Genomic DNA, 53974 nt, shown 5'->3' on the forward strand with positions numbered 1-53974 from the left:
CATCGTCGCGGTCGCCGTCGTCGTCGTGCTGCTCGGGGGCGGAGCCGCGACCGGGGCCTCGTTTACCGACGGCGACGAGGTCGCGACGGACTCCGGCGTCTACCTGTCGCCCGCCGACAGCGAGAACGCCGACAGGTACGTCGCGTACGACGACGCCGGCGAGCTGCGGCTCCGCTTCGGATCGGTCCCACCGGACGCGCGGACGAGCGTCGACGACCTGTTTCTCGTCGGGTTCGCCGGCTACGAGGGCGACAAGACCGGGGAGAACGCCACGACCGTCCGGATCGACACCGAGACGGACCGGGTGACGCTGTACCGGATGGACACCGGCGAGCGCGTGACGGGCGGCGAGCTCACGTTGCGACCGAACTCGTCCGTCACGCTCGGCGCGACCGTCCCGCCGACGGTCGGGAGCTACGCGGAGATCGTGCGTTTCACCGTCGACGTCCCAGAGGACGGGTCGGGATCCGAGACGAGTCCGGATGACGGTGGAGCGGATGGCGGTGGGGCCGGTGACGGCGGGACCGGTAGTGACGGCGGGACCGGTGACGGCGGGGCGGGTGACGGTGGGACCAGCGACGGGACGGACGAGAGCGGAACCGCCGGCGGCGACACCGGGACGGGGGACGCCGACGGCGAGACCGGTGGCGACGAGTCGGACGGGCCGGTCGGATCGGTCGACGGCGACTCCGACGCGGAATCCGGCGGCTCCGCCGACCAGGCCTCCGGCGCTGACGACGAGGGGCCGACGGCCGAGCCCGCCGGCATCCGGTTCAACGGGGTGCCCGTCGCGTGGTCGCTGTTCGCGGGCTTCCTCGCGGGGCTCACGAACTACCTCGTCCAGACCCGGATCAGGGACGTGCTCCCGGCGCTGAAGACGGAGCGGTCGAACCGCAGGGAGCGCGTGCGGAACGTCCTCGCCCGAGAGGCGGTGATCACGGTTGCCGTGATAGCGCTCACCGTGCTGGTGGCGGGCGTCCTGTCCAACGCCGGAATCACCGGGATCCCGCGGCTCGTCGCGACGCTGGCGTTCTCGGCGATCGTCGGCACCGTGTCCGGGGCACGCGGCCTTCCGGACCTCACAGAGCGCCGTTAATCGCCTCCGGCGACGGTTCTCACAGCGCTTCCAGCGTCGATCGCTCGACGTCCGTCGCCGGCATCGGCTCCCCGCCGTACTCATCGACGAACGCCGTCACGTCCGCCTCCTCGCTGAACGGGATCAGCTCCGGCCCCATCGCGCCGACGACCTCGCTACGCGCGACGACGGTGAGATCGGTCGTTCGCGAGAACGCCTCGCTCTCGACGTGCGAGGAGAACATGACGTCGGAGCCCTCCTCGAACACCTCCTGCTCGACGAGTGAGTAGTCGGTGAGGAACGTCGCCAGCGGGGTCCGTCCGGCGTCCTCGGCGTCGAACCGGTAGGTGTACGTGCAGGTGCTGCTGCAGAACTGCCCCGGTCGCCCGCCCTCGGGCTCGTCGTCCTCGAAGTGGACCTGTCCGACCGGCCCGGGGTGGTCCTCGATTATCATTCCGCACTGGTCGCAGGCGCGCTCCCCGTCGAGCGAGATCGGCGTGATCGACGCGCTCTCTTCGCCGAGACAGCCGGCGGCCGCGAGCGCGATCCCCGCGCCGACTCCGGAGAGCAGTCGCCGACGCGACGTCGACGGATGCTGGTGGTCTCCCATGCGTAACAGTTGCTGAACCATCGTCTTAGACCCTCTGGACCGATTCAATCCCCCGTTCGAGGAACGAACCAGATCGGATAAACCCCGGGAGAGATAAACGTCACCGTGACGAGATTCGACCCCTTCGGCGATCCGTCGCTCCCGGTCCGGCTGGCGCTCGCGGCGCTCGTCCTCGCCGCCGCGGCGGCGACGGCGGGGGCGTTCGTCGACGATCCCGAGACGGCGGCGCCGTCGCCGGTCGCCTACGACGACGTCGTCGAGCTCGGCCTCTCCTCCGAGACGGACGCGCTGATGGCGGGATCGGCGACGATTCCGCGGACGCAGGTCTTCTACTCGCAGCTCCAGTACGTCGTCGGCTACAACGGCGTCGAGTCGTTCGCGGCGGCGCTCGAGGACGACCGGGCGGAGCGGCAGTTCGGCTACCCGGTCGTCGCCTACGTCGAGACGTTCGACGACGCGCGGCCGGGGACGACCGAGCGCGGCCTGTTCGACGCGGAGCTGGCCGGCGAGTGGACGCCGGCGCCGGAGGCGGTGTACGTGGTCGGGAGCGACGCCCGGAGCCCGGCGGGGGAGACGGTCGTCCCGTTCCGCGAGCGAGCCGCCGCCGAGGCGTTCACAGCCGACCACGGCGGGCGGGTGATCGACTGGGGCGCGGTCCGGGACCGGTCGTTCGACACGGACTCCGCGGCGGCGGTGCGCGGGATGGCCCCCGACCGCTGGACGGCGGCCGACCAGCGGATCGCGGCCGCCGACCGGCGCGCCGACCGACCCGTCTCCGTCGTCGTCGGCGAGGACGCGCCGACGATCGGGGCGGCGCTCGCGGCCGCGCCGGCGAACACGACCGTCGCCGTCCCGCCGGGCACCTACGAGGAGACCCTGACGGTGAACGAGTCGGTCACGATCGCCGGGGAGGACGCGCGCATACGCGGCGACGGGAACGGCTCGGTGATCACGGTGCGAGCGCCGGACGTGGCGATCACCGGGGTCGCGGTCGACGGCAGCGGGAACGAAACGCGCGACCCGGATGCGGCGCGATCGGGCCGCGACCCCGAGGGCGGGGCGTGGGACACCAACATCCAGCTCGGGTACGGCCACGGCGACGCGGGGATCCGCGCGATCGACGCGCCCGGGCTGTTCGTCGACGACGTGACGATCGAGGCGAGCGCCAGCGGCATCCTCCTCCGGGACGGCTCCGACGCCGCGGTCCGCGACCTCCGCGTCAACGGGACGGAGGAGTGGCAGGACGGGTTCATGGGAATTACTGGCATGCAGTCGCGGGTGACGGTGACGGACAGCGAGTTCGCGGGCGGCCGCGACGGAATCTACCTCCACCGCGCCGACGACTCCGTCGTCCGGAACTCCGAGTTCGCGGACAACCGCTACGGCGTCCACCTCATGTACACGAGCGACGCGCTGATCGCCGACAACGCCTTCCGAGACGAGCTCTTCGGCGGGGTCACGGTGATGACGCGCCCCTCGGGCAACGCGATCGTCGGCAACGACGTCCGGAACTCCAGCGCGGGGATCCAGGCCTCGGGGACCAGGGCGTACATCGGGTACAACACCCTCGTCGGCAACGAACTCGGCTTCTCGACCAGCTCGCGCGGGTCCCTGTACGAGCGCAACGTCGCCGCGAACAACGAGCTGGGGGCCCGCGCGACCACCGTCGTCCCGTCGAGTCGGGTCGTCGAGAACGACTTCGTCGCCAACGCGGACCACGCGGCCGCCGGGGCGGGCGCGCTCAGGGTCTGGGCCGACGGCGGCCGCGGGAACTACTGGGAGGGCGCGAACGTCGGGATCCACGACCCCGGCGAGCGCGCGTATCGACCCACCTCGCCCGTCGACGGCGCGCTCCACCGCGAGGTCGCCCTAGTCGCCGTGCGCGAGTCGCCCGCGGTCGCCCTCCTCGACCGCCTCCGCGGGACGGTCCCCGGCGCGCGTTCGGGGAGCATCATCGACCCCGCCCCGGCGACGGAGCCGTACGCGTCCGACCGGGTAGCGGCGGCGCTCGACCCGGACGCGGGACCGGTCCACGCCGACTGGCGCGCCCGGTCCGGCGGCGGAGAGGGAGATAGAAACGCGACCGGGTCGAACGCGATCGGGACGAACACGAACGCACCGAACGCGACGAGACGCGGGGCCGCGACGAGCGGGGTGGCGGATGTCTGACGACCTCGTCGCGAGCCTCTCCGGGACGGCGCGGACGTACGGCGGCGTCCGGGTACTCGACGACGTTTCGCTCGACGTCGAGCCCGGCGTCACCGCCGTCGTCGGCCCGAACGGCTCCGGGAAGTCGACGCTGCTGCGAGTGCTCGTCGGCGCGACGGAGCCGACCGCGGGCGAGGTCCGGTACACCGGTGCGACCGGGCCGAAGCCGATCGGCTACCTCCCCCAGCGGGTCCCGTTCCGGGACGGGTTCACCGCCCGCGAGACGCTCGCGTTCTACGCGCGGCTCGTCGGCGACGACCCGGACGCGGCGCTGGAGCGCGTCGGCCTCGGCGACGCGGGTGACAGGCACGTCGAGGCGCTCTCGGGCGGCATGCGTCGGCTGTTGGGCATCGCGCAGGCGGTCCTCGGGGACCCCTCGCTCGTGGTCCTCGACGAGCCGGCGAGCGGGCTCGACCCCGGGATGCGCGAGCGCGCGTTCCGCGCGGCCGCGAACCGCGCCGACGGCGACACCGGGGTCGTCGTCTCGTCGCACGCCCTCGACCTCGTCGACGCCCACGCCGACCGGGTCGTGATCCTGCGTCGGGGACGGGTCGCCGCCGCGGGCCCCCTCGATCCACTGCTCGACGAGCACGGCGCGGCCGACGCGAGCGAACTCTACCGCGCCGTGGTCGGCGAGCCCGGCGCGAGTCGGGGCGCCGCGGACGCCGGCGACGCGACGGAGGGAGACGGCGAGCGCGAGGGGAGCGACGGCGAGGGCGACGAGGACGCGGAGCCGGACGTTCACGTCACGGGGGTGTCGGACCGATGAGCGGCCGCCTCGCGGGAGTCTCGACCGTGTTCCGGCGCGAGATCGCGACGGTGGTCCGGACTCCCGGCTACGGCGTGCTGGCGGTCGGCCTCCTCGCGGCCCTCGGCGGCCTCCTCGCGGCCGGTGGCGGCGGCGCGACCGGCTTCGTGCCGGCGGTCGTGGACCTGCTCCTCCCGACCGAGGCCCTGGTCCCGCTGGTCGCGGTGGTGTTGGGCTACCGCGCGCTGCTGACCGACGCCGCGAGCGGCGAGCTCGCGGTGATCCGGACGTACCCGGTCCGCGTCGGCGAGTACGTCGCGGGGGTGTTGCTCGCGCGGCTGGTCGCGCTCGTCGCCGCGGTCGGCGTCCCGTACGCGGCCATCGGCGCCGTCGTCTGGCTGACCGCCGCGCCGGACACGGGGATCTTCGCGACCCACACCGGCGTCGACTCGCCCCTGCTGTACCTGCGGTTCCTCGCGTTCGTCCTCCTCCTCGGCGCGGCGTACGTGTCGCTCGCGGCGGCCGTCTCCGCGCTCGCCGCGAGCCGCCGCAGCGCGATCGCGCTCGGGAGCCTCGCCTTGGTGGCGGGCGTGCTCGGCGGCGACCTCGTCCTGCTCCGATCGCTCGCCGCCGGGGCATCACCGACGACGGTCCCCGCGTCGATCGCGCTCGCTCCCAACGGGGCGTTCCGCGGGCTCGTCTTCGAGCACGTGATCGGCGTCGCCTTCGCGCCGGAGGGCGGGTTCGTCTCGACCGCCCGGGCGGTCGCGTCGGTGGTCGGATGGACGCTCCTCGGGGCCGTCGTCGCGGGCGTCACGCTCGCCTACGGGCGGCGCGTCGACGCGGCGGTCGAGCGCGTTCGCCGCGAGATCGGGGACTGAGCGGCCGCGTGAGGCGGCCCGCCGATCAGTCGGCGGTCGTGTCGTCCCCGACCGACCCCGGGGCGTACGCGTACACCGCGTAGAGGACGACCGCGGCGATGAGGAAGTCCAGGCTGTGTTCGACGTAGTGGTGCACCGGCATCGGGACGACGCCGAGGACGGTGCCCGCGCCCACGACCGAGCGGGCGAGGAGGGCGCCGACCGCGACGCTTATCAGGCCGTACTGGGCGCTCCGCCGGCGGCGGTAGGCGACGAGGCTCACGAGGAAGAGCAGCCCCGTTCCGAGGCCGGCGACGAACACGACGCCGAGCAGCGGCAGCGACCCCTCTACGCCCCATCCGCCGGCGGTCGCGATCGCAGTCGCGGTCGCACTCGCAATCTGGCTCGCGAGAATCGGACTCACGTTCTCGGTGTCTACTGCGGCGAGCGACAAGAATACTCCCCCGGCCGCTCCCACGCGGAGAGAACGCGCGGGCTCGTTTTAGGTGCCGATCCGGTAGCTCCAAGCGAGCACCAATGCCGGAGACCAGAGTCCGGGTTCGCCGACACGTCCGCGACACGCCGGGCGTCCACTTCAACCGGGTGAGCCGCGACCTCGACATCGCCACCGGGCAGGCGCAGTACCACCTGCGCCGGCTCGTCCGGGACGGCGAGGTCGCCGTGGAGCGGATCGGCGGCCGCGCCCACTACTTCGATCCGGCGTTCGACCCGTGGGAGCGACGGGCCGTCGCCTTCCTCCGCCGCGAGACCGCCCGCGAGATCCTCGTTCGGCTCCACGCCGAGGGGGCGACCCGCCCGGCGACGCTCGCGGCGGAGTTGGACCTCGCGCGGAGCACCGTCTCGTGGCACGTCTCGAACCTCACCGAGAGCGGGGTCGTCGAGAAGTCCGACGACCGGCCCGTGCGCGTCTCGCTCGCGCGTCCCGAGCGGACCGCGGCGCTCCTCGACGAGGTGTCGGCGTCGCTCCCGGACCGGATCGTGGACCGGTTCGTCCGGACCGTCGACGACCTGTTCGAGTAGCCCGCCCTCGCGGTCGCGGTCCGACGCCGTGACCGCGCTCCCCGCCGCCGGTAGATCGCGGGCCCCCGTTCGCCGATCGCACCAGATCCGTTAGGGCCGCCGCGTGCGTGGGTTCGGACATGCGCGAACTCGGGGGCGGCGTCGGCTCGCTCGGGGCCTCGCTCGCCCCCGCGACGGCGACGTGCGAGCCCACCGGAACGATCCACTCGGCGGAGCCGCTGAGCCTCGGCGTCTTCCTGCTCGTCGGCCTCCTCGGCGGCGCGCACTGCCTCGGCATGTGCGGACCGCTCGTCTCCACGTACGCGGACCGGATGCGCGAGGGCGCCGCCGACGGGCGAGCCGGCGGCCGGAACGACCTCACCGTGCGACAGGTGCGCCAGCACGCGCTGTTCAACCTCGGACGGACCGCCAGCTACGCCGCGATCGGCGGGCTGTTCGGCCTCGCCGGGAGCCTCGCGTTCGTGACGGGCCGCACCGTGACGACGGTCGCCGGCGACGTCCACGCGCTCGCGGGGATCGCGGTCGGCGGGGTCGTCATCGCGATCGGGGCGCGGTACGCGCTCCGGCTGGAACTCCGGCGGATCCCGGTTCCCGGTCTCGACGCCGCCGCCGGAGTGGTGACCGGTCGGATCGTGCCCCGCGTGGACGCGTGGGTCGGCAGCTGGCGGATCGTCGGGCTCGGCGCCGCCCACGGCCTCCTGCCGTGCCCGCTGTTGTACCCCGCCTTCCTGTACGCGTTCGTCCAGGGGAGCGCGCTCGGCGGCGCGGCCGCGCTCGGCGCGCTCGGCCTCGGCACCGTCCCGGCGCTGTTCGTCTTCGGCACCGCGTTCGGCGCCGTGAGCGTCGAGACCCGCATGCGGATCCACCGGGCGCTGGGCGTCGCCTTCGTCGCGCTCGGGTACATCCCGCTCCAGCACGGGCTCGCGACGCTCGGCGTCCCGCTGCCGCACCCCCCGATCCCGTACTACTCGCCGTTATAAATCCCGCGAGCGACGAGCCGCGTTCGACGGGCGCACCAGACCGGTTATGCGAGCGCGGTCCGACGACTTCGGTATGCAACGGCGAGCGGTGCTCGGCGGGATCGCTGCGGCGACGACCGGCGCGGTCGCCGGCTGCGCCTCGGTGCTCGGCGACGAGCCGGAAGGGGTCGTGCTCGGCCCGCAGGAGGACCAACTCGCGGACAGCGAGGATCTCGCGTATCCCGCGTACGGCCAACCACTCCCCGCGTTCGAGCTTCGGGACCCGATCGCGGGGGTGACGATCGACAGCGAGGCGCTCGATCGGACCGCGATCGTGACCGGGGTGTTCACCACCTGTCCCGTCGAGTGCGGGATCCTCCTTCGACGGCTGGTGTCCGTCCAGCGGCGGGTCGCCGACGCGGGACTGACCGACGAGACGGCCTTCCTCCCGATCACCTTCGACCCCGAGCGCGACGACGCGGCGACGCTTCGGGAGAACGCCGAGACGATCGGCGTGAACCTCGACAGCGGCAACTGGCACTACCTCCGCCCGGAGACGCCGGAGCGGGCGAAGGCGGTCGTCGAGGACCGGCTCGGGATCGGCTTCGAGCGGACGACCGAGAGCGAGCGACTCCCCGGGTACGACTTCACCCACGTCGTCGTCACCATGCTCGTCAATCCCGACGGGATCGTCGAGCGCGCGTACCGCGGCGAGCGGATCGACCGCGACCGCGTCGCCGGCGACATCGAGGCGGTCGCCGACGCCTTCGCCGCGGAGTGACGGCGGGGGAACGCACAAGCCGTCCGCCCCCCTTCGAGTCGGTATGAACGTGGACGTGCTGCTGTACGACGGCTTCGACGAACTGGACGGGATCGGTCCGTACGAGGTGTTCGACTACGCGCTGGAGTACGCCGGAGAGGGGGACGACCCGGCCGGGCGCGTCCGGTACGTGACCCTCGGCGAGCGCGACTCGGTGACCGCGAGCCACGGGACGCGCGTCGGGGTCGACGGGACCCTGCCCGAGCCGGACGCGGACGACGTCCCCGACCTGTTGCTCGTTCCGGGCGGCGGCTGGAACGCGCGCGACGCGGAGGCGAGCGCGTGGGCGGAGGCGCGGAAGGGGGACGTTCCCCGCGCGCTCGCGGCCCACCACGCGGCCGGCACGCGGATCGCCTCGGTATGCACCGGGTCCATGCTGCTCGCGGAGGCCGGCGTCACCGACGGGCGGCGCGCGGTCACCCACGCCGGCGCGATCGACGAGCTGCGCGAGTCGGGCGCCGAGGTCGTGGACGCGCGCGTCGTCGACGACGGCGACCTGCTCTCCGCGGGCGGTGTGACCTCCGGGATCGACTTGGCCCTGTACCTCGTCGAGCGGGAGTTCGGCGGCGACGTCGCCGACCGGGTCGCGACGGTCATCGAGTACGAGCGCCGCTACGAGGTCGCGGGCGGGGGCGGGGGCGACTGAGTCTGTCAGTCGCCGCCGTCGTCCGGGATCGGGGCGTCCGCCTCGTTCTCCTCGCCCTCGTTGCTCGTGACCTCGCCGTCGGCCTCGACCGTGATCACGGTGCAGTCGAGTTCGCTCCGGAGGAACGAGTCGATGTCCGGGTCGGAGAGGAGCTTCTGGACCATCCGCCGCCAGCGACCCGCCTGCTTCGAGCCGATGACGACGACGTCGGCCTTCTCGGCGACGATCTCCTCTAAGATCGTCTCCTCGACGAGGAAGCCGCGTCGGACGACGTACCGCGCGCGGTCCACCGCCCCGATCCGCCGCTCGACGGCGCGCTTGAGGTCGCTGCGGGAGACGCCGCCCGAGTTCTGATACAGGTCAACGTGGAGGATCGTGAGGTCGGCGTCGCGCTCATCGGCGACGCGGACGGCCTCTCGCAGCGTCGCCGCCGAGTGCGACGACGGCGGGAACCGGACCGGGACCACGACGAGAGTCATGTCCGGAGAGTTGCAGTGGAGGGATAAATACGCTGTCGGTGCGAATACTCGCGCTGAGAATCGAATGGCCCCGCTCGCACGACGGGAGCGCCGGTCACACGGTGGGAGCGCAGGTCATACGACCGGAGCGCCGATCACGCGATAGGAGCGCCGGTCACGGCCGCGAACTGCTCCGGATCGAACCGAACGCCGCCGACGCTGTCGACCCACGGAAGCCGCCGCAGCCGCCGAGCGCGGTCGTGGGACACGCGGACGACCGCAAACCCCGATCGGTGATGGAGCACGAGCCGGCCGCCCGTCCCCACGAGCCCGAGCAGCCCGGTGACGAACGCGTCGTGGTCGACCGACTCCGGACGCTTCACGAAGAAGAACGCCTCCGCGTCGGGGTCGGGTCCCGCGACCTCGATCGACGCGCCGAACCGCTCCGCGAGGGTCACCGCTCCTCCGTCAGCCGGGTCGCCTGCTCGATCCAGTCGGCGGCTCGGCTCGTCGACGCCCGCGTGATCTCGGCGACCGTCTCCGGATCGAGCGTCGACAGCCGCGCGACGGATCCGATCCCCTTCTCGCGGAGTCGACTCGCGTACGTCGGACCGATACCGGAGACGGATTCGAGCTCGATCGGCTCCTCGCGGCCGCCGAGCTCCTCCTGTAACGCGCGGACCCGTTCGACCGGGATCGACAACAGCTCGGCGAGCTCCTCCGGGTCCCGCTCCACGAGCGCGTCGAGGTCGGTGACGCCGGCGCGGCGCAGTCGGTCCGCGACGGCCGAGCCGTTCTCCGGGTCGACCTCGACGATCGCGCGGCGGAACGCCTCCATGCGCGCCTTCTCCTCGTCGTCGGTCCGTTCTTCGGGCCTCTCCTCAGCGGTCTCGTCGGGGTTCTCCTCTCCGGTCTCGTCGGCGGGCGCGTCGTCCGCGGGTTCGTCCGCGTTCGAATCGCTCCCTCCCGTCGCGTCCGAGTCGGTCGAGGCGCCGGTATCCGCCTCCGCGCTCGACTCGTCGGCCGACTCCGAATCGTCGCCGGGCTCCTCGGCGAGGACGAGGTCGACGGGAGCCCCGGGCTCGGCGACGGCGTAGGCGTCGGGGAACTGCTCGACGACGGCCCCGGGCGTCGTCGTCGGGTCGGGAGCGCGTTCGACCGTTCCGACCGCGAGGTCGGCGGCCGTCAGCCGGCTGACCGCGGCCTCGCGCGACAGCCCCCGTAGCTCCGGCACGTCGACGTACTCCGTCTCCGGTCGTTCCGGTTCGGTGCGGGGCGCCCGCAGCCGGAACGAGACCTCGCTGAGGTTCGCCGAGAGCGACGACTCGTCCAGCGAGGGGAGGTGCATCCGGACCCCCTCCTCGGTCTGGGTGACGTTCGCCTTGAGCGTGAAGTCGACGTCGTCGACGCGGTAGCGCTCGCTCGACAGGTCCTCGTCGGCCGCCTCCAGCGCCGCGCCGAGGTTCGAGAAGACGGTCTTCGGCTCCAGCGCCGGGCGCTCCATCTCCAGTTCCCGGACGCGCTCCTGAAGCCGCTCGCGGTCGTCCGTCAGCTTCGAGAGCTGGTGTTCGAGCGCGTCGCGTTCGGTCCGCACGTCGAGCACGTCGGTCTGGAGCCGGACGAGCGACTCCTGCTGCTCGGTGATCACCCGCTCGACCGCCGCCCGCTCGACGGTTTCGAACTTCTCGACGTCGACCTGGGGGATCTCCTCCAACTGAAACGTCTCAGCGATGCGATACGATTCGCTCTTGGCGTCGAACCGGTCGCTCATGGCCGACGCGACTCCGGCGGAACGGGCGCTATCTTGAGGCGTACCTCGCTCGCGATCTCGGCGTCCACCTCGTACTCGCCGACGACGCGGTGGTTGAGCGGCACCGCGCTCACGACGGGCTTGTACCCGCGGACCTCGTTGGTCTCCGGGTCTCGGATCTCCTTACCCTCGACGGAGAGCGTCAGCTCCAGGTCCGCCTCGACCTCGGAGAACCGGAGCCAGGAGGCGTCGAGGTCGTACGCGAGTTCGCCGCTCTCGATCTCCCGTTCGAGCGCGCGCTGGGCCGCCATCGATCGGCGGTCCAACTCCTCCTGGCCCTCCGCGACCGAGAACGCGACCGAGCGGACGAACTCCGAGAGCGGTCGCGCGAGCCACTCGTCAGTCGGCACGGTCGCCTCCGCGTTCCGCGTCCGCTTCCGCCGGGGGGCCGACCCGCCTCGGCAGCGGCGTCGGTTCGAGACGCGCGGCCAGTCGAGCGTTCGCGCCGACCTCCCGGTCGAACCGCCGCCGGTCGATCACCGACTGCGTGCTCGCCGTGAGCCCGCTCGCGGGATCGTTTCCGTCGTCACCGAGTCGGTCGGCGTCGTCCGTCCCGTCGTCACCCGCGCCGGCGTCGTTGCCCTCGCGCTCGGCCACTCGCACGTCCGCCTCGACTTCGATCGTCGCCTCGCTGAACCGGTACCACGCGGGCGTGATCCCGAGTTCCAGCAGGGACCGACGCTCCGTCGCGGCCGGCGTCGCCGTGACCGAGCCGTCGGTGTCGATCGTCCGCGTGACCGACGGGACGACCTCGAGTTCGGTCTCCGCGAGCGACGCCCCCGTCGCCGCGCTGTGCGCGTCGAGCGCGGTCTGCGCGTCGGCGACGCCCGCGGCCAGCAGGGAGACGAGGTCGTCGAACGGGACGTCCGCGACCGGCTGAGTCGGTCGGCGGCGGGCTGTACTAGGCGGGGAAACGTGATGGGCTCGTAGTGGCATAGGTGTCGGTGTCGCGGGTGCGGATGCGGTCGCCGGCGAGAGCCGCGCTCTCGGGGGTCGGCGACCGGGACCCGATTCGATCACTCCTCGGTCGTGGTGCGGTTGTCGACCGTCTCGACCTCGGGGAAGAGGTACGGCGGCTCCGGCACCGGGACCATCGTGGTCTTCAGTTTGCTCGTCCCGTGGACCTCCTTCCCGAACTTGCGGTTGTGGCTCACGTCGGTCTGGATGCTGCCGCCCCACAGGCCGAACCCGGCGTGCGCCTCGGCGCTGACGTCGATGTTCGTCTCCCGTTCGGTGGTCGTCTTGATGTCCATCTCGACCTCGATGACGGCCTCCGAGAACCGGTAGAACGTCGGGAACAGCCCCGCCTGCAGCAGCGAGACGTCTATCGCGTCCGCCGAGGAGTAGGTGACGTCGCCGTTCGAGTCGATCGTCCGCGTGATCGCCGGGACGACCTCGATCTCGGTCTCCGCGAGCGTCTTGGCGACCTCGACCGAGTTCATGTCCAACTGGTTCTGTGCGTCCGCGATCCCCTGCCCCATGCTGGCCACCATCTCGGGGAACGGTACGTCGAGTAGCTCCTGTCCTACGGACATTCTTAAGCAATAATCACAATAGATATTAAACTAGTATGTAATAAATTAGATAAGTTGTTAGCGGTTTTTGTCGGCTTAACCGCGCTCGCGCCGTCGGTCGACGGCCCTCGAGTGTCACGGATTCCGACTCGGCGGCGACCCGGGGGTCGCTCCCGTCGGCCCCACTCCTGCGGGAAGCAGGCCGATCATGTGGCCATCGCTAAGAACGTGATGAGAGTAAGACAGGCGTGCACTGCGACCCGGCCGGAAAGGGAGTCCGCCCTCCCCGAATTGAACTCGCCGAGACAGTCCGGGCGTGCGGCTCGCTCCGCTCGCCGTTCCGGGCTGTGACTCGTCTGCTCAATTCGGGTCGATCGTCCCTCACGTTCAGCAACCGATCGCTGTCGCTCACGGTTGCTGAGGTTCAGTCCGCCCTCCCCGAATTGAACGGGGGACAAGTCGATCTACAGTCGACTGCTCTACCAGGCTGAGCTAAGGGCGGTCACTGAAACATAGCCGCTGGATTCGACTTAAGGGTTCCCTTTCAGCGCAGGTGTGATCCGCCGTACCGCGGGCGCCTCGGGCACCGCCCGGCTCGCTCCGATCTCGCCCGCCGCGCGCGGTTTTTAAGTCGCTCGCGGCGGGAGCGGGCGTATGGCCGACGGCGACGACAGACAGGCGACGTTCGGGTCGGACGGGAGCTTGGAGACCGACACGACGCCGGACGCGACCGGCGACAACGACTTCGGCGAGCCGAAGGAGGCGAACGAGACCGACGGGGGGTACAACCGCTACGCCGTCTCCAGCCTGCTCCAGAAGGCCGTGCGCCGCTCCGACGAGGAGGTCGCCGCGTGGGCCGCCTGGGAGCTGGCGCGCTCCGGCTACTCGTGGAACCTCTGGGACCGCCTGAACCTCTACGTCGTCGAGGACCTCCGCGCCGGCAGCGACGTCGCGCTCACGATCCAGCGCTACGAGGAACTCGCTACCGAGCGCTGGGAGCCCGCCGAGTGGAAGGGCCGACTCTGCGCGATCCACGCCGCGCTGGCGGCCGCCCGCGCGCGGTCGACCCGCGAGGGCCCCAACGCCGACGAGTACTTCCGCGCCGTCGCGGACCTGCGCGCAGAGGCCCGCGAGAACGGGGAGGAGCCCGCCCACGACTTCCCGGTCGGCGACCTCGAACCGGGCGGCGAGTTCGACGCGATCTTCGACGGCCACACCGGCGAGGGGTCGAAGCTGGGGCGCGGCACGCGCTTCTTCAAGACGCGCGGCGCGCGGGTCGGACCGGAGGGGGAAGGCGAGCACAGCGCCCGCTGGCAGCGCCTCGCGATGCTGCTCGACGACGACCGCGACTACTCCGCCGCCGAGCTCGACCGCGCCGTCGAGCCCGTCGACCCGGACGACCCGTGGCGCGAGCCCGAGACGGTCGGCGGCGGGGACGACGAGAGCGCGGAGGGAGACCGGACCGGCGAGGGCGAGAGTCGGAACGGATCCGACGACGCCGACGGGTCACTCTCAGACTTCTCGTCGTAGTCGCCGGCTGACCCGCGGACCAGCGGACCGCCGACCGCCGTCCGTCGACCGCCGACCGCCAATCGCCAATCGCCGATCGTCCGCTACCGCACCCGTGTCGCCGGTTCCGCCAACGCTTATCAGTCCGGCTTGGGAAGTGACGGCATGGCAGACGTAGCGATCGTCGGTGGCGGACCGGCCGGACTCAGCGCGGGGCTGTTCGCGGGCAAGAACGGGCTCGACGCGGTCCTGTTCGACACCGACAAGACCTGGATGCACAAGGCGCACCTGTTCAACTACCCCGGGATCGGCTCGGTCGGTGGCGACGAGTTCCTCGCGACCCTCCGCCAGCAGGCGGACGACTTCGGCGTCGATCGGAAGCAGGGCGAGGAAGTCACCGACGTCGCCGAGTCGGACGCTGGGTTCGCGGTGACGACCGAGGCGGGCGAGTACGAGGCCGACTACCTCGTGCTCGCCACGGGCGCGAGCCGCGACCTCGCGGAGTCGCTCGGCTGCGCGCTCGGCGACGACGACACGGTCGACGTCGACGTCTCGATGGAGACCAGCGTCGACGGCGCCTACGCGACGGGCGGGATGGTCCGCGCCGAGGAGTGGCAGGCGGTCATCTCGGCCGGCGACGGCGCCGCCGCGGCCCTCAACATCCTCTCGAAGGAGAAGGGCGAGCACTACCACGACTTCGACGTCCCCGACACCGCGACCTCGGTGTTCGGCGACCTGATCGACGACGGCGAGTAGCCGGACTCGCCCCCGGCGCCCTCGCCGTCCGATCCCCGCCGTTTCAGTCGTCGTCAGCGGCGGCGCTCACGACGCCGGCGTCGGTCGGGTTCGCCCCGCCGTACCGTTCGACGAACTCGTCGAGCCGAGCGGGGTCGTCGGCGCCGGGGAGCGGCTCCGTCGCGGTGTCGCAGGCGGCGTCGACGCCGAGTCGCTCGCAGACGCGGTCGGCCGTCAGCTCGGCCATCTCCCGGTAGGTCGTCAGCTTCCCGCCGACGACCGTGTGGAGGTTCCCGACGCCCTCGTCGGCGTGGTCGATCACGGTGAATCCGCGCGAGATCCCGCGCCGGTTCGATCCCGTCTCGTCCGGCGCGTACAGGGGGCGGACGCCCCACCACCGTCTCACCTCCGGGGCCTCGGCGACCGCGGGGAGCATCGCCGCGCACTCCTCGATCGAGCGCTCGACCTCCCAGTCGGCCGTCTCGTACTCGTCCGGGTCGTCGACCGGGACGCTCGTCGTGCCGAGCACGGCCTCCCCCTCGTGGGGGACGACGATGTCGCCGTCGTCGGGGTCGCGACACCGGTTCAACACCGGATCGAGCCCGTCGTACTCGACGGATATCATCACGCCGCGGCTCGGCGCCATCCCCACATCGACGCCGGCCAGGTCGGCGATCCGGTCGGCCCACGCCCCCGTCGCGTTGACGACGTGGTCCGGTCGGAGCGCGGCGTCGACGTCGCCGCCGACGCGCACGGTCGAGACCGCGCCGTCGGCAGTCTCGACGGCCTCGACGGGCGCGTCGGTGTGGACGGTGGCGCCGTGTCGCTCGGCGTCGGCCGCGTTCGCGGCGACCAGCCGAGAGGGATAAATCACGCCGTCCGGCACGCGGAACGCCTCCGCGACGTCGTCGGAGAGCCCCGGAACGACCGCCTGCGCCTCGTCGGCGTCGAGCCGCTCGGTCTCGATCCCGATCTCCTCGCAGGCCGCCACCTTCTCTTCGAAGTAGTCCGGGTCGTCGCCGCCGAGGCGGACGAACAGCCCGTCGGTCTCGCGGAGGCACGCCCCGGCGATCTCGCGGAGCGTCCGGTTCTCGCGGAGGCACTCCTCGGCGCCTCGAGGGTCGTCCTCCGCGTAGCGGGCGCCGCTGTGAAGCAGGCCGTGCGAGCGCCCGGAGGTGCCGCCGGCGAGCCCGCCGCGGTCGACGAGCGTCACGTCGACGCCGCGGAGCGCCAGGTCGCGGGCGACTCCGGCCCCGGTCGCGCCGCCTCCGATCACGAGGACGGTCGGGGTGTCGCTCACGATCGGTCACCTCGGTCGGCGAAGCGGTTCGCGCGCACGCACACGACAGTCATCGGTCTGCGTCGCAGGCTCATGTCATACGTTACGACTAGCCACACTTGAGGCTACCGTCGCCGGTGGTTCGAAACCGTCGAGAAGAACCGTCTCAACCCTTCTGTACGTGAAAGCCCGGACCGGTCGAGGGTCTTACCGTGAGCCGCCGGCCGACGCCGGGCACGTGTCGACGCCGATCAGGGAGTAGAGCGCGCACGTGCCGGTCGCGGCGGTCCCGAGCATGATCAGCGAGACGACGCCGAGGACGGGCGCGGCCAACGCCGGCACCGGAACCGCTCCCGCGAGCGTCGCGAGCGAGGCGATTCCGAACACCGCACCGAGGGCCGTTCTGACGCGCTTGTCCGTGGAACCGACATTCTGGTTCATGATTCACAATACGGTACACACATGTAAATACGTTCCCACGCCGGCTCGTCGGTCAGCCGTCGTCGTCGAAGGCGGACAGATCGGTCTGACGACCGCGCCGACGCCCCTCAGCGGTCGCCTCGCCGGCACCGCCGCTCGCTTCGGCCCCTCGTTCCGAGGCCTCGCTCCCGTGCTCCTCCGCGATCGCCCGTGCGGCGTCGAGTCCGCCCGAAAGGGAGGCGCGGCGGGCGATCCGCTCGTCCGCCAGCCTAGCGGCGGCCTCGGGATGCGCGTCGTAGTACCGCCGCTGGAACTCCTCGCGGGCCGCCTCGAAGTCGATGACGGGGTAGGGGTACTCCTCGCCGATCGACACGCCGCACTCAGCCTGAACGGCGAGCGGGGCGTGCTCGGGGCGGTCGAGGTGCTCGACTGGGAGCGGCTCCAGTTCGGGAACCCACCGCGCGATGAACTCCCCGTCCGGGTCGTGGTCGCGGACCTGCTTGCGCGGGTTGTAGAGCCGGAGCCCGGGGCGACCCACGAGCCCGCACTGCGACTGCCACTGCGTGTAGTTGATCGCGGCGTCCGCGTCGATCAGGTGCTCGTGGAAGTGGTCCGCGCCGATCCGCCACGGCTGCTGGAGGACGTGGAAGTAGACGCTCGCGCAGAGCGCCCGCATCCGGAAGTTGAGCCAACCGGTCTCGCGGAGGCAACGCATGCTCGCGTCGACCATGGGAAACCCGGTCTCGCCGGCCTTCCACGCCGCGACGAGCTCCGGGTCGTGTCGGTCCCGGTTGAATCCGGCGTACACCGGGTTGACGGCCTCGTCGAGCCACCCCGGCCAGTCGACCAGCTTCTGCCGGTAGTGGCGGTTCCAGAACAGCCGGGAGACGAACATCGACTTCCCCCGGCCGTCCGGCGCGTGCTCGTCGACGTACCGGTGGACCTCCCGAAGCGAGAGACAGCCGAACCGCAGGTACGGCGAGAGGCCGCTCGTGCCCTCGCGGGCGTCGACCGGCGAGGAGATGTTCCCGGGGTAGTCGCCGAGCCGCCCGGCGAACGACGCCAACCGATCGCGGCCCGCCGCCCGACCGCCGTCCGGCACCATCGATTTCTCGGGGGTCACGTCGTAGGCGGCCGCGACGGCCTCGGGCGACGGAACGAACGAGTCGCCGGTGTCCGGGGACGAGTCGGAGCCCGATCCCGATCCCGGTCCGGTCGCTATCCGCTCCACGTCGACGCGTCGCGGGTCCCAGTCGTGCGCGTCGGCGGCCAGCCACGACTCGATCGCTCCCTTCCACTCCCGGCGCGAGCGATCGGCGTCGCGGACCAGTCCGTCGCCGTCGACGAGCTCGACGCCGATCTCGTCGCGGGCGCGCTCGTCGCGCCGGAGTCCGTACCGACCGGTCACGCTCCGCGTCGCGACCACGTCCCAGCCGGCGTCGACGAAGCGACCGAGCACCTCGATCGGGTCGCCGTGGGCGTACGTCAGGCCCGGCGCGCCCACGTCGCGGTACTGTCGGTCGAGGTCGCGCAGGGAGTCGTGAAGGAACGCGATCCGGGCGTCGCACGCGAGGCCGCGGTCGCCGTAGAAGGCGGGATCGAAGACGAACAGCGGGAGAACGACGGGGTCGGCGTCCTCCGCGGCCGCCGTCCCGTCAGCGTCCTCCGCGGTCGCCGCCTCGTCGGTATCTCGCTCCGTCGCCGCGGCCGCGGACGCGGCCGTCGCGAGCGCGGGGTTGTCCGCGATCCGGAGGTCCTCGCGGTGCCAGACCACGGTGCCGGCCTCGGTCGGCGACCCGGTGACCGACCGAATCGCCTCCGGATCCGGGACCGTCGGCGGCGTCGGGGCGTGGTCGTCCGCACCCATGTTCGATCCCGGATACGGGCTCTCGCCGCAAGGCCCTGTCGGCGGCGGCCCGGGTGGCCGGCAGACCCGGACGGTCGGCGGCCGACACCGCGGAGACCTTGCCGCCGAACGGGCGTGCGCGGCGTCCTCCTCGCTTAGTGACTTATTTAAATAGCGTCAGCGGGTCGACGGCGGCGACCGAGCGCCGCTTACTCGCCCGTCTCGATCGGCGCGCCGACGAGGTTGCCCCACTCGGTCCACGAGCCGTCGTAGTTACGGACGTCGTCGTAGCCGAGCAGTTCGTGCAGGAGGAACCACTCGATCGACGAGCGCTCGCCGACGCGGCAGTAGGTGATCGTGGACTCGTCGCCGTCGACGCCGGCCTCGCTGTACAGCTCGCGGAGCTCGTCGGCGCTCTTGAACGTGCCGTCCTCGTTCAGCGTGGTCCCGATCGGGACGCTGCTGGCGCCGGGGATGTGGCCGCCGCGCTGGGCCGTCTCGTTGAGTCCTTCGGGCGCGATGACCTCGCCGGAGAACTCCTCGGGCGAGCGGACGTCGACCATCGGGATCCCCTCTTCGATCGCCTTGTCGATGTCGTCCTTATAGGCGCGGACGTTCTCGAAGGGGCCGCGGGCCTCGTAGTCGCGCGGCGTGAAGTCGGGCTCCTCGGTCGTGAGCGGGTAGTCGTTGGCGACCCAGTACCCCTTCCCGCCGTCGATAACGCGGACGTCATCGTGACCGTAGTACTTGTAGATCCAGTAGCCGAACAGCGCGAACCAGTTCGGGACGCGGCCGCCGCCGTAGACGACGACCGTCGTGTCGGCGTCGATTCCGGCTTCCCCGTTGCGGGCCGCGAAGTCCGCCTTGGAGACGATGTCGCGCTCCGTCTCATCGGTGAACACCTCGTCCCACTCGAAGTTCAGCGCGCCGGGGATGTGCCCCTCTTCGTACGGCGTGTACTCCGACTCGTCTGTGACGGTCGGATTGTTGATCTCGACGAGCCGGTGATCGGAGTCGTCGTCCTGAAACGCGTCGAGGTTCGATTCCACCCAGTCCGCCGTGACGAGTACTTCCTCAGACATCACCTCATGTTACGCGGGCGACGGTTTTGAAGGCCCGGTACTGGTGGTCATTGCCGTCGTCTCTGACGCCGCGGCCGCCGCGGACGTCCTCGGTCGGCACTCCTCGCCCGTCGAGCGCGGCGATCGCGGCCGACGCTACCGGATCACAGTCACCGGCACGTCCGCCTTGTCGACGACGCTCTTCGCGACGCTGCCGACGACCTGCTCGCGCTCCTCGCTCAGCCCCCGGTGACCGACGTATATGGCGTTGACGTCCGCCTCGGCGGCGTAGTCGGCGATCGCGTCGGCCGGGCGACCGGTGAGCAGCTGCGTCTCCACGTCGATGGACTCGTCGCCGACCGCCTCCTCGGCGACCGTCTCGGCGTTGGCGAGGACGCTCTGGCCGGCCTCGACCGCGGCCTCCTCGCCCGGGAGGACGATCGTTCCGTCGACGAGCTCCGAGTCCGGCGTCAACACGTGGGCGATCTCGAGGGTCTCGTAGAACGCGACCGCCTGACGCGCGGCGTACCGGACCGCCTCATCGCTCTCAGTCGATCCGTCGGTGGCCACGAGATAGCTCATATCCGAAGGTCGCGGCGGCACGCATATAACTCCTGTCCGGCGTTCTCACGTCCTGCGGTTCCGGTCCGCCGTCAGCCGTCGAGGGCGACGCGGTCCCCGTCCGACGCGTGGATCGCTTCGAGCGCCGCCTGGACCCGGGTCGCCTCCCCGAAGGAGACGAGGTCGCCCCCGTCGCCGTCCATCGCCCGCGCGAACTCGGTCAGCAGCGCCGCGGTGGTGTCGCCGCGCTCGTCGACGAGGGTCCGCTCGCCCTCGCGGCCGCGGTCGCGAACGAGCCGGTGCCACTCAGTCAGCGAGAGCGACCCGTCGTCCCCGACGACCGTGACGACGTTCTCCTCCTCGCCCTCGTGGTCGCAGAGCAGGTCGATCGTCCCCCGAAGGCCGTCGGCCCGGAACGTCCCGACGACGTCGTCCTCGTACGCGTCCGGCCCCGCGTAGCCGACGTCCGCGCTCACCGCGTCGACGGCGCCGAACAGCTCCCGGACGCCGAAGAGGAAGTGGGTCCCGACCTCCCGCAGCGGGCCGCCCTGTTCGCGCGACTCCAGCCACGCGACGTCCTGCCACTCGCGCGGCCACTGCGGGAAGCGGAACCGGAGTTCGACCCGGCGCCGGTCGCCGATCGCGCCCGCTTCGACCAGCTCTCGAAGCCGGACGAATCCGGGCGTGTACCGGAACGGGAGGTTCACCGCGGTCGCGAGGTCCCGGTCCGCGGCGAGGGAGCTCATCCGCCGGCCCGCCTCGGCGTCCGCCGCGATGGGCTTCTCGCAGATCACGTGTCGGCCGGCGTCGAGCGCGTCGGTGACCACCGCCTCGTGTGCGAGCGGGGGGACGCCGACGTAGACGGCGTCGAGCCCCTCTCGCTCCGCGAGCGCCGCGTGATCGGTCATTGTCGCCGTCGACGCCGTGCCGTAGTCGGCCGCCAGGGAGGCGGCCCGGTCCGCGTCGAGGTCGCAGGCCGCGGCGAGCTCGTACCGATCGTGGGCGTCGACCGCGGCGGCGAGCCGGGTCCCGATCACGCCGCAGCCGACGATGCCGATGTCGTACATGGATCCGGGGAACGGGCAGGGAGGCTTGTACCTTCGGAACGGCGTCGCGCGGCCGCGACTCAGTCGCGGTCGACCGGTCGCGCGACCATCTCGCCCCACGATTCGAAGCCGTGGCGGTCGTAGAACGCTCGGGCGCGCTCGTTCGCGGGGTCGACGTCGAGCACGACCCGGTCCAGCGGGAGCGACTGGTCGCCCGCGAGGTCGACGGCGGCGGCCATCAGGTCGTCGGCGACGCCCGTGCCGCGGTGTTCCGGGGCGACGTAGAGCTCGTTTATCACGGCCGCGTCCCAGATCATCGCCAGCCGCTCGGGAAGCACGAAGACGTAGCCGACGACCGACTCGCCCTCCCCCTCGTCGACCGCGACCGTCACGCACCGCTCGTCGTCGGCGACGCATCGCTCGACCCACGCCAGCCACTCCTTCCGGTACTCGTCGGTGAGCTTCCCCTCGTAGACGGCCGCCTTGTCGTCGCCGCCGGTGTTCGCGCCGAGCCCGCGCTCGAAGGCGAGCTTACACTCGTACAGGTCGTCGGCGTCGCTCGCGGGATCGTACGGTCGAAGCGCGACATTCACGCCTCATCGCCGCCGTTCCCGGCCTCGATGTCGCCCCCGTTCCCGGTCTCGATGTCGTCCCCGCCCTCCAGCACGAACTCCGCGAGCGTCGGCACGAACGTCCCGATGTCGGTGACCATCCCAACGGCCTGCGCCGAGCCCCGGTCGAGCAGTTGGGTGACGGTCGCCGGGTTGATGTCGACGCAGACGGTCTTCGTCGTCGACGGGAGGCAGTTGCCGACGGCGACCGAGTGGAGCAGCGTCGCGAGCATGATCACGATGTCGGCCTCGTGGGCCTGCTCGCGGATCGCGTTCTGCGCCTCGACGGCGTCGGTGATCGTGTCCGGCAGGGGACCGTCGTCGCGGATCGAGCCCGCGAGGACGACGTCGACGTCGCGCTCGACGCACTCGTACATCACGCCCTCGGTGACGATCCCCTCCTCCACGGCGGGTTCGATCCCGCCCGCGCGGATGATCTCCGAGATGGTCCAGATGTGGTGTTTGTGCCCCTTCCGCGGGTGTTCGAGCGTCTCGACGTCCATCCCGAGCGACGTGCCGTACAGCGAGCGCTCCAGGTCGTGGGTCGCGAAGCCGTTCCCGGCAGAGAGCGCGTCGACGTACCCCGCGGCGACGAGGTCCGCGAGCGCGTCGCCCGCGCCCGAGTGGATCACGGCCGGCCCCGCGACGACCATCACGGTGCCGCCCGAGCGCTTCACCGCGCGCAACTCCGCGGCGACCTCGCGGATGGTGGATTCGGAGGGCCGCTCCGCGGAGACCCCGCCCTGCATGAAGCCGAAGGCGCCGCCGCCGCTCCGCGGGCGCTCCGGCGGCCGCACTCGGATCCCCGACTGGTCGGTCGCGATCAGGTCACCCTCCTCGACCGCGTTGAGCACCTTCGTGTGCGCTCGCGGCTCGCCGTTCGGACCGCCGTCCGGCTCCACGACCAGCGCGCAGTCCATCTCGATCCGCTCGACCTCGGTCCACTCCCCGTCGTACAGCACCTCGGTCGGGTGGTTCGTGGTGGAGTAGAAGTCGGGCGGCACGACCCTGTCTTCGGGGGCCGCGACGAGGTCAACGTCGGTCGGACTCTCGAGCACCGCGCCGTTCTGGTGGAGCTCGTGGAGGATCGCCCGGAGCGTCTCCGCGTCGTCGGCCGAGACCGTCATCCGGCAGTAGGACTCCTCATCTTCGTGTTTTCCCACGTCGAACCGCTCGACGTCGAAGGAGCCGCCGAGGTCCATCACCGCGCCGAAACAGCGCTGCATCGTCCCGCTGTCGATGATGTGGCCCTCGATCTCGACCGTCCGCGAGTGGGTCATACGGTGGTGTCACGCCCGTCGGGGAAACGCGTTTCCCTCGCCCTGTGAGAGCACCTCAACAGCGAGTGTACTCAGACTGTTCTGCTGAAGTCCTCTCGGACTGATAGGCACCGATTGCTGAATACAGAGGTGCAGTCAGCGCAGCGGCTTCGTCTCTTTCAGCTACTTTCGGCTGAATCAGCTGCTCAGTGTGGCTGCGTATTTACTACTGCAATCGCGGTGTTCAGTCTCTATCCAAATTGAGAACACCCGTTTTTTAACATATCGTGAAGAACGTCAGTTGCATGCCCTCCCTGAAACGTGTCCATCTTGTAGCAGCATTCGTCTTGCTTGGTGTCACTGCGTTCCTTTACTCGGTGATTATCACCCAAGAACTCCTTCTCGGCACGGGCGTTGCGATCGCGTCCTTCGTCGTCGCAATATTCGCGTACTACGGAGGTACCAACCGAAAGACAGCCGCTCACGCAACGATCATCGTCACACTCATTTACGGCGTTTTCACTCTCCAGCTTCCTATTGCTGTCATCGCGGCCTGCGTCGTCTACCTCACCGTGTGGCTGACCGGCTCGGACAGCCCACTCGACGCACCTGACACGCAGGTCTTCCCGGTCGAATCGACGGCTACCAACGAATCCGACTAGAGCAAGTGAACCGGACGATCTACGGGTCCCTTGAGGCGATCAGTCAGCCGATTCTTGGTACGTGGTTTGTTCAGTGAGTCACCTGAACTGACCGCACTGAACAGCCTCGAACCGACCGAGTCATCGTGTAAGACTCGCGCTCTGTATGCAGCAATGTCATCAAGAGCTCCGCTGGTTCCGACAGAAACGTTGTGACCGACTCGGAGCATGTAGTCAGCAAGTGAGTACTCCATCCGCACCGATTGTTGAGAAACGTATTGTATCCGAGCATGCTTATTTGTACTAAATTTTATTCTTCCGGCCGATCATATCCGAATATCTTGTTCCGAACGGTTGTAGGCTATCTGGTCGGTTTCGGCTTGGTGCTCGCAAGCATCACTACATGGTGGGTCGGCGGTAATGCGATACTGGTCGGAACACACACCGGTGGAGCAACTCTCGTAGTTGTCGGATTATTATTCTTGTTCGCCGGCGTGCTTGCGTTCCCTCTAAGCCGGCGAAGGCTACAGGCTCGATTTGATATCAATCTCTCGGCTTCAACGACATTAATCGTAGGTGGTAGTGCTATCGTACTCGCGGTGATTATTTTAGTTATATCTTTAATCGCACTACTGGCTTCTTGACGGATGAACATATCTCACTCTAAATCATAAAAACTTCAAATTAATTCGAGTGACAAATCCGTTTAGATATACCGCTCCGTGACCGATACGCGCACTGTATTCAGTACAACTTGTTTAAATTATCACTTATTGAGAACCTCAACAGAGCCGGTCTGACGTGTCTCGGACAGTATGGAGATTGCGGATCGACGGCGACCACCTCCAAAACCCCAGCCGCGAGGAGCTCGCGGCCTACCGGCCGCTCGTCAGTCGAGGGCTGCCTTCGGTCGCCCTCGCTACTCGCGCGGCTCGCTGTCGTTCGAAAGGCGCGGAGCGCCTTTCGTGATGTCGTTAGAACGCTCTGCGCTCTGACTGCTAGCCGGAAATCTCTGATTTCCGGCGGTGACGAGAGAGCGAAGCTCTCTCGAACCACGCTTCTCGACCGCTCACTCCGTTCGCGGTCTGCGGTGCTCGAGCCGCCGTGCCTCGTCCTCGCGACAGCGAGGCGCTTCGCGCCGTTGGCAGCCGGCGGCGAAGCCGCCGGCGACTGCCCCGTTGAGTCCCACCCCGCACAGCACCGCAACCGCACCTCTCACCTCCCCAGCCTCGTCGCTCACTCCGTTCGCGACTCCAGCGAGAATCGGAGATTCTCTGGCAGCCGGCGCGGAGCGCCGGCGACCTCGCGCGTGCTCCTCGCGGCCGCCTCCGGCGGCCACTCGCAGGCACGCGCCACCGCCTCAGATCAGCCCGAGCGCCGCGAGGATCTGGTTGCCGAACACCATCGCGATCAGCCCGGCGAGCATGACGAGTCCCGACGAGACGGTGATCGTCCGGACCGCGGCGTGCCGGTCGGAGAGCGGGATCCGACTGATCACCGCCTCGGCGACCATCCGGAGGATCCGCCCGCCGTCGAGCGGGAACGCCGGGAGGCAGTTGAACAGTGCGAGCTGGATGTTGATCCAGCCGGTCCAGAAGAGGAGGTTCGCGAGCAGGAAGACCCCGCCGGCGAGCGCGCCGGAGGCCCCGTCGACGACGAAGAAGTTCGTCACGTCGCCGGTGAACCCCGCGAAGTTGAACGGGAGCCCGAAGAGACTGCCGAGCGGGAGGATGAGCGAGACGAACACGAGCCCGAGCGGCGAGTCGGTCAGGCCGCCGAGCGCCATTCCGTCGCCCGCGGCCTCGCCGCCGTCGCCGCCGAGCAGTTCGAGGTACGCGCCGGCGGGGTACTCGGAGACGCCGAAGTCGTCGAGCGCGAGCCCGCTCGATCCGGGGAACACCGAGACGCCAACGAACCCGCCGTCGCGGTTCGGGTGCGGGGCCAGCTCGACGTCGTACGTCTGCCGCTCGTCCGCGGCGTCGTAGGCGATCACCTCGACCGTCGCGCCGGGGTCGCGCTCGCCGAGGACCGCCGAGAGGTCTCCGGCGTCGTGGATCCGCTCCCCGTCGATCGAGACGATCGTCAGCGGCTCGCCGGGCGCCGCCCCGGCGTCGTCGAGCGGGCCGTCCTCCTGCACGCCGAGCGCGTAGGCGCCGATCGGGATCTCCGCGGTCGTCGCGTTGCCCCCGTCGCCGCCGGCGCTCCTCACCGACACCGTGGCTCGCTCCGCGTCGCCGACGGCCTCGTAGAAGCCGCGCTCGGTCGCCACCGGGTCGCCGTTCACCGACTCGACGGTCAGCGGCGCCTCCGCGATCATCACGCCGAGGGGGTTCCCGCCGGCGGAGCCGACCGCCTGCAGCGAGCGCTCGACCTCGACGGTGCGCTCCCCGTCGCCGTCGTCGGCCGTGACCGTCACCGTGTCGCCCGCGTCCGCGAGCGCGGCCTCGAACTCGGCGGCCGTGTCGACCGGCGCGCCGCCGACCTCGACGATCCGGTCGCCCGCCGCGAGCCCCGCGGCCTCGGCCGGCGAACCGGGGTTCACCTCGCCGACGGCGTAGCCGGGCGCCGGCGAGATGGCGCCGGCGACGGGGCCGAACAGCAGCGCGAACACGAGCACCGTGAGCAGCGTGTTGGCGGTGACGCCGGCCGCGAACATCCGGGCGCGGGCGCCGCGGGAGGCCGCCTGCGTCGCCTCCTCGTCCGGTTCGACGAAGGCGCCGACGGGGAGGACCGCGAAGAAGACGAGTCCCATCGACTCGATGTCGATGTCCTCGACGCGGCACAGCAGGCCGTGCGCGCCCTCGTGGACGACCATCGCGACCGCGAGCCCGGCGATGATCTCGGGCGCGACCGACAGCGGCAGGAAGTCGTTGACGCCGGGGATGATGAGGAAGTTCTGCGGCTGCTGGATCGCGGAGGGCTGAGCGGTGTTCAGCGCCGAGGCCGCCGACGAGAGGATCAGGAAGAACGACCCGATCATCGCGACGAGGGCCCCGCCGAGCCCGAGGTTCGCGAGCCCGCGCCAGAAGCGTCTCGGGGCCGCGAGCCGGTCGAGGAACTCCCGGCCCCGGAGCGTGCGGAGGGTCAGTATCGGACCGGAGACGCCGACCGACTCCGGCAGTATCCCGCGGTCCCGGAGCCACAGCGCGGCCGCGGAGTACGCGAGGACACCGGTGAGGACCCACAGGAGCGTGTTCTCGGCGAACAGGTCCGTCAACGCGTTCATTACCGTCACGTCCGTGTCCGTTCGGTGTAAGGCGTTCGGTTATCGGAACCGACTCGGCGGGGAGCAGCCGTCGCGTCGGCCCGCCTCCGAGCGGGGCGCCGTCCGTATTCCGAAGGGATAGCGGCCGAGAACTCAACACCCAAGTACCCCGCGGATCAACGCCCGTCCATGTTCGCGCTTATCGACTTCGTCGCGCGGGTCGTCGGCGACATCGGCCGCTTCCTCGACATCTTCCTGAACGACCTCATCCTCGGCGCCGGAGACCCGCTCTCGGCGCTGCTCGTCCTCGTCGGGCAGGTCCTGATCGTCGCCTCCGTGGCCGCGCTCGGCTACGCCGCGGTCGGCGCCCTGTTACAGGAGATCGGCGTGAAGATCCCCTCGCTCGGCGGTCGCGGTCGCTCCGAGCAGTAAGCGGGCGTCGACCTCACTCGCCGCGGCGACGTGGACCGCGGTCGCGACCGGATCCTCTGCGGCGACGTGGACCGCGGTCGCGACCGGATCCTCTGCGACGGCGTCGACCGCGGTCGCGACCGGGCTCAGTCGTCGGTCGAGGCCGGCCGCGTCCGGGCCGACGTCCCCGACTCCGACCCCGTCGGCCGCGGCGTCCCCGCGACCGGTTCCGCCGGCACCTCGAACTCGTCGAGCCTCGCGAGGAGTTCGTCGGACCGGTCGGAGAGGGCGTGCGCGCTGTCGGTCGCCTCGGAGACGCTCGCGGTCTGTTGCACCGCCGCCGCGGCGACGGTCTCGGCCTCGCTCGCGGTCTGGCCGCTCACCGCAGCCACGTCCTCGACCATGTCGACGACCTCCTGGGTCGTCCGGGCCTGGTCGTCGGTCGCCTCGCTGATCTCCTGAACCGTCTCGTCGACCACGGTCACGTCCTCGACGACCTCCTCGAACTCTCGGAGGGTCGACTCGACCGCGCCGACGCTCTCGGACACCTGCGACTCCATCGCGTCGACGTCGGCCGCCGTGTCGGTCGACACCGACTGTATGCCGTCGATCCGGTCCGAGATCGCCGCCGCCTCGGCCCGGGTCTCCTCCGCGAGCGCCTTCACTTCGTCGGCGACGACCGCGAACCCGTCGCCGGAGCCGTCGGCCCGAGCGGCCTCGATCGAGGCGTTCAGCGCGAGCAGGTTCGTCTCCTCCGCGATCCCGTCGATCACGGCCGCGATCTCGTCGATCTCGTCGATCCGGTCGACGAGGCTTTCGACGGCGGTCGCCGTCTCCCCGATCCGCGCTTCGAGGGCCTCCAGTTCGGCGATCGCCTCGGCGGCCTCCTCCCGGCCGGCTCGACCGCGGTCCGCGGCGCTCCGGGCCGTCGTCGCCGCGTCGTCGGCGGAGGCGGCGATCTCCTCGACGGTCGCCGACAGCGTGCTCATCTCCGCCGAGACGGCGTCCAGGTCGTCCGTCTGCTCGCTCGCGCCGTCGGATATCTCCCGTACCGACCGCGCGACCTCCTCGGACGCGTCGTCGACCTCGTCCATGCTCGCCCGCACGTCGTCGCTCGACGCCGCGACGCCCTCGGTGAACGACCGGACCTCGCCGATCGTCTCGCCGACCGTCGCGACGAGTCGGTTGTAGTTCCCGACGAGCTCGGCGTACCGGTCGTCGTCGGTGCCGAGCGACTCGGCGTCGATCGTCGCGGTGAGGTCGCCCGCCTGCGCGCGCTCGGCGGCGTCTCCGAACGCGTCGACGACCGACTCCAGTTCTGTCGTGTACGCCGCCATGTTCGCGGCCATCTCGTCTAAGGCGTCGCCGAACTCCCCCGGGACCTCCTCGTCGAGGACCGGGTCGTCGAACTCCTGCGCGGCGAGCGCCTCGGCCTGCGCCGAGACGGTCCCCAAGTAGCGTTCGACCTCGACGAACGAGCGGACGAGGCCGCCGATCTCGTCGGGCTGGTCGCGGCCCACGGGTCCGTCAGAACGATCGCGGACAACCCGCTCGTCAGAACGATCGCGGCCCACCGGCTCGTCCGCCTGATCGCCGGACCCGTCACGACGGACGTCGCCCGCCGCGATCGAGTCGGCTCCGGCTTCGAGGCGTCGGAGCGGCGCGACGAAGTCCCGGCGCACGATGAGCAGCGTGTTGTAGATCGCCGCGATCGCCCCGAGGAACAGCGTGCCGGAGACCGCGGACGCGAGGGTCCCGGAGAGGACGAACGGGGTGAGGAAGATGCCGACGGTGACGAGGAACTGGATGCCGACGGCCGTCAGGATTTTGCGCTCTATCGACTCGGAGACGCCGAGGCGGTCCATCGTGGCCCAGAGGAGGGCCTCGTACCGCTCGCGAACTCCCCGGCGTCGCTCTCGGTCGCTCGACATGATCCGAACTGGGCCGGAGCGGCTTAAGAACCTCTGCCCCGAGTTCTCAGGAGCGATTCTCGATTCTCGGACCGCGGGAGCGCGGGGGTGGAGTTAAAAGAGGCCGTCGACGGTCTCGGCCGCGAGGTCGACCGCCGACTCCAGGTCCGGGCCGAGCGGCGAGCCGACGACGAGCCCGTCGGCGTGGTCGGCCACGGCCGCCGCGCGCTCGCGGACGGTCGCCGGCGAGCCGGCCATGCAGAACGCGTCGACCATCGCCGGCGTCACCAGGTCGAACGCCGCCGAGAACTCGCCCGCGGAGACGCGCTCGCCGATTTCGGACGCCGCGTCCGGGTCGATCCCGTGACGCTTCAACACCGGCGGCGCCGCGCCCGCAGTTATAAAGGCGACCGGGGGTCGGGCGGCCTCGCGGGCCGCGTCCTCGTCCTCGTCGATCGAGACCGCGGCGTACGCGATCAGGTCGAAGCCGCCGCGGTGATCCGGCCGGTCGGCGAGCCCGTCGTCGACCTGCTCGCGGGCCCACTCGAGGTCCTTCGGGTGCGAGCCGTTGTACAGCAGGCCGTCCGCGTGCTTCGCCGCCATCCGGCACATGTGCGGGCCCTCGCCGCCGACGTGGATCGGGATGTCCGCGCCCTGCGGCGGCTCGTAGTTGAGCCCCGCCTCGCTGGCGTCGAAGGTGCCGTCGTGGTCGACGCGCTCGCCGGCCCACAGCTTCTGCGCGGTCTTGAACGCCTCCAGCACGGAGCGGAGCCCGCGCTCGTCGGCGAGCCCGAGGTTCGCCAGCGTGGAGGGGTCGCCGGGGCCGAGCCCGAAGACGGCGCGTCCTTCGGAGAGCTCGTCGACGGTGGCGACCCGGGAGGCGAGCGTCACGGGGTGGGTCTCGTAGGGGTTCGCGACGCCCGGGCCGATCCGGACCGACTCCGTGGCGGTCGCGAGCTGCGAGAGGAACGCCCACGGGTCGCGGTTGTTGTAGTGACACGTCGAGTAGACGGCGTCGTAGCCGGCCTCCTCGGCGCGGACGCCGAGGTCGACGAGGCGGTGCAGGTCGTGTTCGGGAGTGAGTTCGATACCGAGCATGTCAGTTGTCCTCGTAGCTCCGGTTCAGCTGTCCTCGTAGCTCCAGTCGCGCAGCGCCTGCCGGACGAAGTCGCCCGCGACCTCGCGGAAGTGGTTTTCAGAGCCCTCGTGGTCGCCGAACGTCCAGTCCCGGACGACGACGACCGGCGTCCCGCCGTCGCCCTCGCCGGCGACGAGGTTCGCCGCCGCGGCGAGCTCGTCGATGACGTTCTGGACGGTGACGCCCATCTCCCGGCCGTCGCGGTCCCGCTCGCCGCGCCAGTCGCGGCTCGCCGGCAGGCCGGCCCAGCCGATCGCGACCCCGCGCTGGCCGTGGCGGAACGGTCGCCCGCAGGTGTCGCTGACGACCACCCGGTCGGCCGCGAGCCCCTCGCGGATCCGCTCCGCGCTCTCGGAGGGGCGCTCCGGGAGCAGCAGCAGGTCGCCGTCGGGGACGTTCGACCGGTCGATCCCGGCGTTGACGCCGATGTGGCCGAAGCGCGTCGCCGTCAGGAGGAACGGCGCCTCCATGATGAGCTCCGTCGACTCCTCGATGACGGCCTGCGCGAAGCGCGGGTCCTTCTCCTCGCCCGAGAGCTCCGCGAGCCGGTCGGCGACCTCGTTCGCGCGCGGCCCGGCCGGAAAGTCGGAGAGGTCGAACGTCCGTCCCTCGGCCTTGGAGACGACGGTGCTGGCGACGACGACGACGTCGTCCTCGCGGAGGTCGACGCGCTCGTCGATCATGGCCGCGAGGTCGTCTCCCTCCCGGATCTCCGGGAGGTCCGGGACGGCGAACAGCTCCATACGGACTCCTGCGGGGCGACGAGGAAAAACCCCGCCGGTACCGGGCCGGTTTGACGGTATTCGGGACACCCCGCGGAGCGGGGAGACCGCGACGGCGAATCCGTCTCCCGTCATGCCTTTACAAACCAGCCTAACGTCCAGTTGAAAGCGTGTTTAGAAAACGTATAAGCAAAGTCAGAGATAGTAAGCAAACACATATTAGGAAATATGCGAAATAATGATTTTTTCAGCCGAACGCATTTACGTGGTCGGCCACGAGCACTGACCGCGATGAGTGAACCCACAACCGAAGGCGAATCGGAGCCGATCGGGACGCAAACGCGCGTCCCGCCGGAAAGCGACGACCGCGACCCGTTCGTGACGCGGACTCGCGCCCCGTGATCGGGCGGGAACGACCGCCGCGACATTTTTTCGCCTCGTCCCGTCCGCACGGCTTATACGCGGCTCCCGCGAACGCCGGGTGTGGACCTGCACGTCCGGTACGAGGGCGACGACGACCCCGACAAGTGCACGGCCCGGAAGCTCGCGCGGTTCGACCTCGCCGAGCTGCACCGCTCGGACCGCGCGACTCCATACGGGGTCGTGCTCAACCCGCACGCCGAGCGCGCCCTCTCACCCGCCGACGCCGAACTCGCCCGCGAGAACGCGCTCGTCGCGCTGGACTGCTCGTGGGAGTCGGCCGGCGAGAAGATGTTCAGCCTCCCCGGCGAGCACCGCGCGCTCCCGTACCTCGTCGCCGGCAACCCCGTGAACTTCGGCCGACCGATGCGGCTCACGACGGTGGAGGCGTTCGCGGCCGCGCTCGCGATCCTCGGTGAGCCCGACCACGCGGAGCGAGTCATGGCGAAGTTCACGTGGGGAGAGACGTTCCTCGACCTCAACGAGGAGCCGCTCCGGCGGTACGCCGACTGCGAGGACTCGGCCGAGGTCGTCGCGATTCAACAGGAGTACCTGGACCGGAAGTAGCGGGGGATCAGATGCCCGTTCCGGACTCGCGTGACGCGGCGCGAGCGGTACCGGATCCGAACGGGGGTGCGGCAAGCCTTTTGACCGAATCGCACGTATTGCGTGCCGATGGTTTCTACTGGTGACACCGCACCCGACATCTCAGCGAAGATCGGTACGAGCGACCACGAACCGTTCGAGCTTCACGACCACCTCGGCGACGGCGCGGTCGTGCTCGCGTTCTTCCCCGGGGCGTTCACGCCGCCCTGTACGAACGAGATGGTCGCGTTTCAGGAGCACGCCGACGCCTTCGACGAGGCCGGCGCGACGATCTTCGGGATCAGCGCGGACTCCCCGTTCTCGCAGGGCGCGTTCCGCGAGGAACACGGCATCGAGTTCGACCTCGTGAGCGACATGGGCGGCGACGCGATCCGGGCGTACGACCTGGAGATGGACATCGCCGAACTGGGGCTCCACGGCATCGCCAATCGCGCCGTCTTCGTGCTCGACGAGGCGGGCGAGGTCGTCTACGACTGGGTCGCCGAGGACCCGACGAACGAGCCCGACTACGAGGCCGTGCTCGACGCGGCGCAGTCCGCCTGAACGCCGGCGACCGCGTCGCCGTTCGCTCCGCTTCTATTTATCCGGTCAGTCGCCGAGCACGCCGCCGATCGCCCCCGCAAGCGCCGAGTCGATCGCGAACAGGAACGTCAGGAACAGGCCGACGACGAGGACCCCCGCGCCACCGAGGAGGCTCCCGACCGGCCCGCCGGCGAGCCCCACGAGCCCGCCGAACGCGGCCAGCAGGAGGGTGACGACGACCCCGCTCACGGAGCCGGCCAGCAGGCCGTGCCACGTCCCGGAGAGGAGCCCCCCGCCGGCGACGTAGCCGGCGACGAACCCGCCGATCAGTCCGGCACCGACGTGGCCGACTACTGGGGCGAACGTCGCGAGCAGCCCGGCGATCAGCATCACGACGAACCCGTAGCCGACGGCGTGCCAGTCTGTCATGCCCTCGGGTAGCCGTCCGCGGAATAAGTATTCGCCGGGACGGCCCGGGCGTCGGGATTTAACACATCAAGCGCGCTATACACACGGCGTGCCCTCCGATTCGCCCTCCTCGGCCGAGGAGACGGTCTCGGCAGCCGCCGGCTCCGCCGCCGAGAGTGACACCGCCGGCTCCGTCGCCGAGAGTGACACCCCCGACTCCGCCGCCGAGAGCGACGCGACCGACTCCGCCCCCGAGAGCGACGCGACCGACTCCGCCGCCGAATCGCATCGCGCCGTCGAATGGGGCCCGGTCCGCTTCGAGCGCCTGCGTTCGCTGGCGCTCGGCGCGACCGTGACCGCGGGCGGGCTCGTCCTCGCCGCGCTGCTGTTCGTCGGCGTCGGCGTCGCCGCCTCCCTGCTCGGCGGGGAGGGACCGCCGTCGTCGACGTGGGCGATGGCCGTCGTCCTCTTCGTCGGCGGCCCGATGTCGCTGCTCTACTGGGTCGTCGCGTACGACCGGACCTCGCCGGAGCGGCGCCGAGAGCTCCTCTCGCAGTTCGGCGACTACTCGTTCGACCCCGCTCGCTTCCGCGCCGGTTGGACGGTCGCCGGGGCCGGAGCCGTGCTCGCGGTGGCGGTGGCGGCTATCGGCCCCGGTCCGTTCTCGGCCTCGCCGTCGCTGTTCTCGGGGTTCGCCCCGATGCTCGTTTCGCTCTTCGTGTTCCTTCCGATGATCGCGGGCTCGCGCGGGACGGATCTGCGGCTCGACCCGACCGCCGGGACGATCGAGCGGACGGACAGGAGCCACGACCGAACGCGCTCGGACGACCTCGGCGCCGTGGTCCGGACGCGGCGGATCGACCTCCCGTGGGCGACCGTCTTCCTGCTCGCCTACCGCGGGAACGCGTGGTACCGGTCGACCCCGTGGCTGTTCGTCCCGACCGAGCTCGCGGACGACATCGAGCGGGGCATCGAGGAGGCGCTCGCACGGAGCGACGGTCCCGATCGGGCCAGCGTCCCGGAACGCGTCATCCTCGCGATCCTGGGCTCCGCCTCGCTCGTCGTGGGCGTCACGATGGCCGTCGCGGCGGGCGAGGGCGCCGCCGGCGCGCTGTTGACGCTCCTGACGGCGCCGTTCAGTCTCCTCTTCCTCGCGCTCGCGGCACGGCTGTAACCCCCAACGGCGGCCTCGGGCATGCCCTCGTCGACACCGGACGTGTCACCCCCTACCACGCGACTCATATACCCGGCTCTCCTAGTCCCGTGTATGGACAGAACGCGTCTAGAGAGCGCGCTGGAGGAAGCGTTCGGCGGCACCGAGGCCGAGCGGCGGGCGGTCGCCCGGGCGGCCTGCGACCTCGCCGACTCCGGTCGACCCTCCGAAGACCGCGGGCACGCGCTCACCGTCGACGGCGTGGTCGATCACCTCGACGACGCGCCCGACGGCTCCTCGGTCGTCGAGCGCTGGAACTGGTGGCTCGGCGCGCTCGACGCCGCCTACGGCGGGTACGACTACTTCACCGTCCGGTTCGTCGAGGGGGACGAAGAGGCGGGGCTCCGTCGGTAGGTCCGCGCCGCCGGGATCGGCGGCGTTCGCCGCCGATGAGTTCACTTTCACTTTCACTCCGGGCATGGCTCGCTTATACGGGCGATCCCCCCGAACGCTGAGGTATGAGCGCGAGTACACACGATCGACCCCGATACGCGACGCCGACGCGCGTGGACGTCACCGACTGTCGAACGGACCGGATCGCCGACCGCGTCCGTACGAACCGCGTGCGCGGGAGCGAGGTGGCACTGGAGCGCCGCGGCGGGAGAACGTTTCTCGTGACGCGGCCGTCGTCGGAGTGAGAGTCGCCGTCGGAGTGAGAGTTGCCGTCGCCGGCGCGGAGCGAGTCAGTCGTCGGCCGTGAGCGGGCTTCGCCCGGTACCGCCGTCGGAGAGCAGGCTTTCGAGGCCGATCCCGAGCGATTCGTCCGTCCGGGCGATCGACTCCGCGCGGGGCGTGTCCGTCGCCAGCGCCCGGATCGCGTCGACGTTCTCCGGCACGACGTCGGCCTCCTGGTGGACGTTCTGGAACAGGTAGAGGTCTCGGCCCTCGACGCTTATCGACTCCTCCCAGACGCAGTTCTCCCAGAGGTCGCCGCGCGGTCGCCCGACGTCGGCGGCGTAGTCCTTCAGCGCGCCGGCGCCGTCGATCCCGGCGCGCTCGGGGATCAGGAACAGGCGGCCCTCGCCGCCGAGGAGGGCCGCGACCGCGGCGGCGGTCGGCTCCGCCTCGAGGGTCACGTTGACGCTGTGTGTGTGCATCGCCGTGACCGGCGCTTTCAGCGCGGCCGTGTCGACGTCCACGCCCGGGAGGATCGTGTTCACGTCGGGACCGTGGTGGGAGGGGACGGTCTTCGGATCGGGCACGACGTCGTTGATCGGCCCGCGGTCGGTCTCGCTCGGGTCGCCGCCGCGGCGGACGAGCGTCACGCGCGCCTTCTCGACGCCGTACGTCTCGTCGAGCGGCGCGAGGAGTCGGGAGAGCCCGGTGGTGTTACAGGAGACGACGCGGAGCGAGTCGGCGTCCCAGACGCCCTCGTGGCTCCCGCGGGCGTTGAACGAGGCGTCGGCGATCGCGGCGTCCTCGCCGCCCTGGTAGACCGCTGGCACGTCGTGGGCCTCGTACGTCGGTCGGTTGCGCTCGCCGATCCCGGAGGGACAGCAGTCGACGACGACGTCGACGGCGTCGAGCAGGTCGGCGAGCGTCCCGGTCACGCCGACGCCCGCGTCCTCGAACTCGCCGACCCGGTCTTCGATCGCCGCGTAGAGGTCGTAGCCGCGTCGGATCGCGGCCTCGGCGCCGTAGTTCGGGGTCGTCTTCGTCACGCCGACGAGGTCCATGTCGGGCTGGGCCGCGACCGCGTCCGCGACCCGCTTGCCGATCGTGCCGTAGCCGTTGACGCCCACGCGTATCATGGCGTTCACTCCATTCCGTAATGGCATAATCTTTTCGAGTATTCTGGCAAGAAATTAACTACGGCGTGAGTAACGGGTCGGTAAATTCGGACGACCCGACAATGTAACTGAGTTTCGTAAGAGAGTAAATAAAGCGGACCCGAAGGCCTAACGCCCGTGAGAACCGATCATCGCGTATGTCACCGACCCTCTCCGAGGCGGCGGAGACCGCCGTGAACCAGTGTCTGAACGTCGCGCAAGACGAGTCGGTCGTCGTCGTCACCGACGACGAACGCGAACCGATCGGCGCGGCCCTGTACGCGGCCGCGACCGCCGTCACCGACGACGCGACGGTCCTCCGGTACCCGCCGGCCGAGCAGCACGGGACCGAGCCGCCCGCGCCCGTGGCGGCCGCGATGGCCGAGAGCGACGTCTTCCTCGCGCCGACGACGAAGAGCCTCAGCCACACCCGCGCTCGGGGGGCCGCCTGCGACGCCGGCGCCCGCGGCGCGACGCTTCCGGGCATCACCGAAGACGTGTTCGCGACCGGGCTCGACGCCGACTACGCCGCCATCGAGGCCGCGTGCGACGACGTCCTCGCGCAGGTCGCCGGCGCCGACGAAGTGCGCGTGACCTCGCCCGAGGGCACCGATATCACGTTCGGGATCGGCGAGCGCGAGTGGCTCTCCGACACCGGGATGGTCCGCGACCCGGGCGACTTCTCGAACCTGCCGGCCGGCGAGGTGTTCGTCGCGCCCGAGACCGCGACCGGGACGTTCGTCGTCGACGGGACGATGATGCCCCACGGCCTGCTCGACGAGGACCAAACGCTCGCCTTCGAGGTCGACGACGGTCTCGTCACGAGCATCGACGACGACGCGATCCGCGCCGACGTCGAGGCGGCCGCGGAGTCGGTCGGCGACGCCGCGTACAACCTCGCCGAGCTCGGGATCGGAACCAACGTCGGCGTCGACGAACTGGTCGGCTCCGTCCTGCTCGACGAGAAGGCGGGCGGCACGGTCCACATCGCGATCGGCGACGACGCGGGGATCGGCGGGGAGACGGACGCCCCGATCCACCTCGACGGGATCCTCCGGAACCCCACCGTTTACGCCGACGGCGAGGAGATCCAGCTGCCGACCGCGTAGGGGGAGCCGGGTCAGAGACGGTCGCTCATTTATAAACGAACGTTGCGGTCGGCGCGTGCCTCCGAGCGCCCAGCGGGCGCGAGGAGCACGCGCGAGGGACGCGGCGACCGAAGGGAGCCGCGAGGCTGGGGAGGTGTGAGGCCGCGGTGCCGTGCGGGGCGGGACTCAAAGGGGCAGCCGTGAGGCGGTCACACGCTCGCTGCGCGCTTCAGCCGCTCGTTTCACTCGCTCCTTCCAGTGCTTACATCGCCTGTGACCGCCTCACGGCTGGGGCTTTGCAGGCAGACACCATCGATCCGCCACCAGCAGTTATTTATAAACGAACGGTCGGATCTTTTTAGATACTCACCGCGGCAGCAACCGTTTATAATCGATCGACACGCTATTCGACGACCGCGAGCGCGACGCCCGCGACGTCCCGCACGCCGACCACCTGGTGTCGCCAGCCGTCCCCAGCGTCGACGCAGAGCGTGCCGGCCGCGGTGACGGCCACGGAGATCCCGGGCCCGTAGCCGAGCGCGACGGCCTCCTCGTCCACGGGGAGGTCGGCGAGTCGCCACGTCTCGGCGTCCCACGCGACGGCCCCGGCCCCCGACGCGTCGCCGGCGTGGACCAGAAGCTCGCCGTCGACGACCGCCAGCGCGTGGCCGTCGCCGTCGGCCGCGACCGCCTCGGCGGTCCCTTCCAGCGCCGTCATCCAGCCGTTACCGAGCCAGTAGAGCCCCGACCCGGTCGCTGCGAGAGGCGTCCCCGCGCCGGCGACGTCGCGGGCGTCGTCGAGGCCGACCGCGGTGAGGGCGAGGTCTTCACCCGCGCCCTCGCTCCCGGTGACCCGGTGCACCCCGTCCGCGGCCGCGACGAGGGGGCCGTCGACCGCGCGCGGCTCCGACACGGACCCGAGCCGGGTGACCCCCGCGGTCGGGCCGGCGTCCCCGCCACCGACCGCGACCCGATCGATCCCGCCGTCCTCTAGGGCGACGAGGAACGCGCCGTCGTGGGCGCCGACCGCGACCGTCGGGGCCGCGTCGCCCGCGCTCCGGCCGAACTCGGGGTCGTCGTCGACGCGGGCGACTCGCAGGCCGTCCGCCGTCGCGATCCCGACGAGGTCCGGGTCGCCGTCGCGGGGGAGCACGGCGACGTCGCGGGCCGGATCGCGGGCGACCATGTCGAACGCGCCGACCTTGTCCGCCGACAGCGCCACCCGGACGACCCCGTTCCCGGTGGCGACGTACGCGTCGGTGCGGTCCGCCGTCCCGGCGTACACGCGCTTCTCCTCGATCGAGATGTCGTCCTCCGCGGGTGCCATCGGCGAGGGGTTCGCGCGCTGGTCTCATAAGCCCCGCGAGCGCTCGGCGGTCCGGGACGGCCGTCGAATCGGGATCGCTCGGCGGTCAGAGGGGGCCGCCGGCCCGGATCGCTGGCCGTTCCGAAACCGCTCGCCCGTCCGCCCGTTTCGACGCTCATTAGGTTGGCGGTCGCGTACCGCCGGTCGTGCAATCGGTCGCCGCCGAGGTCGTCGCCCTGCTCGCCGAGGTCGCCCCGCGGCTCGCGCGGATCGCGGCGTTCATCGCGATCGGCGTCTTCGCCGCCAACGTCGCCGTCGCGTTCGGGCTGATCCGGTACGTCGCCGGGCTGGCCGGGTGGCTCACCCGGCCCGCGAACCTCCCCGACGAGGTCGGCACCGCGATCCTCACGACCGCGGCGTCGACGACCGCGGGCTACGCTACGCTCGCCGAGTACCGCGAGTCGGGTCTGCTCGACGACCGAGCGACGCTCGTCGCCGTCACCATCAACACGTTCTTCGGCTTCGTCCAGCACGTGTTCACGTTTTACATCCCGGTGTTGATCCCAATCCTGGGCGCGGAGACGGGAGTCGTCTACGTCTCCGCCCGTGCCGGAATCGCCCTCGCGATCACGGTCACGGGCGTGCTCGCCGGCGGCGCCCTGCTCTCGGAGCGCAACGTGGACCGCGCCGCGCTCGCCGACGTCGACGCGAGCGGGCCCGACGACGACGAGCGCACGAGCCGCGAACGCGTCCGGGAGGCCGGCGAGAAGTCGTGGTCGACCCTCCGCCGGATCGTCCCGCGCCTCGCGGTCGTGTACACGCTCGTGATCGCGCTCGTCACCAACTACGACGTCGAGGCCCTGACGAGCGTCGCCGAGCCGATCACCGGGGTCCTCGGCCTGCCCGGCGCCGCGGTCCCCGTGATCGCCGTCTACACGCTCGACACGACGGCCGGGGCCGTGACCCTCGCCGGGACCGAGGCCGGCGTGTTCACCACTCGAACCGCCGTCGCGAGCCTGCTCATCGGCGGTATCCTCTCGTTCGCCGTCTCCACCTTCCGGCGCTCGATCCCCTTCCAGTACGGGATCTGGGGCGCCGAGTTCGGCACGAAGGTGATCGCCGTCAACACCGCCCTGAAGCTCGTCTTCATCTCGGCGACGGTCGCGGTACTGCTCGCGCCGGTGTGGTGAGGCGAGCCGAACGCTTCCGGGCCCGCGCGCGTTCTCGCGGCCGGAGCCTCAGAGGCGCTCTCCCGCGCTATCAGGTCACCCGAAACGGCCATTGACACGCGCCCGGGTGTTGACGACCGAGACTCACGCCGGTTCATGCGGCGTTGCGGTAGCGACGCGAGCAAGCGGGCGTATCGCCTCCCGTGACACACCCCGGTCACGCGATCATCTGGCCGAACTGGAGGATCAGCGGAATCACCGACGAGACCAGGAGCGACGCCACGCCCGGTAGGTCGTACGCCCACGTTCGGATCTCCGTCGCGTTCCGCCGACGGGCCTCGAGGACGTCCAACCGTGTCGAGACCTCCTCGGACGAGTGTTCCGAATCGCCCGTACTGGAGAGGTCTTCGTACATGCGCTCGTACTTCGCGTCGATCTCGCCCAAGAGCGTCCGCTTCTCCGACTGAAGGGCGGTGTGGATCGAAAGCTGCGGGACCGCGAACAGGACGACGCCGAACAGGAACACGAGGAGGAACGTCGATAGAAACAGCGGATCCGTCCAAGGATCGTACTCGGTGGCGATCAAGATCACCATCCCGAAGGTCAGAGAGGCGAACCACCCCAACGAGATGACGACGTCGAACCGCGCGAGCGGCGTGAGTTCGACCGCGGCCGTTCGAACGTCTCGTATTCGCAGACGCATTACGTCGCTGACCAAGCGGACGTGGATTACCGCGACGTGAACGGCTATCAGGAGTCCCACCAGACTCACGATGCCGAACGCGTAGTTGATGACGCTCAGCGAGTAGGCGTACACGTCGAAGGGAAGACGCACCGTCGGAGCGGCGACGGAAACCAGGGGATCCGCGCTCCGTACGTAGATCACGTACGGGGCCCCGACCAACACCAAATCGTAGATCACGCCCGACAGCAGGACGACGGGAAACCACAGCAGGACTCGCCCGAGGTCGTACATCTCGGCGATCCGAGATCGAACGACGGCTCGATACTCGTTCTCAGGTACGTCGAAGACGGGTCTGAGTGTCACCCACAGTTCCGGGTATCGCTTGGCCCACCACCCGAACGTAAGTCCCCCGACGAACAGCCCGACGGTCCAAACGTAGACCGACCCGGTCCGCAGGAACCGGAGTCCGAACCCGCCTCGGAATGCGATGACCGCGCTCGCCGCAAACGGAACCCCCCCAACGAGCAGTGCGACGGTGAACAGGCCGCGACGGTCGAGCGACCGGAACGCGGCGATCAGCCGCGACGCCAACGGAGATCGAACGTCACTCAGCGCTACTTCGGCGTCTGGCTCGGAATTCTCGCCGGCGGACGAATCTCCCCCCGGCTCCCCGTCGCGGGGCGCCATTCTACAGTGATCGACGGTAATTGATAAAGTTCTTCGGACGATCGGGGCACCGCCGCGGCCGCTCCCGGTCCGTCGGTCCCGGGGCGGTTCTCGACGCCGGCGGGGGACTCACCGTAGAGTGCGAAACCGCCGACTGACGGAATCGGGTCGCTCACTGGACGACCGATCGCGCGGATGAAAACGGCATTCGCGACGAGCGCGGCGTCGCGACCTATTCGAGATCGAAGCGGTCGAGCCGCATGACCTTCGTCCACGCGTCGACGAAGTCGCGCACGAGCTTCTCCTCGGCGTCCTCGCTCCCGTAGACGTCCGCGATGGCGCGGAGCCGGGAGTTCGAGCCGAAGATCAGGTCGAGGCGGGTGGCCTCCCACTCGACCTCACCGGTCTGGCGGTCGATCCCCTCGTACACGTCGGCGTCCTCCGCGCCCGCTTCGACGGGCCGCCACTCGGTCTCCATGTCGAGCAGGTTCACGAAGAAGTCGTTCGTTAACGTGCCGGGACTGTCGGTGAAGACGCCGCGGTCGGTGTTCTCGTAGGTGGCGCCGAGCGCGCGCATGCCGCCGACGAGCGCCGTCATCTCGGTGGCGGTCAGGTCCAGGAGGTCGGCCTTGTCGACGAGCAGTTCCTCGGGCGGGTGGTCGACGCCGTCGCCGAGGTAGTTCCGGAACCCGTCGACGCGCGGCTCGAGCGCCTCGAACGAGTCGACGTCGGTCCGCTCCTGCGAGGCGTCGGTCCGCCCGGGCTCGAACGGGACCGTCACGTCGTGGCCGGCGTCCGCGGCCGCCTCCTCAACCGCGGCGGCGCCGCCGAGGACGATCAGGTCGGCGAGCGAGACGCGCACGTCGTCGTCGCGCGAGGCGTTGAACTCCGTCTGAATCTCTTCGAGCGTCGCCAGCACCGCGTCGAGCCGCTCCGGCTCGTTCACGTCCCAGCCGCGCTGGGGGTCGAGCCGGACGCGCGCGCCGTTCGCGCCGCCGCGCTTGTCGCTGTCGCGGTACGTGGACGCCGAGGCCCACGCGGTCTTGACGAGCTGTCGCGTCGTCAGGTCGGTGTCGAGGATCGCCCCTTTGAGATCACTCGCCTCCGCGTCCCCGATCAGGTCGTGGTCGACCTCGGGGAGCGGGTCCTGCCAGATCATCTCCTCGTCCGGGACCTCCGGACCGAGGAACCGCTCCGGTGGGCCCATGTCGCGGTGGGTCAGCTTGTACCAGGCCTTCGCGAAGTTCATGCCGAACTCCATCGGGTTCTCCTGGAACTCCTCGATGATCTCGCGGTAGTCGGGGTCGCGCTTCAGCGCGACGTCCGTCGTGAGCATCATCGGCGTGACCGCCTCGTCGGGGTCGTGCGCGTCCGGAGCGCTCTCGACGTCGTCCGCGTCGACCGGGAGCCACTGCCAGGCGCCGCCGGGGCCCTTCTCGGCGGCCCACTCGTGTTCCAGCAGGTTGTCGAGGTACCCCATGTCCCACTCTGTCGGCGAGCCGGTCCAGGGGCCCTCGATCCCGCTCGTGATCGTGTCGCCGCCCTTCCCGCTGCCGTAGTCGTTCTCCCAGCCGAGGCCCTGCGCCTCGATGGGGGCGGCCTCCGGCTCGGGGCCGAGGTGCTCGTCGGGGTCGTCGGCGCCGTGGACCTTCCCGAACGTGTGACCGCCGGCGATGAGCGCCGCCGTCTCCTTGTCGTTCATCGCCATGCGGTCGAACGTCTGGCGGATGTTCTTCGCCGACAGCTCGGGGTCGGGGTTGCCGTCCGGCCCCTCCGGGTTCACGTAGATGAGCCCCATCACGGACGCGCCGAGCCCCGGGTCGAGCTCACCGGGCTCGTCGAAGCGCTCCTGCGTGTCCATCTCGCTCTCCGGGCCCCAGTAGACGGAGTCGTCGGGCTCGAAGGCGTCCTCGCGGCCGCCGGCGAAGCCGAACGTCTTGAACCCCATCGACTCGATGGCGACGTTCCCGGCGAGGATCATCAGGTCGGCCCACGAGAGGTTGCGGCCGTACTTCTGTTTGATCGGGAGGAGCAGCCGACGCGCCTTGTCGAGGTTCGCGTTGTCCGGCCAGCTGTTGAGCGGGGCGAACCGCTGCCGACCGCCCGCCGCGCCGCCGCGGCCGTCGGCCGTCCGATACGTCCCGGCGCTGTGCCACGCCATCCGGATGAACAGCGGTCCGTAGTGGCCGTAGTCGGCCGGCCACCAGTCCTGCGAGCTCGTCATCAGCTCCTCGAGGTCCGCCTTCACCGCGTCGAGGTCGAGCGACCGGAACGCCTCCGCGTAGTCGAAGTCGTCGTCGTACGGCCCGACGTCGCGGGCGTTCTTGTCGAGTATCTCTAGGTTCAACTGGCTCGGCCACCACTCGCGGTCTGTCTTCTGAATCATTCAGTGTCGTCCGGGGCTTCCGTCACCTCGAATAAAAAGGTGTCCTCTTCAGAGGGAAAAACCCGGTAAAAACAACCCGTATTTTAAAAGTATGAAGAATAGTTTTTATATCACAAAAATACAGTGATTTTGTTACATATGCCATCTATCGTGCGCGTCGACGTGGACGTCGAGTGGCCGGTCGTCCCGGATCGGTACCCCACCAACGCCTGCGTGACCCCCCGCCCCGTCTCCACGAAGTTTAGCGCCTAGACCGTCGGTGAGCGGGCGAACCGAACGATCGGGCGGACGCGACCGGCCCCGCTCTCCCACCGAGGGGTCTTACTCCGACTCCGTTCGCGGGTCGAACACGCCGCGTCGGATCCCCTCTCGGACCGGGTCGTGCTCCGCGTCGGTCGGCGGCGGCGCGGTGACGAGAACCGCTTCGAGGCGCTCGTCGTCGTCCGCCTTCACGCCGCGCTCGGTCTCCGCCTCGACGACGACGACGTCGCCGGAGGCGACAGGGTGCTCGGTGTCGCCCTCTCGGACCGTTCCCGTCCCGGACTGGACCGTAATCGTCACGTCGCTCTCGGGGGCGTGAACGGGGATGAACTGCCCCGGTTCGAAGTAGCCGCAGACGACCTTCGAGCGGTCGCTTCGGAACGCGCCGCTCGTCGAGAACCGCTCCTCGTCGTAGGTTCGCTCCGCGTCGAGGCTCGTCGCGGGCACGTCACTCACCTCCGCGGAACGAGCCGCATCGGCCGTGCGAGCGGCGGGGGCTGTTCGCGTCCTGTTCGATCGGTTGCGTCGATGAACCCGTCACGTTCGGATCCACGGGTCTCGGCGGGGTGTGGCTGTGCCCGAACGTGTTCGTCTCAACACGGATGCGGAGGCGTCGCGAACGCTCGGACGCATGCCACGACTAGACGTTCGCGACATTCCGCCGGTGAACAGACACGACCGGATCCACGAGGAGTTCGACGGGATGGAACCCGGCGAGACGCTCACCATCGTCAACGACCACGAACCGAAGCCCCTGTACTACGAGATGGCCGCCGAGGTGCCCGCGTTCGACGAGGAGCGCTACGAGGTCCGGCAGGAGGCGGCGGACGAGTTCGTCGCCGAGTTCCCGAAGGTCGAGGCGTAGGGGCGGGGTCGCGGCTACTCGCTCTCGACGTCGAACAACCGCGCGACGGCCCGAACGGCCGCCGGTTCGTCCCGCGCGGTTCCCTCTAGGGCCGACTCGGGCGCCGCCGTCAGCTCCCGGGCTATCGCGGCTCCGAGGAGACGGACCGTCTCGCGTTGCTCGTCGGTGAGGCCGCCGCGCGCCTCGAGCGACGAGATCGCCTCCGCGACCTCGCGGCGCTCGATCCGCTCCGCTCGGCCCAGTATCTGCCGCCGGACGTGGTCCGGATCTTCGAAGTCGCCGTCGGCCGACTCCTCGTCGGCCGAACCGTCGTCGGGCGCTCGAACGGCCGATGTCCGTCGCGCGTCGAGCCGTTCGTGTCGCATATCGGATCGCCGGCCGCCACGCGGATCAGGATTCACCCGAACGTGTTCGACACGCACGCGTCGCCCGCCCGGCGGATCGCGGACGATATCACCGAACATGTTCTTTCGAACCAGTCTTATGCCGCAAGAAATGCGATCGAATTGATGACCGAGAGCCAATCGATCTATGCCGACATCGGCGGTCGCGAAGCCGTCGAGGCCGTCGTGTCCGACTTCTACGACCGCGTCTTCGACGATCCGCTCCTCGAACCGTACTTCGAGGGCGTCGATAGGGAGGCGCTGTACGCCCATCAGGTGCAGTTCGTCAGCGCCGTCGCCGGCGGCCCGGTCTCGTACGAGGGGGCCGACATGCGGGAGGCACACGAGGGGATGGGAGTCACGGCGGAGGCGTTCGGTCGCGTCGCGACCTACCTCGGCGAGGCGCTCCGGGAGAACGGCGTCGACGAGGGGGACGTCGAGACGATCCTCGAGGCGGTCGGCGCGCTCGAACCGGACGTCGTCGGACAGTAGCGCGGGACCGACACCCACACTCAAGTCCTCGTCGCGTGAGACCGCCGTATGGACCCCGCTCGCTTCCTGTTCGTCTCGGCCGAGGCCGCGCTGATCACCGACCTCGCCTGGCAGGTCCACCGCGAGGGCCACGAGGTGAAGTACTACATCGAGGCCGAGAGCGACCGGGAGATCGGCGACGGGTTCGTTCGGAAGACCGACGACTGGGAGGCCGAGGTCGACTGGGCCGACGTCGTCGTCTTCGACGACATCTGGGTCGGCTCCGACGTCGGCACCGGGGCGCTCGCCGCGGAGCTCCGCGAGGACGGGAACGCCGTCGTCGGCGGGACGCCGAACACCGACCGCCTCGAAGAGGACCGGGGGTACGCGATGGAGGTCCTCGAAGACCACGGCGTCAACACGATCGAACACCACGTCTTCCGCGATTTCGACGACGGCATCCGACACGTGGAGGAGAACCCCGCCCCGTACGTCATCAAACCGCTCGGCGAGGTCCAGAACGTCAAGCGGCTGCTGTACGTCGGGAACGAGGGCGACGGGAGCGACGTCGTCGACGTCCTGAACGCGTACAAGAAGGCGTGGGGCCACCGGATGAAGGGCTTCCAGTTGCAACGCAAAGTAGAGGGCGTTGAAATCGCTATCTGCGGCTTCTTCAACGGCGACGAGTTCATCGACCAGGTCAACTTCAATTTCGAGCATAAGAAGTTGTTCCCAGGGAACATCGGTCCCTCGACCGGCGAGATGGGGACTTCGATGTTTTGGGCGGGCCAGAACGAGTTATTCGAAGAAACCTTCGGCAAAATCGAAGGCTGGCTCGCCGACGAGGGGTACGTCGGCAGTATCGACATCAACTGCATCGTGAACGAGCACGGGATCTACCCGCTGGAGTTCACGCCGCGGTTCGGGTACCCGACGATCGCGTTACAGGAGGAGTCGATCGAGTCGTCCACCGGCGAGTTCTTCTACGACCTCGCGCACGGCAACGACCCCGGGGTGGAGGTCCACAACGGCTACCAGATCGCCGTGCGCATCGTGCTCCCGCCGTTCCCGTTCGACGACGAGAAGACGTACGACGAGAACTCGCGGAACGCCGCCGTGGTGTTCGAGACGGAGAGCAGGGAGGGAATCCACCTCGAAGACGCGAAGCGGGTCGACGGCCAGTGGCGGGCCGCCGGCGAGAGCGGGATGCCGATCGTCGTCACCGGAACGGGCGAGACGATGCAGGCCGCTCGCGAGCAGGCGTACGGTCGCATCGACGACGTCGTGATGCCGAACATGTACTACCGCGACGACATCGGCGAGCGGTGGGTCGACGGCGCCGTCGACCCACCGCTCGCCCGATGGGCCGCCCCTCCACGACTTTTTAACCGTCCGGGTCTACCACTCGCGGTATGACGAAGTACTCAACGGGCGGTGGCGGCGGCGGCGACGACGGCGACGCCTGTGAGCTCTGCGGGCGGGAGACCACGAAGCTCCAGCGGGCCACGGTCGCCGGCGCGAAGCTGCTGGTGTGCTCGGACTGCCGGCCGCACGACGACGCGGGCAACGCGCCGCAGGGCGGGGGCGGCTCCGGCTCTGGCGGCAGTCGCGGCGGTAGCTCCGGGGGGAGCCCGGGCGGCGCCAGCGCCGAGTCGTCCGGATCTGAGAGCCGGAAGAAGGAGCTCGCGCGGAAGCAGGCAAAGATGTACGACTCCGTGACCGGCGACTCCAAGCACTGGGAGGAGGACGGCACGAGCTACGAGTCCGACCGCCTCCCGTACCTCGTCTCCGGCTACGGCGACGAGGTGGCGGCGGCCCGGCGAGACGCCGGGCTCACCGTCGAAGAGCTCGCGGACGAGCTCGACGTCGACGAGGACGACCTGTTCGCGGTGGAGGACGGTCGCGCCGCGACGGCCGGCGTCGGCGGCTCCGTCGTCCGGGCCTTAGAGGAGCGGTTCGACGTCGAGATCGTCGACGAGTGACCCGCCCCGGACGGTCGCCGCCCCGAGCCCGCGTCGTCCGCGGGCCGGCTCGCCCCCCGACCGACGCCGGCGCCGAGTCGAAACGACCAATCCGTCTGCGGCCGACGCCCGGACGATGAAGGCGATAAAGGACAGCGTCCACGGTCACGTCCGGCTCGGCGACCTCGCCGCCCAACTGATCGACACGCCCGCCTTCCAGCGACTGCGCCACATCAAACAGCTGTCCACCGTCAGGCTGGTGTACCCCTCCGCGAACCACACCCGCTTCGAGCACAGCCTCGGCGTCTACCACCTCGCGCGCGGCGCCGTCGAGGGGTTCGACCTCGACGACGACACCGCGGCTCACGTCCGCGCGGCGGCGCTCCTCCACGACGCCGGCCACGGCCCGTACGGGCACCAGACCGAGGGGATCATCCGGCGCGCGACCGGGCGCGACCACGACGACGTGGCGTGGCTGCTGACCGACGCGGACCGGGAGGTGTGCCAAGTCTTGGAGCGCAACGGGCTTGACCCCGAACGCGTCGCCTCGCTGATCGCGGGCGACGGCGGGCTCGGGGCGCTCGTCTCGGGCGAGCTCGACGTCGACCGCATGGACTACCTCGTGCGCGACGCCCACCACACGGGCGTCCCGTACGGCACGGTCGACACCGGACGGCTCGTCAACGAGCTCCGACTGGCGGGCGAGGGCGGCTCGGCCGGGAGCGACGGAGCCAGCGACTCCGGCTCTGTCGATCCCGAGCGGGCGGAGCTCGTGCTCGCGGAGAGAAACGTCCCGACCGCGGAGAGCCTGCTCGTCGCCCGCTCGCTGATGAACGCGGTCGTCTACCGCCACCACGTCTCGCGGGTCGCCGGCGCGATGCTGGAGCGCGCCTGCGAGCGCTACCTCGACCGCACCGACGCCGACGTTGCGACGTTCCGCCGCATGGCCGACCACGACCTGCTCGTCGAGCTCCGCGAGACCGTCCCCGAGCTCGGCCGGCGCATCGAGCGCCGCGACCTCTACAAGCGAGCGGTGTGGGTCGGGCTGGCCGACGTGCCGGCGGGAACCGTCGACGCGGGTCACGCCGAGGAGGTCGCCGCCGAGCGCGAGATCGCCGACGCCGTCGGACTGGACCGCGAGGCGGTGGTCGTCGACGTCCCCTCTCGGCCCGGGTTGAAGGAGTCCGGCTCCACCGTCGTCGTCGACGGCGTCCCGCAGCGGCTGGAGGACGCCTCCGAGCTCGTCGGCGGGCTGCGGAGCGCCGAGCGCCGCCGCTGGACGCTCGGCGTCTACTGTCCGCCGGAGCACGTCGACGCGGTCGGCGAGGCCGCGCGCGACGTGCTCGGGCTCCGGACCGTTGGCACGCGGACGTAACCCGTTCAGGCGTCCCCGATCAGTCGTCCCCGCTCACTCTTCCCGCGGCGCCGGCACCGCGAACACCGGTCGATCGCTCCCGAGGATCACGTCCTGCGTCACGCTCCCGAAGACGGCCTTCCCCGACGGTCGGCGCTTGCGCCCGGAGACGCAGATCGCGTTCGCGTCGATGTCGGCGGCGGCCGAGAGCAACTCGTCGGACGGATCGCCGCTCGCCTCGTAGTGGACGCAGGTGACCCCCGCCGCTTCGAGCGTCTCCCGGGCGCGCCGCACCGCGGACAGCTGGTGGACAGAGGCTCCCTCGGGGTTGTCTTGGAACACGTGACACAGGGTCGCCTTCGTCTCGTCGGCCGCGTGCGGGAGGTCGGCGACGGCCTCCGCCTGCGCGACCGCGCGGCTGTCGGTCGCGTTATCGATCCCGATGAGCAACTCGTACATACACCGACCTTTGCGGACGACCCTTATAAATAATAGCCGCGGTTCCCGCCGGCCGCCGCCGGCCCTCCCACTCCTTTTACCAGATGCCGACGAACCGCTCCCCATGATCACGGTCAAGGACACCGTCCACGACCACATCGAGATCGACGGTGTCGCCGCCGAGCTGATCGACACCCCCGCGGTCCAGCGCCTCCGCCACGTGAAACAGCTCGGGACGGTCCAGCTCGTCTACCCCTCCGCGAACCACACCCGCTTCGAGCACAGCCTCGGCGTCTACCACCTCGCCAGCCGGGCGCTCGACCACCTCGGCATCGCCGGGAAGCGGGCCGAGCGGATCGAGGCGGCGGCGATGCTCCACGACGTGGGACACGGGCCGTTCAGCCACAACTTGGAGTCGCTCACCCACCGCCGGACCGGGAAGTACCACGACGACGTCGGCGGGCTGCTCGCGACCGGCGCGGTCGGCGAGGTGCTCCGCGACCGCGACCTCGACCCGGACCGGATCGCCGGACTCGTCGCCGGCGAGGGGACGTACGCCGGGCTCGTCTCGGGCGAGCTCGACGTCGACCGCATGGACTACCTCGTGCGCGACGCCTACCACACCGGCGTCCCGTACGGCACCATCGACACGGAGCGGTTCGTCCGCGAGCTGACGTTCGTCGAGCGAGAGGGCGACGCGGCGGGCGTCGGCCCGGACGGAGACGGCCCGGAGCTCGTCCTCGACGAGGGGAACGTCCAGACCGCGGAGAGCCTCCTGCTCGCCCGCGCGCTGATGAATCCGGTCGTCTACACGCACCACGTCGCGCGCATCTCGAAGGCGATGCTGCGGCGGTCCGCGAGCGACCTGCTCGACGCGACAGCGACGACGGCGACCGATCTCCGGCGCATGGACGACCACGACTTCCTCGCCGCGATCCGCGACTGCCGGGCGACCGGCGAGCTCTCCCGCCGCTACGACGAGCGCGACCTCTACAAGCTGGCGGTGTGGGCCGAGTACGACGACGTCCCCGAGCGCGTTCACGAGGCGGACCGCGACGCCGAGGTCGGCCTGGAGCGCGAGATCGCCGAGGAGGCCGGCGTCGACCGCGAGCACGTGATCCTCGACGTGCCGCCGGAGCCGTCCATGCGGGAGTCGACCGCCCGCGTGACGGTCAGCGGCGAGATCCGCCGGCTGGAGCGACAGTCGCCGTTGGTCTCCGCGCTCCGGACCGCACAGCGCAACCAGTGGCGCCTCGGCGTGTACGCGCCCGAGCCGGCCACCGACCGCGTCGGACGCGCGGCCGCGGACGTGCTCGACCTCGACCCGGACGGGCTCGTGAGCGAGGTGCGCGGGGCGATGGCGACGACGCTCGACGAGTTCGAGTAGGGGGGCTGAGGCCCTCCACCGCCCCGTTCCCGTGACGTTTTAACCCCGGGCTGGCGACCGTGAGGTATGCATCTGGAGGGGACGATACTCGTCGGCGAGGCCTTCGAGCCCGTCGAGGGACGGGTGGTCGTCGACGGCGGCGAGATCGTCCGCATCGAAGAGGCGTCCGTCGAGAGCGACGACGTGATCCTCCCCGCCTTCGTCAACGCCCACACCCACATCGGCGACTCCATCGCCAAGGAGGCGGGCGAGGGGCTCTCGCTCGACGAGCTCGTCGCCCCGCCGGACGGACTCAAACACCGGCTCCTGCGGTCGGCGAGCCGCGAGGAGAAGGTGGCGGCGATGGCCCGGACGCTCCGGTACATGGAGTCGACCGGCACCGCCACCTTCCTGGAGTTCCGCGAGGGCGGCGTCGACGGCGTGGCCGCGCTTCGGGACGCGGTCGCCGGCGAGGGCGTCGCCTTCGGCGAGCGCGCGATCGACCCCGTCGTGTTCGGCCGCGACGACCCCGATGTCCTCTCGGTCGCCGACGGCTACGGCGCCTCCGGCGCCCGCGACGCCGACTTCGACGCGGTGCGGCGGGAGACCCGCGAGGCGGGGAAGCTGTTCGGGATCCACGCGGGCGAGCGCGACGCCGACGACGTCAACCCGGCGATGGACCTCGACCCGGACTTCCTCGTCCACATGGTCCACGCCGAACAGATTCATCTCGAACGCCTCGAAGACCGCGGCACGCCGGTCGTCGTCTGCCCGCGCTCGAACCTCGTGACGAACGTCGGCGTGCCGCCGGTCCGCGAGCTCGCGGAGCGGACGACCGTCGCGCTGGGCACCGATAACGTGATGCTCGACTCCCCCTCGATGTTCCGCGAGATGGAGTTCGCCGCCAAGCTGGCCGACCTGCCCGCGCGCGACGTCCTGCGGATGGCGACCGTCAACGGCGCCGAGATCGCGGGGCTAAACCGGGGAGTCGTCGAGCCCGGCGCCGACGCGGACCTGCTCGCCCTCGACGGCGACTCCGACAACCTCGCCGGCGCGCGCGACCTCGTCCGGGCGATCGTCCGGCGGGCGGGCGCCGCGGACGTCTCGCGGGTCGTGATCGGCGGCGAGGAGATCGACCCGTCGGGAGACTGAAGCCGGTCGCGGCCGTACCGATCGGCGATGGCCACGTTCTCGCTGCTCGCCGGCCTCGCACTCGGGCCGGTCGTCGGACTGCTCGCGACGCTCGCGATGGACCGCGTGATGCCTCGGCTCCCGGAGGGGACGACGGCTCCCAGGGTCGCCGCGAGCGTGCTCACAAACACGTCGGTCGACCGGGCCCCGGAGCGGCTGGCCACGTGGGTCCACTACGTCGCCGGCGGCGGCTCGGGGCTCCTCTTCGTCGGTCTCGTCTCCGCGGTTCAGGTCGGACTCGGCGTCGGCGCCCCGGTCGCGCTCGCCGTCGCGTCGCCGGTCATGCTCGCGTTGATGATCGGCTTCTTCGCGCTCGTCCCGCTCCCGCGCGCCCGGGGAATCCCCCGGCAGCGGCTCGCGACGATCCGGCGCGACTGGGCGGTCTCGGCCGCGGTGTACGTCGTCGCCGCCGCGGTGGTCGTCGCGCTCGCGAGCGGCGTCTGACCGCGATCCGACCGCCGTTCCGCCCCTGCGACGGGCCGGGAGAGAAACGGTTTAGTCGCTGGCACCAGCCCGATCGCTCATGCACGCCATCACTCGATCCGGGTGGATCGAGGTCATCTCGGGGTCGATGTTCTCGGGGAAGACCGAGGAGCTGTTGCGCCGCCTCCGCCGGTCCGAGATCGCCGGGCAGTCGGTCGCGGTGTACAAGCCCGCGGTCGACGACCGCTACGGGGAGACGACGATCGGCAGTCACACGGGTCGCCAGTGGGACGCGACCGTCGTCGATAACGAGGGCGACGGGCCGCTGGCGATCCTTGACGACGAGCCGTACCCGGAGGTCGTCGCGGTCGACGAGGCGAACTTCTTCTCGAACGCGCTCGTCGAGGTGTGTAACGGGCTCGCCGACGCCGGCACCCGCGTGATCGTCTCCGGCACCGACCAGACGTTCCGGGGCGAGCCGTTCGAGCCGCTCCCGCAGCTCATGGCGACCGCCGAGTACGTCGACAAGCTCCAGGCGATCTGCTCGGTGTGCGGCGAACCCGCCTCACGGAACCAGCGGCTCATCGAGGGCGAGCCCGCCCACACCGAGGACCCGACCATCCTCGTCGGCGCCGAGGAGTCGTACGAGGCGCGGTGCCGCGACTGCCACGTCTTGAGAACCGGTGAGCGTCCGGACGGCGGCCGGTCGTATCTGGCCGACGAGGAGGCGACGTCCGACGAAGCGGCCGCTCCCGACACGTCGACCGACGGCGAGACGTCGACCGAACTCCCAGAGGAACCGGTGGACCCGAGCGACGACTGAGCCCAGCGACGACTGAGCCCAGCGACGACTGAGCCCAGCGACGACTGAGCCCAGCGGCGGAAACCGCGGTCGCGGTCGCTCGCGGCGGGGCTCGCCCGAGCTACTCGTCCGTCGGCTCGTCGGGCGCCTGGATCGGCCCACTGTCGTCGGCTTCGGCCGTCGCGAGGCGGTACAGCCCCGCCATCGAGACGAGCGCGAGCACCGCTCCCTCGGCTCGCGCGGCGACGTAGGCCCACTCTCGGGGTTCCGCGTCGCCCGCGTCGCGGTAGACGACCTTCGTCCACGCCCGCACGACGGGGCGCGGGGCGAGCGTCTGAACCAGTCCCAGGAAACCGACGATGAGCAGGAGCGCTGCCTTCATACGAGTCGCTTCGCCGGGCGTATTTAAAAGCGGTGCGCCGCGTGCGCACGCGGTCGTCGACGCCGCGCTGCGGGCCGTCACACCGGCTCGGCGGCCGAGAGGAACCGGCGACAGGTCGCGGCCGCCCACTCGCGGACTGGCGGCGCGTCGGACCACAGGATCGCGGCGAGCCCGGCGTCGTCGAACAGCCCGACGACGGCGCGGTCGCCGACGAGGAGGATCCCGACCGGCGAGTCGCCCTCGTGGCGGTACGCCTCGACGCCGTGGCCCGAGAGGATCGAACGGACGGCGGCGCCCGAGGGCCCGTCGAACCGATCGCTCGCGCGTCCGGTGAAGACGAGTCGCACCGTCCCCTCGACCCCGTCCGCGACCGAGCGAGCGATCGACGCGTCGATCCGCGGGACCACGCCCGCGACGGAGTCGTCGCCGGCGACGAGCCCGGAGAGCCGCGCCGCGGGTCCGGGGTCGTCACCGCGCTCGACGACAGCAACCGGGTCGTCGGACCCCGAGAGGTCGTCGCCGACGGCAGACGCCACGAGCGCGCGGAGCGACTCCCCGTGCGATCCGCCCTCAGTCATCGGCCGGCTCCCCGCCGGGCCGCGGCGGATACGACTGTCGCCCGCCGGTCGACCGGCGGGCGAGCAGGCGGGCCGTCGCGCGGCGTCGGTCGTCGGGGCGCTCCTCCGTCGTCTCGTCGTAGTACAGCACTGTCAGGCCGAGCCCCGCCCGCAGGAGT

Annotated in this window: 59 protein-coding genes and 1 tRNA gene (1 of these 60 cut by a window edge); 28 read left to right on the top strand and 32 right to left on the bottom strand. The window is 70.5% G+C overall.

Annotated features, from left to right (window positions below):
* Position 1 precedes the first annotated feature (1 nt).
* Positions 2-1096 carry a hypothetical protein gene (locus tag DJ74_RS12560; protein WP_094527461.1) on the top strand — a complete coding sequence of 365 codons (1095 nt, stop codon included), beginning with the start codon at positions 2-4 and terminating at the stop codon, positions 1094-1096.
* Positions 1097-1115: 19 nt separating this feature from the next.
* On the opposite strand, the gene DJ74_RS12565 is transcribed toward DJ74_RS12560, so the two are convergent.
* The gene (locus DJ74_RS12565) at positions 1116-1685 is read right to left on the bottom strand and encodes a nitrous oxide reductase accessory protein NosL (RefSeq protein ID WP_094527462.1); all 570 of its coding nucleotides are present in this window, start codon (positions 1683-1685) and stop codon (positions 1116-1118) included.
* A 105-nt stretch (positions 1686-1790) separates the two neighbouring features.
* Here DJ74_RS12565 and DJ74_RS12570 point away from each other — a divergent pair, with 105 nt between their 5' ends.
* The 3 genes from DJ74_RS12570 to DJ74_RS12580 are packed head-to-tail and all read left to right on the top strand — an operon-like array spanning position 1791 to position 5522.
* Entirely contained in the window at positions 1791-3854 is a 2064-nt protein-coding gene (locus tag DJ74_RS12570; protein WP_094527463.1) for a NosD domain-containing protein, read from the top strand.
* Complete coding sequence (locus DJ74_RS12575; RefSeq protein ID WP_094527464.1) at positions 3847-4662, top strand: ABC transporter ATP-binding protein; 816 nt, start codon at positions 3847-3849, stop codon at positions 4660-4662. Before DJ74_RS12570 ends, DJ74_RS12575 begins: the two co-directional genes overlap by 8 nt.
* Positions 4659-5522, top strand: coding sequence for an ABC transporter permease subunit (locus DJ74_RS12580; RefSeq protein WP_094527465.1), 864 nt, complete (start codon positions 4659-4661; stop codon positions 5520-5522). The genes DJ74_RS12575 and DJ74_RS12580 overlap by 4 nt, the downstream gene beginning before the upstream one ends.
* Before the next feature lie 25 nt (positions 5523-5547).
* On the opposite strand, the gene DJ74_RS12585 is transcribed toward DJ74_RS12580, so the two are convergent.
* The gene (locus DJ74_RS12585; RefSeq protein ID WP_254922171.1) at positions 5548-5916 is read right to left on the bottom strand and encodes a hypothetical protein; all 369 of its coding nucleotides are present in this window, start codon (positions 5914-5916) and stop codon (positions 5548-5550) included.
* A 122-nt stretch (positions 5917-6038) separates the two neighbouring features.
* Between DJ74_RS12585 and DJ74_RS12590 the strand changes: the two genes are divergently transcribed.
* From DJ74_RS12590 to DJ74_RS12605, 4 genes are all read left to right on the top strand, one after another.
* Positions 6039-6542 carry a winged helix-turn-helix transcriptional regulator gene (locus DJ74_RS12590; protein ID WP_094522475.1) on the top strand — a complete coding sequence of 168 codons (504 nt, stop codon included), beginning with the start codon at positions 6039-6041 and terminating at the stop codon, positions 6540-6542.
* A 119-nt stretch (positions 6543-6661) separates the two neighbouring features.
* Entirely contained in the window at positions 6662-7522 is an 861-nt protein-coding gene (locus tag DJ74_RS12595; RefSeq protein WP_094527466.1) for a sulfite exporter TauE/SafE family protein, read from the top strand.
* Positions 7523-7595: 73 nt separating this feature from the next.
* Positions 7596-8282, top strand: coding sequence for an SCO family protein (locus DJ74_RS12600; protein WP_094522477.1), 687 nt, complete (start codon positions 7596-7598; stop codon positions 8280-8282).
* 43 nt (positions 8283-8325) lie between these two features.
* Positions 8326-8967, top strand: coding sequence for a DJ-1/PfpI family protein (locus DJ74_RS12605; protein ID WP_094522479.1), 642 nt, complete (start codon positions 8326-8328; stop codon positions 8965-8967).
* A 5-nt stretch (positions 8968-8972) separates the two neighbouring features.
* Here DJ74_RS12605 and DJ74_RS12610 read toward each other — a convergent pair whose 3' ends face one another.
* The 7 genes from DJ74_RS12610 to DJ74_RS12640 form a co-directional block, all read right to left on the bottom strand.
* The gene (locus DJ74_RS12610) at positions 8973-9446 is read right to left on the bottom strand and encodes a universal stress protein (protein ID WP_094522481.1); all 474 of its coding nucleotides are present in this window, start codon (positions 9444-9446) and stop codon (positions 8973-8975) included.
* Positions 9447-9580: 134 nt separating this feature from the next.
* The gene (locus DJ74_RS12615; protein ID WP_094522482.1) at positions 9581-9883 is read right to left on the bottom strand and encodes a hypothetical protein; all 303 of its coding nucleotides are present in this window, start codon (positions 9881-9883) and stop codon (positions 9581-9583) included.
* Positions 9880-11196: a helix-hairpin-helix domain-containing protein gene (locus tag DJ74_RS12620; RefSeq protein ID WP_094522484.1), complete on the bottom strand. Its 1317-nt coding sequence runs from the start codon at positions 11194-11196 to the stop codon at positions 9880-9882. The genes DJ74_RS12615 and DJ74_RS12620 overlap by 4 nt, the downstream gene beginning before the upstream one ends.
* Entirely contained in the window at positions 11193-11585 is a 393-nt protein-coding gene (locus DJ74_RS12625; RefSeq protein WP_094522486.1) for a hypothetical protein, read from the bottom strand. The genes DJ74_RS12620 and DJ74_RS12625 overlap by 4 nt, the downstream gene beginning before the upstream one ends.
* A complete protein-coding gene (locus tag DJ74_RS12630; protein WP_094527467.1) occupies positions 11575-12171 on the bottom strand; it encodes a hypothetical protein in 597 nt (198 codons plus the stop codon). Before DJ74_RS12630 ends, DJ74_RS12625 begins: the two co-directional genes overlap by 11 nt.
* An 80-nt stretch (positions 12172-12251) precedes the next feature.
* Positions 12252-12770 (bottom strand): hypothetical protein, encoded by a 519-nt coding sequence (locus tag DJ74_RS12635; RefSeq protein WP_094527468.1) that lies wholly within the window; start codon positions 12768-12770, stop codon positions 12252-12254.
* 407 nt (positions 12771-13177) lie between these two features.
* Positions 13178-13251, bottom strand: a tRNA-Tyr gene (locus DJ74_RS12640).
* Positions 13252-13403: 152 nt separating this feature from the next.
* On the opposite strand from DJ74_RS12640, the gene DJ74_RS12645 reads away from it, so the two are divergent.
* Both DJ74_RS12645 and DJ74_RS12650 read left to right on the top strand, forming a co-directional pair.
* On the top strand, positions 13404-14279 hold the full coding sequence (locus DJ74_RS12645) for a hypothetical protein (RefSeq protein ID WP_094527469.1): 876 nt from the start codon (positions 13404-13406) through the stop codon (positions 14277-14279).
* Positions 14280-14423: 144 nt separating this feature from the next.
* The gene (locus DJ74_RS12650) at positions 14424-15014 is read left to right on the top strand and encodes an NAD(P)/FAD-dependent oxidoreductase (protein WP_094527470.1); all 591 of its coding nucleotides are present in this window, start codon (positions 14424-14426) and stop codon (positions 15012-15014) included.
* A gap of 43 nt (positions 15015-15057) precedes the next feature.
* On the opposite strand, the gene DJ74_RS12655 is transcribed toward DJ74_RS12650, so the two are convergent.
* From DJ74_RS12655 to DJ74_RS12690, 8 genes are all read right to left on the bottom strand, one after another.
* A complete protein-coding gene (locus DJ74_RS12655) occupies positions 15058-16293 on the bottom strand; it encodes an FAD-dependent oxidoreductase (protein ID WP_094527471.1) in 1236 nt (411 codons plus the stop codon).
* A gap of 186 nt (positions 16294-16479) precedes the next feature.
* A complete protein-coding gene (locus DJ74_RS12660) occupies positions 16480-16713 on the bottom strand; it encodes a DUF2892 domain-containing protein (protein WP_094527472.1) in 234 nt (77 codons plus the stop codon).
* Between the two features lie 52 nt (positions 16714-16765).
* Positions 16766-18559 (bottom strand): FAD-binding domain-containing protein, encoded by a 1794-nt coding sequence (locus tag DJ74_RS12665; RefSeq protein ID WP_094527473.1) that lies wholly within the window; start codon positions 18557-18559, stop codon positions 16766-16768.
* Between the two features lie 188 nt (positions 18560-18747).
* The gene (locus tag DJ74_RS12670; protein WP_094527474.1) at positions 18748-19620 is read right to left on the bottom strand and encodes a sulfurtransferase; all 873 of its coding nucleotides are present in this window, start codon (positions 19618-19620) and stop codon (positions 18748-18750) included.
* A 135-nt stretch (positions 19621-19755) separates the two neighbouring features.
* Complete coding sequence (locus DJ74_RS12675; protein ID WP_094522504.1) at positions 19756-20181, bottom strand: universal stress protein; 426 nt, start codon at positions 20179-20181, stop codon at positions 19756-19758.
* Positions 20182-20252: 71 nt separating this feature from the next.
* The gene (locus DJ74_RS12680) at positions 20253-21227 is read right to left on the bottom strand and encodes a Gfo/Idh/MocA family protein (protein WP_094527475.1); all 975 of its coding nucleotides are present in this window, start codon (positions 21225-21227) and stop codon (positions 20253-20255) included.
* 59 nt (positions 21228-21286) lie between these two features.
* Positions 21287-21799 carry a GNAT family N-acetyltransferase gene (locus DJ74_RS12685; protein ID WP_094527476.1) on the bottom strand — a complete coding sequence of 171 codons (513 nt, stop codon included), beginning with the start codon at positions 21797-21799 and terminating at the stop codon, positions 21287-21289.
* A complete protein-coding gene (locus tag DJ74_RS12690; protein WP_094527477.1) occupies positions 21796-23097 on the bottom strand; it encodes a TIGR00300 family protein in 1302 nt (433 codons plus the stop codon). Before DJ74_RS12690 ends, DJ74_RS12685 begins: the two co-directional genes overlap by 4 nt.
* Before the next feature lie 284 nt (positions 23098-23381).
* Here DJ74_RS12690 and DJ74_RS12695 point away from each other — a divergent pair, with 284 nt between their 5' ends.
* The gene (locus DJ74_RS12695) at positions 23382-23738 is read left to right on the top strand and encodes a hypothetical protein (protein WP_094527478.1); all 357 of its coding nucleotides are present in this window, start codon (positions 23382-23384) and stop codon (positions 23736-23738) included.
* 1339 nt (positions 23739-25077) lie between these two features.
* On the opposite strand, the gene DJ74_RS12700 is transcribed toward DJ74_RS12695, so the two are convergent.
* The gene (locus DJ74_RS12700; RefSeq protein WP_094527479.1) at positions 25078-26943 is read right to left on the bottom strand and encodes a site-2 protease family protein; all 1866 of its coding nucleotides are present in this window, start codon (positions 26941-26943) and stop codon (positions 25078-25080) included.
* A gap of 168 nt (positions 26944-27111) precedes the next feature.
* Between DJ74_RS12700 and DJ74_RS12705 the strand changes: the two genes are divergently transcribed.
* Entirely contained in the window at positions 27112-27354 is a 243-nt protein-coding gene (locus DJ74_RS12705; RefSeq protein WP_094522512.1) for a hypothetical protein, read from the top strand.
* Positions 27355-27479: 125 nt separating this feature from the next.
* On the opposite strand, the gene DJ74_RS12710 is transcribed toward DJ74_RS12705, so the two are convergent.
* The 3 genes from DJ74_RS12710 to DJ74_RS12720 all read right to left on the bottom strand — a co-directional run bounded on the left by DJ74_RS12710 (position 27480) and on the right by DJ74_RS12720 (position 31124).
* Positions 27480-29198 carry a methyl-accepting chemotaxis protein gene (locus DJ74_RS12710; protein ID WP_094527511.1) on the bottom strand — a complete coding sequence of 573 codons (1719 nt, stop codon included), beginning with the start codon at positions 29196-29198 and terminating at the stop codon, positions 27480-27482.
* Between the two features lie 159 nt (positions 29199-29357).
* Complete coding sequence (locus DJ74_RS12715; RefSeq protein ID WP_094527480.1) at positions 29358-30341, bottom strand: 5,10-methylenetetrahydromethanopterin reductase; 984 nt, start codon at positions 30339-30341, stop codon at positions 29358-29360.
* A 24-nt stretch (positions 30342-30365) separates the two neighbouring features.
* Positions 30366-31124: a coenzyme F420-0:L-glutamate ligase gene (locus DJ74_RS12720; protein ID WP_094522515.1), complete on the bottom strand. Its 759-nt coding sequence runs from the start codon at positions 31122-31124 to the stop codon at positions 30366-30368.
* A gap of 462 nt (positions 31125-31586) precedes the next feature.
* Between DJ74_RS12720 and DJ74_RS12725 the strand changes: the two genes are divergently transcribed.
* Both DJ74_RS12725 and DJ74_RS12730 read left to right on the top strand, forming a co-directional pair.
* On the top strand, positions 31587-32090 hold the full coding sequence (locus DJ74_RS12725) for a DUF367 family protein (RefSeq protein WP_094527481.1): 504 nt from the start codon (positions 31587-31589) through the stop codon (positions 32088-32090).
* A gap of 108 nt (positions 32091-32198) precedes the next feature.
* Complete coding sequence (locus DJ74_RS12730) at positions 32199-32672, top strand: redoxin domain-containing protein (RefSeq protein WP_094522519.1); 474 nt, start codon at positions 32199-32201, stop codon at positions 32670-32672.
* Between the two features lie 45 nt (positions 32673-32717).
* Here DJ74_RS12730 and DJ74_RS12735 read toward each other — a convergent pair whose 3' ends face one another.
* Positions 32718-33080, bottom strand: a complete 363-nt coding sequence (locus DJ74_RS12735) for a DUF5518 domain-containing protein (RefSeq protein WP_094522521.1) — start codon at positions 33078-33080, stop codon at positions 32718-32720.
* 88 nt (positions 33081-33168) lie between these two features.
* On the opposite strand from DJ74_RS12735, the gene DJ74_RS12740 reads away from it, so the two are divergent.
* The 3 genes from DJ74_RS12740 to DJ74_RS12750 all read left to right on the top strand — a co-directional run bounded on the left by DJ74_RS12740 (position 33169) and on the right by DJ74_RS12750 (position 34910).
* Complete coding sequence (locus DJ74_RS12740) at positions 33169-34233, top strand: hypothetical protein (protein ID WP_094527482.1); 1065 nt, start codon at positions 33169-33171, stop codon at positions 34231-34233.
* A gap of 93 nt (positions 34234-34326) precedes the next feature.
* Positions 34327-34626 (top strand): hypothetical protein, encoded by a 300-nt coding sequence (locus tag DJ74_RS12745; RefSeq protein ID WP_094522525.1) that lies wholly within the window; start codon positions 34327-34329, stop codon positions 34624-34626.
* 104 nt (positions 34627-34730) lie between these two features.
* Positions 34731-34910: a hypothetical protein gene (locus DJ74_RS12750; RefSeq protein WP_094522527.1), complete on the top strand. Its 180-nt coding sequence runs from the start codon at positions 34731-34733 to the stop codon at positions 34908-34910.
* Positions 34911-34955: 45 nt separating this feature from the next.
* On the opposite strand, the gene DJ74_RS12755 is transcribed toward DJ74_RS12750, so the two are convergent.
* On the bottom strand, positions 34956-36023 hold the full coding sequence (locus DJ74_RS12755) for a type II glyceraldehyde-3-phosphate dehydrogenase (protein WP_094527483.1): 1068 nt from the start codon (positions 36021-36023) through the stop codon (positions 34956-34958).
* 176 nt (positions 36024-36199) lie between these two features.
* On the opposite strand from DJ74_RS12755, the gene DJ74_RS12760 reads away from it, so the two are divergent.
* The gene (locus tag DJ74_RS12760) at positions 36200-37150 is read left to right on the top strand and encodes an aminopeptidase (protein ID WP_094527484.1); all 951 of its coding nucleotides are present in this window, start codon (positions 36200-36202) and stop codon (positions 37148-37150) included.
* Between the two features lie 382 nt (positions 37151-37532).
* Here the strand turns inward: DJ74_RS12760 and DJ74_RS12765 are convergent, their stop codons facing one another.
* Positions 37533-38456: a hypothetical protein gene (locus tag DJ74_RS12765; protein WP_094527485.1), complete on the bottom strand. Its 924-nt coding sequence runs from the start codon at positions 38454-38456 to the stop codon at positions 37533-37535.
* Positions 38457-38641: 185 nt separating this feature from the next.
* Here DJ74_RS12765 and DJ74_RS12770 point away from each other — a divergent pair, with 185 nt between their 5' ends.
* Complete coding sequence (locus tag DJ74_RS12770; RefSeq protein WP_094527486.1) at positions 38642-39625, top strand: nucleoside recognition protein; 984 nt, start codon at positions 38642-38644, stop codon at positions 39623-39625.
* Between the two features lie 196 nt (positions 39626-39821).
* Here the strand turns inward: DJ74_RS12770 and DJ74_RS12775 are convergent, their stop codons facing one another.
* From DJ74_RS12775 to DJ74_RS12785, 3 genes are all read right to left on the bottom strand, one after another.
* Positions 39822-40976, bottom strand: coding sequence for a hypothetical protein (locus tag DJ74_RS12775; protein WP_094522537.1), 1155 nt, complete (start codon positions 40974-40976; stop codon positions 39822-39824).
* Positions 40977-41187: 211 nt separating this feature from the next.
* Positions 41188-43341 carry a catalase/peroxidase HPI gene (gene katG / locus DJ74_RS12780; protein ID WP_094527487.1) on the bottom strand — a complete coding sequence of 718 codons (2154 nt, stop codon included), beginning with the start codon at positions 43339-43341 and terminating at the stop codon, positions 41188-41190.
* A 321-nt stretch (positions 43342-43662) separates the two neighbouring features.
* The gene (locus DJ74_RS12785; RefSeq protein WP_094527488.1) at positions 43663-44049 is read right to left on the bottom strand and encodes a cupin domain-containing protein; all 387 of its coding nucleotides are present in this window, start codon (positions 44047-44049) and stop codon (positions 43663-43665) included.
* Positions 44050-44233: 184 nt separating this feature from the next.
* Between DJ74_RS12785 and DJ74_RS12790 the strand changes: the two genes are divergently transcribed.
* Entirely contained in the window at positions 44234-44467 is a 234-nt protein-coding gene (locus DJ74_RS12790) for a DUF2249 domain-containing protein (RefSeq protein ID WP_094522543.1), read from the top strand.
* Positions 44468-44481: 14 nt separating this feature from the next.
* Here the strand turns inward: DJ74_RS12790 and DJ74_RS19240 are convergent, their stop codons facing one another.
* Positions 44482-44832: a glutamyl-tRNA reductase gene (locus tag DJ74_RS19240; protein WP_176451349.1), complete on the bottom strand. Its 351-nt coding sequence runs from the start codon at positions 44830-44832 to the stop codon at positions 44482-44484.
* A 144-nt stretch (positions 44833-44976) separates the two neighbouring features.
* Between DJ74_RS19240 and DJ74_RS12800 the strand changes: the two genes are divergently transcribed.
* From DJ74_RS12800 to DJ74_RS12815, 4 genes are all read left to right on the top strand, one after another.
* The gene (locus DJ74_RS12800; protein ID WP_094522545.1) at positions 44977-45342 is read left to right on the top strand and encodes a group 1 truncated hemoglobin; all 366 of its coding nucleotides are present in this window, start codon (positions 44977-44979) and stop codon (positions 45340-45342) included.
* A gap of 48 nt (positions 45343-45390) precedes the next feature.
* Positions 45391-46737, top strand: a complete 1347-nt coding sequence (locus DJ74_RS12805) for a phosphoribosylamine--glycine ligase (protein ID WP_094527489.1) — start codon at positions 45391-45393, stop codon at positions 46735-46737.
* On the top strand, positions 46734-47303 hold the full coding sequence (locus tag DJ74_RS12810) for a transcriptional regulator (protein WP_094522549.1): 570 nt from the start codon (positions 46734-46736) through the stop codon (positions 47301-47303). The genes DJ74_RS12805 and DJ74_RS12810 overlap by 4 nt, the downstream gene beginning before the upstream one ends.
* A 115-nt stretch (positions 47304-47418) precedes the next feature.
* On the top strand, positions 47419-48657 hold the full coding sequence (locus DJ74_RS12815; protein ID WP_094527490.1) for an HD domain-containing protein: 1239 nt from the start codon (positions 47419-47421) through the stop codon (positions 48655-48657).
* Between the two features lie 33 nt (positions 48658-48690).
* Here the strand turns inward: DJ74_RS12815 and DJ74_RS12820 are convergent, their stop codons facing one another.
* Positions 48691-49095 (bottom strand): universal stress protein, encoded by a 405-nt coding sequence (locus DJ74_RS12820; protein WP_094527491.1) that lies wholly within the window; start codon positions 49093-49095, stop codon positions 48691-48693.
* Between the two features lie 103 nt (positions 49096-49198).
* On the opposite strand from DJ74_RS12820, the gene DJ74_RS12825 reads away from it, so the two are divergent.
* The 4 genes from DJ74_RS12825 (at position 49199) to DJ74_RS12840 (ending at position 52877) form a co-directional block, all read left to right on the top strand.
* On the top strand, positions 49199-50461 hold the full coding sequence (locus tag DJ74_RS12825) for an HD domain-containing protein (protein ID WP_094527492.1): 1263 nt from the start codon (positions 49199-49201) through the stop codon (positions 50459-50461).
* Positions 50462-50527: 66 nt separating this feature from the next.
* Entirely contained in the window at positions 50528-51592 is a 1065-nt protein-coding gene (locus tag DJ74_RS12830) for an amidohydrolase family protein (RefSeq protein WP_094527493.1), read from the top strand.
* 27 nt (positions 51593-51619) lie between these two features.
* Complete coding sequence (locus DJ74_RS12835) at positions 51620-52075, top strand: hypothetical protein (protein WP_094522559.1); 456 nt, start codon at positions 51620-51622, stop codon at positions 52073-52075.
* 79 nt (positions 52076-52154) lie between these two features.
* Positions 52155-52877, top strand: a complete 723-nt coding sequence (locus DJ74_RS12840) for a thymidine kinase (protein ID WP_094522561.1) — start codon at positions 52155-52157, stop codon at positions 52875-52877.
* 100 nt (positions 52878-52977) lie between these two features.
* Here the strand turns inward: DJ74_RS12840 and DJ74_RS12845 are convergent, their stop codons facing one another.
* The 3 genes from DJ74_RS12845 to DJ74_RS12855 all read right to left on the bottom strand — a co-directional run.
* Positions 52978-53238 (bottom strand): hypothetical protein, encoded by a 261-nt coding sequence (locus DJ74_RS12845; RefSeq protein ID WP_094522563.1) that lies wholly within the window; start codon positions 53236-53238, stop codon positions 52978-52980.
* A 77-nt stretch (positions 53239-53315) separates the two neighbouring features.
* Complete coding sequence (locus DJ74_RS12850) at positions 53316-53816, bottom strand: hypothetical protein (RefSeq protein ID WP_094527494.1); 501 nt, start codon at positions 53814-53816, stop codon at positions 53316-53318.
* Positions 53809-53974, bottom strand: partial view of a bifunctional 2-polyprenyl-6-hydroxyphenol methylase/3-demethylubiquinol 3-O-methyltransferase UbiG gene (locus DJ74_RS12855; RefSeq protein ID WP_094522567.1) — the 3' end only. Its footprint extends 458 nt past the window's final position; only the last 166 of its 624 coding nucleotides appear in the window; the start codon falls outside the window, past its right edge; the stop codon is at positions 53809-53811. The genes DJ74_RS12850 and DJ74_RS12855 overlap by 8 nt, the downstream gene beginning before the upstream one ends.

Source organism: Halorubrum sp. Ea8, assembly GCF_002252925.1.
In the GTDB taxonomy this organism is placed as follows: domain Archaea; phylum Halobacteriota; class Halobacteria; order Halobacteriales; family Haloferacaceae; genus Halorubrum.

Coding starts and splice junctions, on each gene's coding strand:
- DJ74_RS12565 (WP_094527462.1), bottom strand. CDS start 1,685: ATGGGAGACCACCAGCATCCGTCGACGTCGCGTCGGCGACTGCTCTCC.
- DJ74_RS12575 (WP_094527464.1), top strand. CDS start 3,847: ATGTCTGACGACCTCGTCGCGAGCCTCTCCGGGACGGCGCGGACGTAC.
- DJ74_RS12580 (WP_094527465.1), top strand. CDS start 4,659: ATGAGCGGCCGCCTCGCGGGAGTCTCGACCGTGTTCCGGCGCGAGATC.
- DJ74_RS12590 (WP_094522475.1), top strand. CDS start 6,039: ATGCCGGAGACCAGAGTCCGGGTTCGCCGACACGTCCGCGACACGCCG.
- DJ74_RS12595 (WP_094527466.1), top strand. CDS start 6,662: ATGCGCGAACTCGGGGGCGGCGTCGGCTCGCTCGGGGCCTCGCTCGCC.
- DJ74_RS12600 (WP_094522477.1), top strand. CDS start 7,596: ATGCAACGGCGAGCGGTGCTCGGCGGGATCGCTGCGGCGACGACCGGC.
- DJ74_RS12605 (WP_094522479.1), top strand. CDS start 8,326: ATGAACGTGGACGTGCTGCTGTACGACGGCTTCGACGAACTGGACGGG.
- DJ74_RS12610 (WP_094522481.1), bottom strand. CDS start 9,446: ATGACTCTCGTCGTGGTCCCGGTCCGGTTCCCGCCGTCGTCGCACTCG.
- DJ74_RS12620 (WP_094522484.1), bottom strand. CDS start 11,196: ATGAGCGACCGGTTCGACGCCAAGAGCGAATCGTATCGCATCGCTGAG.
- DJ74_RS12630 (WP_094527467.1), bottom strand. CDS start 12,171: ATGCCACTACGAGCCCATCACGTTTCCCCGCCTAGTACAGCCCGCCGC.
- DJ74_RS12635 (WP_094527468.1), bottom strand. CDS start 12,770: ATGTCCGTAGGACAGGAGCTACTCGACGTACCGTTCCCCGAGATGGTG.
- DJ74_RS12645 (WP_094527469.1), top strand. CDS start 13,404: ATGGCCGACGGCGACGACAGACAGGCGACGTTCGGGTCGGACGGGAGC.
- DJ74_RS12650 (WP_094527470.1), top strand. CDS start 14,424: ATGGCAGACGTAGCGATCGTCGGTGGCGGACCGGCCGGACTCAGCGCG.
- DJ74_RS12660 (WP_094527472.1), bottom strand. CDS start 16,713: ATGAACCAGAATGTCGGTTCCACGGACAAGCGCGTCAGAACGGCCCTC.
- DJ74_RS12665 (WP_094527473.1), bottom strand. CDS start 18,559: ATGGGTGCGGACGACCACGCCCCGACGCCGCCGACGGTCCCGGATCCG.
- DJ74_RS12670 (WP_094527474.1), bottom strand. CDS start 19,620: ATGTCTGAGGAAGTACTCGTCACGGCGGACTGGGTGGAATCGAACCTC.
- DJ74_RS12675 (WP_094522504.1), bottom strand. CDS start 20,181: ATGAGCTATCTCGTGGCCACCGACGGATCGACTGAGAGCGATGAGGCG.
- DJ74_RS12680 (WP_094527475.1), bottom strand. CDS start 21,227: ATGTACGACATCGGCATCGTCGGCTGCGGCGTGATCGGGACCCGGCTC.
- DJ74_RS12690 (WP_094527477.1), bottom strand. CDS start 23,097: ATGACCCACTCGCGGACGGTCGAGATCGAGGGCCACATCATCGACAGC.
- DJ74_RS12695 (WP_094527478.1), top strand. CDS start 23,382: ATGCCCTCCCTGAAACGTGTCCATCTTGTAGCAGCATTCGTCTTGCTT.
- DJ74_RS12700 (WP_094527479.1), bottom strand. CDS start 26,943: ATGAACGCGTTGACGGACCTGTTCGCCGAGAACACGCTCCTGTGGGTC.
- DJ74_RS12705 (WP_094522512.1), top strand. CDS start 27,112: ATGTTCGCGCTTATCGACTTCGTCGCGCGGGTCGTCGGCGACATCGGC.
- DJ74_RS12710 (WP_094527511.1), bottom strand. CDS start 29,198: ATGGACCGCCTCGGCGTCTCCGAGTCGATAGAGCGCAAAATCCTGACG.
- DJ74_RS12715 (WP_094527480.1), bottom strand. CDS start 30,341: ATGCTCGGTATCGAACTCACTCCCGAACACGACCTGCACCGCCTCGTC.
- DJ74_RS12720 (WP_094522515.1), bottom strand. CDS start 31,124: ATGGAGCTGTTCGCCGTCCCGGACCTCCCGGAGATCCGGGAGGGAGAC.
- DJ74_RS12730 (WP_094522519.1), top strand. CDS start 32,199: ATGGTTTCTACTGGTGACACCGCACCCGACATCTCAGCGAAGATCGGT.
- DJ74_RS12735 (WP_094522521.1), bottom strand. CDS start 33,080: ATGACAGACTGGCACGCCGTCGGCTACGGGTTCGTCGTGATGCTGATC.
- DJ74_RS12745 (WP_094522525.1), top strand. CDS start 34,327: ATGGACAGAACGCGTCTAGAGAGCGCGCTGGAGGAAGCGTTCGGCGGC.
- DJ74_RS12750 (WP_094522527.1), top strand. CDS start 34,731: ATGAGCGCGAGTACACACGATCGACCCCGATACGCGACGCCGACGCGC.
- DJ74_RS12755 (WP_094527483.1), bottom strand. CDS start 36,023: ATGATACGCGTGGGCGTCAACGGCTACGGCACGATCGGCAAGCGGGTC.
- DJ74_RS12760 (WP_094527484.1), top strand. CDS start 36,200: ATGTCACCGACCCTCTCCGAGGCGGCGGAGACCGCCGTGAACCAGTGT.
- DJ74_RS12765 (WP_094527485.1), bottom strand. CDS start 38,456: ATGGCACCCGCGGAGGACGACATCTCGATCGAGGAGAAGCGCGTGTAC.
- DJ74_RS12775 (WP_094522537.1), bottom strand. CDS start 40,976: ATGGCGCCCCGCGACGGGGAGCCGGGGGGAGATTCGTCCGCCGGCGAG.
- katG (WP_094527487.1), bottom strand. CDS start 43,341: ATGATTCAGAAGACAGACCGCGAGTGGTGGCCGAGCCAGTTGAACCTA.
- DJ74_RS12790 (WP_094522543.1), top strand. CDS start 44,234: ATGCCACGACTAGACGTTCGCGACATTCCGCCGGTGAACAGACACGAC.
- DJ74_RS19240 (WP_176451349.1), bottom strand. CDS start 44,832: ATGCGACACGAACGGCTCGACGCGCGACGGACATCGGCCGTTCGAGCG.
- DJ74_RS12800 (WP_094522545.1), top strand. CDS start 44,977: ATGACCGAGAGCCAATCGATCTATGCCGACATCGGCGGTCGCGAAGCC.
- DJ74_RS12805 (WP_094527489.1), top strand. CDS start 45,391: ATGGACCCCGCTCGCTTCCTGTTCGTCTCGGCCGAGGCCGCGCTGATC.
- DJ74_RS12810 (WP_094522549.1), top strand. CDS start 46,734: ATGACGAAGTACTCAACGGGCGGTGGCGGCGGCGGCGACGACGGCGAC.
- DJ74_RS12815 (WP_094527490.1), top strand. CDS start 47,419: ATGAAGGCGATAAAGGACAGCGTCCACGGTCACGTCCGGCTCGGCGAC.
- DJ74_RS12820 (WP_094527491.1), bottom strand. CDS start 49,095: ATGTACGAGTTGCTCATCGGGATCGATAACGCGACCGACAGCCGCGCG.
- DJ74_RS12825 (WP_094527492.1), top strand. CDS start 49,199: ATGATCACGGTCAAGGACACCGTCCACGACCACATCGAGATCGACGGT.
- DJ74_RS12830 (WP_094527493.1), top strand. CDS start 50,528: ATGCATCTGGAGGGGACGATACTCGTCGGCGAGGCCTTCGAGCCCGTC.
- DJ74_RS12835 (WP_094522559.1), top strand. CDS start 51,620: ATGGCCACGTTCTCGCTGCTCGCCGGCCTCGCACTCGGGCCGGTCGTC.
- DJ74_RS12840 (WP_094522561.1), top strand. CDS start 52,155: ATGCACGCCATCACTCGATCCGGGTGGATCGAGGTCATCTCGGGGTCG.
- DJ74_RS12845 (WP_094522563.1), bottom strand. CDS start 53,238: ATGAAGGCAGCGCTCCTGCTCATCGTCGGTTTCCTGGGACTGGTTCAG.
- DJ74_RS12850 (WP_094527494.1), bottom strand. CDS start 53,816: ATGACTGAGGGCGGATCGCACGGGGAGTCGCTCCGCGCGCTCGTGGCG.